General features: G+C 74.2%; 47 protein-coding genes and 2 pseudogenes (1 of these 49 running past the window's edge). 35 read left to right on the forward strand and 14 right to left on the reverse strand.

The window, feature by feature from the left end; translation table 11 throughout:
- Positions 1 to 964, forward strand: a 964-nt coding sequence (locus AB0L40_RS02850; protein ID WP_364348862.1) for a LuxR C-terminal-related transcriptional regulator, incomplete at its 5' end; no start/stop codon positions are given.
- 206 nt (positions 965 to 1,170) lie between these two features.
- Here AB0L40_RS02850 and AB0L40_RS02855 read toward each other — a convergent pair.
- Together AB0L40_RS02855 and AB0L40_RS02860 are read right to left on the reverse strand one after the other, a co-directional pair.
- Positions 1,171 to 2,394, reverse strand: coding sequence for a helix-turn-helix transcriptional regulator (locus tag AB0L40_RS02855; RefSeq protein ID WP_364348865.1), 1,224 nt, complete (start codon positions 2,392 to 2,394; stop codon positions 1,171 to 1,173).
- The gene (locus tag AB0L40_RS02860) at positions 2,391 to 3,560 is read right to left on the reverse strand and encodes a LuxR C-terminal-related transcriptional regulator (protein ID WP_364348868.1); all 1,170 of its coding nucleotides are present in this window, start codon (positions 3,558 to 3,560) and stop codon (positions 2,391 to 2,393) included. Before AB0L40_RS02860 ends, AB0L40_RS02855 begins: the two co-directional genes overlap by 4 nt.
- A gap of 313 nt (positions 3,561 to 3,873) precedes the next feature.
- Here AB0L40_RS02860 and AB0L40_RS02865 point away from each other — a divergent pair, with 313 nt between their 5' ends.
- Positions 3,874 to 5,400 (forward strand): aldehyde dehydrogenase family protein, encoded by a 1,527-nt coding sequence (locus AB0L40_RS02865; protein WP_364348871.1) that lies wholly within the window; start codon positions 3,874 to 3,876, stop codon positions 5,398 to 5,400.
- Between the two features lie 138 nt (positions 5,401 to 5,538).
- Here AB0L40_RS02865 and AB0L40_RS02870 read toward each other — a convergent pair whose 3' ends face one another.
- Entirely contained in the window at positions 5,539 to 6,474 is a 936-nt protein-coding gene (locus AB0L40_RS02870; protein WP_364348874.1) for a hypothetical protein, read from the reverse strand.
- 198 nt (positions 6,475 to 6,672) lie between these two features.
- On the opposite strand from AB0L40_RS02870, the gene AB0L40_RS02875 reads away from it, so the two are divergent.
- The 4 genes from AB0L40_RS02875 to AB0L40_RS02890 all read left to right on the forward strand — a co-directional run bounded on the left by AB0L40_RS02875 (position 6,673) and on the right by AB0L40_RS02890 (position 12,977).
- Positions 6,673 to 7,578: an ATP-binding cassette domain-containing protein gene (locus AB0L40_RS02875; protein WP_364348877.1), complete on the forward strand. Its 906-nt coding sequence runs from the start codon at positions 6,673 to 6,675 to the stop codon at positions 7,576 to 7,578.
- A gap of 72 nt (positions 7,579 to 7,650) precedes the next feature.
- A complete protein-coding gene (locus AB0L40_RS02880) occupies positions 7,651 to 8,355 on the forward strand; it encodes a hypothetical protein (RefSeq protein ID WP_364348880.1) in 705 nt (234 codons plus the stop codon).
- A 304-nt stretch (positions 8,356 to 8,659) separates the two neighbouring features.
- The gene (locus AB0L40_RS02885) at positions 8,660 to 11,155 is read left to right on the forward strand and encodes a lytic murein transglycosylase (RefSeq protein WP_364348883.1); all 2,496 of its coding nucleotides are present in this window, start codon (positions 8,660 to 8,662) and stop codon (positions 11,153 to 11,155) included.
- Between the two features lie 70 nt (positions 11,156 to 11,225).
- A complete protein-coding gene (locus AB0L40_RS02890) occupies positions 11,226 to 12,977 on the forward strand; it encodes an ATP-binding cassette domain-containing protein (RefSeq protein ID WP_364348886.1) in 1,752 nt (583 codons plus the stop codon).
- 90 nt (positions 12,978 to 13,067) lie between these two features.
- Here the strand turns inward: AB0L40_RS02890 and AB0L40_RS02895 are convergent, their stop codons facing one another.
- Positions 13,068 to 14,855 (reverse strand): AMP-binding protein, encoded by a 1,788-nt coding sequence (locus tag AB0L40_RS02895; protein ID WP_364348889.1) that lies wholly within the window; start codon positions 14,853 to 14,855, stop codon positions 13,068 to 13,070.
- A gap of 237 nt (positions 14,856 to 15,092) precedes the next feature.
- Between AB0L40_RS02895 and AB0L40_RS02900 the strand changes: the two genes are divergently transcribed.
- Positions 15,093 to 15,854 (forward strand): LuxR C-terminal-related transcriptional regulator, encoded by a 762-nt coding sequence (locus AB0L40_RS02900; protein ID WP_364348892.1) that lies wholly within the window; start codon positions 15,093 to 15,095, stop codon positions 15,852 to 15,854.
- A 21-nt stretch (positions 15,855 to 15,875) separates the two neighbouring features.
- On the opposite strand, the gene AB0L40_RS02905 is transcribed toward AB0L40_RS02900, so the two are convergent.
- Positions 15,876 to 16,451, reverse strand: a complete 576-nt coding sequence (locus AB0L40_RS02905; RefSeq protein WP_364348895.1) for a TetR/AcrR family transcriptional regulator — start codon at positions 16,449 to 16,451, stop codon at positions 15,876 to 15,878.
- Between the two features lie 101 nt (positions 16,452 to 16,552).
- On the opposite strand from AB0L40_RS02905, the gene AB0L40_RS02910 reads away from it, so the two are divergent.
- The 6 genes from AB0L40_RS02910 (at position 16,553) to AB0L40_RS02935 (ending at position 21,965) form a co-directional block, all read left to right on the forward strand.
- On the forward strand, positions 16,553 to 17,980 hold the full coding sequence (locus AB0L40_RS02910; protein WP_364348898.1) for an MFS transporter: 1,428 nt from the start codon (positions 16,553 to 16,555) through the stop codon (positions 17,978 to 17,980).
- 1 nt (position 17,981) lies between these two features.
- Entirely contained in the window at positions 17,982 to 18,488 is a 507-nt protein-coding gene (locus AB0L40_RS02915; RefSeq protein WP_364348901.1) for a universal stress protein, read from the forward strand.
- Between the two features lie 31 nt (positions 18,489 to 18,519).
- On the forward strand, positions 18,520 to 18,957 hold the full coding sequence (locus tag AB0L40_RS02920) for a universal stress protein (protein ID WP_364348904.1): 438 nt from the start codon (positions 18,520 to 18,522) through the stop codon (positions 18,955 to 18,957).
- Positions 18,958 to 19,100: 143 nt separating this feature from the next.
- Positions 19,101 to 20,225, forward strand: a complete 1,125-nt coding sequence (locus AB0L40_RS02925; protein WP_364348907.1) for a helix-turn-helix transcriptional regulator — start codon at positions 19,101 to 19,103, stop codon at positions 20,223 to 20,225.
- Positions 20,222 to 21,418, forward strand: coding sequence for a LuxR C-terminal-related transcriptional regulator (locus AB0L40_RS02930; protein WP_364348910.1), 1,197 nt, complete (start codon positions 20,222 to 20,224; stop codon positions 21,416 to 21,418). The genes AB0L40_RS02925 and AB0L40_RS02930 overlap by 4 nt, the downstream gene beginning before the upstream one ends.
- A gap of 193 nt (positions 21,419 to 21,611) precedes the next feature.
- Positions 21,612 to 21,965, forward strand: coding sequence for a hypothetical protein (locus AB0L40_RS02935; protein WP_364348913.1), 354 nt, complete (start codon positions 21,612 to 21,614; stop codon positions 21,963 to 21,965).
- A 16-nt stretch (positions 21,966 to 21,981) separates the two neighbouring features.
- On the opposite strand, the gene AB0L40_RS02940 is transcribed toward AB0L40_RS02935, so the two are convergent.
- Both AB0L40_RS02940 and AB0L40_RS02945 read right to left on the reverse strand, forming a co-directional pair.
- Complete coding sequence (locus AB0L40_RS02940) at positions 21,982 to 22,908, reverse strand: glycosyltransferase (RefSeq protein ID WP_364348916.1); 927 nt, start codon at positions 22,906 to 22,908, stop codon at positions 21,982 to 21,984.
- Positions 22,909 to 23,002: 94 nt separating this feature from the next.
- A pseudogene (locus tag AB0L40_RS02945) lies at positions 23,003 to 25,022 on the reverse strand (NADPH-dependent 2,4-dienoyl-CoA reductase).
- A 122-nt stretch (positions 25,023 to 25,144) separates the two neighbouring features.
- Here AB0L40_RS02945 and AB0L40_RS02950 point away from each other — a divergent pair.
- From AB0L40_RS02950 to ileS, 4 genes are all read left to right on the forward strand, one after another.
- The gene (locus AB0L40_RS02950; RefSeq protein WP_364348919.1) at positions 25,145 to 25,546 is read left to right on the forward strand and encodes a hypothetical protein; all 402 of its coding nucleotides are present in this window, start codon (positions 25,145 to 25,147) and stop codon (positions 25,544 to 25,546) included.
- Positions 25,547 to 25,749: 203 nt separating this feature from the next.
- Positions 25,750 to 26,406, forward strand: a complete 657-nt coding sequence (locus AB0L40_RS02955) for a peroxiredoxin (RefSeq protein ID WP_364348922.1) — start codon at positions 25,750 to 25,752, stop codon at positions 26,404 to 26,406.
- Positions 26,407 to 26,501: 95 nt separating this feature from the next.
- On the forward strand, positions 26,502 to 27,467 hold the full coding sequence (gene nudC, locus AB0L40_RS02960; protein WP_364348925.1) for an NAD(+) diphosphatase: 966 nt from the start codon (positions 26,502 to 26,504) through the stop codon (positions 27,465 to 27,467).
- A 128-nt stretch (positions 27,468 to 27,595) separates the two neighbouring features.
- Positions 27,596 to 30,865: an isoleucine--tRNA ligase gene (gene ileS / locus AB0L40_RS02965; protein WP_364348928.1), complete on the forward strand. Its 3,270-nt coding sequence runs from the start codon at positions 27,596 to 27,598 to the stop codon at positions 30,863 to 30,865.
- Between the two features lie 258 nt (positions 30,866 to 31,123).
- Here ileS and AB0L40_RS02970 read toward each other — a convergent pair whose 3' ends face one another.
- Positions 31,124 to 31,807 (reverse strand): NUDIX domain-containing protein, encoded by a 684-nt coding sequence (locus tag AB0L40_RS02970; protein ID WP_364348931.1) that lies wholly within the window; start codon positions 31,805 to 31,807, stop codon positions 31,124 to 31,126.
- 257 nt (positions 31,808 to 32,064) lie between these two features.
- Between AB0L40_RS02970 and AB0L40_RS02975 the strand changes: the two genes are divergently transcribed.
- Entirely contained in the window at positions 32,065 to 33,189 is a 1,125-nt protein-coding gene (locus AB0L40_RS02975; protein ID WP_364348934.1) for an SPFH domain-containing protein, read from the forward strand.
- A 3-nt stretch (positions 33,190 to 33,192) separates the two neighbouring features.
- Positions 33,193 to 34,080 carry a hypothetical protein gene (locus AB0L40_RS02980; RefSeq protein ID WP_364348937.1) on the forward strand — a complete coding sequence of 296 codons (888 nt, stop codon included), beginning with the start codon at positions 33,193 to 33,195 and terminating at the stop codon, positions 34,078 to 34,080.
- A gap of 107 nt (positions 34,081 to 34,187) precedes the next feature.
- Here AB0L40_RS02980 and AB0L40_RS02985 read toward each other — a convergent pair whose 3' ends face one another.
- A complete protein-coding gene (locus tag AB0L40_RS02985; RefSeq protein WP_364348940.1) occupies positions 34,188 to 35,453 on the reverse strand; it encodes an MFS transporter in 1,266 nt (421 codons plus the stop codon).
- Positions 35,454 to 35,459: 6 nt separating this feature from the next.
- Between AB0L40_RS02985 and AB0L40_RS02990 the strand changes: the two are divergent.
- The 3 genes and pseudogenes from AB0L40_RS02990 to AB0L40_RS03000 form a co-directional block, all read left to right on the forward strand.
- Positions 35,460 to 36,140, forward strand: a pseudogene (locus AB0L40_RS02990) (LysR family transcriptional regulator); the annotation flags it as partial.
- Positions 36,141 to 36,210: 70 nt separating this feature from the next.
- Entirely contained in the window at positions 36,211 to 36,432 is a 222-nt protein-coding gene (locus AB0L40_RS02995; protein WP_364349008.1) for a hypothetical protein, read from the forward strand.
- A gap of 162 nt (positions 36,433 to 36,594) precedes the next feature.
- Positions 36,595 to 36,948 (forward strand): hypothetical protein, encoded by a 354-nt coding sequence (locus tag AB0L40_RS03000; RefSeq protein ID WP_364348943.1) that lies wholly within the window; start codon positions 36,595 to 36,597, stop codon positions 36,946 to 36,948.
- 100 nt (positions 36,949 to 37,048) lie between these two features.
- Here the strand turns inward: AB0L40_RS03000 and AB0L40_RS03005 are convergent, their stop codons facing one another.
- The 4 genes from AB0L40_RS03005 to AB0L40_RS03020 form a co-directional block, all read right to left on the reverse strand.
- Complete coding sequence (locus AB0L40_RS03005; RefSeq protein WP_364348946.1) at positions 37,049 to 38,140, reverse strand: hypothetical protein; 1,092 nt, start codon at positions 38,138 to 38,140, stop codon at positions 37,049 to 37,051.
- 102 nt (positions 38,141 to 38,242) lie between these two features.
- Positions 38,243 to 38,587, reverse strand: a complete 345-nt coding sequence (locus tag AB0L40_RS03010; RefSeq protein ID WP_364348948.1) for a L,D-transpeptidase — start codon at positions 38,585 to 38,587, stop codon at positions 38,243 to 38,245.
- A gap of 164 nt (positions 38,588 to 38,751) precedes the next feature.
- A complete protein-coding gene (locus AB0L40_RS03015; protein ID WP_364348951.1) occupies positions 38,752 to 40,344 on the reverse strand; it encodes a transcriptional regulator in 1,593 nt (530 codons plus the stop codon).
- A gap of 247 nt (positions 40,345 to 40,591) precedes the next feature.
- On the reverse strand, positions 40,592 to 41,245 hold the full coding sequence (locus AB0L40_RS03020; protein ID WP_364348954.1) for a hypothetical protein: 654 nt from the start codon (positions 41,243 to 41,245) through the stop codon (positions 40,592 to 40,594).
- A gap of 639 nt (positions 41,246 to 41,884) precedes the next feature.
- Between AB0L40_RS03020 and AB0L40_RS03025 the strand changes: the two genes are divergently transcribed.
- The 11 genes from AB0L40_RS03025 to AB0L40_RS03075 are packed head-to-tail and all read left to right on the forward strand — an operon-like array spanning position 41,885 to position 53,990.
- Positions 41,885 to 42,391 (forward strand): SCP2 sterol-binding domain-containing protein, encoded by a 507-nt coding sequence (locus AB0L40_RS03025; RefSeq protein ID WP_364348957.1) that lies wholly within the window; start codon positions 41,885 to 41,887, stop codon positions 42,389 to 42,391.
- On the forward strand, positions 42,388 to 43,245 hold the full coding sequence (locus AB0L40_RS03030; protein ID WP_364348960.1) for an ABC transporter ATP-binding protein: 858 nt from the start codon (positions 42,388 to 42,390) through the stop codon (positions 43,243 to 43,245). The genes AB0L40_RS03025 and AB0L40_RS03030 overlap by 4 nt, the downstream gene beginning before the upstream one ends.
- Positions 43,246 to 43,296: 51 nt before the next feature.
- Positions 43,297 to 44,160: an ABC transporter permease gene (locus AB0L40_RS03035; RefSeq protein ID WP_364348963.1), complete on the forward strand. Its 864-nt coding sequence runs from the start codon at positions 43,297 to 43,299 to the stop codon at positions 44,158 to 44,160.
- Positions 44,160 to 45,014, forward strand: coding sequence for an ABC transporter permease (locus AB0L40_RS03040; RefSeq protein ID WP_364348966.1), 855 nt, complete (start codon positions 44,160 to 44,162; stop codon positions 45,012 to 45,014). Before AB0L40_RS03035 ends, AB0L40_RS03040 begins: the two co-directional genes overlap by 1 nt.
- A gap of 21 nt (positions 45,015 to 45,035) precedes the next feature.
- Positions 45,036 to 46,340 (forward strand): MlaD family protein, encoded by a 1,305-nt coding sequence (locus tag AB0L40_RS03045; protein WP_364348969.1) that lies wholly within the window; start codon positions 45,036 to 45,038, stop codon positions 46,338 to 46,340.
- Positions 46,337 to 47,746 (forward strand): MlaD family protein, encoded by a 1,410-nt coding sequence (locus AB0L40_RS03050; protein WP_364348972.1) that lies wholly within the window; start codon positions 46,337 to 46,339, stop codon positions 47,744 to 47,746. Before AB0L40_RS03045 ends, AB0L40_RS03050 begins: the two co-directional genes overlap by 4 nt.
- Complete coding sequence (locus tag AB0L40_RS03055) at positions 47,743 to 49,041, forward strand: MlaD family protein (RefSeq protein WP_364348975.1); 1,299 nt, start codon at positions 47,743 to 47,745, stop codon at positions 49,039 to 49,041. The genes AB0L40_RS03050 and AB0L40_RS03055 overlap by 4 nt, the downstream gene beginning before the upstream one ends.
- Entirely contained in the window at positions 49,038 to 50,450 is a 1,413-nt protein-coding gene (locus AB0L40_RS03060) for an MlaD family protein (RefSeq protein WP_364348978.1), read from the forward strand. Before AB0L40_RS03055 ends, AB0L40_RS03060 begins: the two co-directional genes overlap by 4 nt.
- A complete protein-coding gene (locus tag AB0L40_RS03065) occupies positions 50,447 to 51,712 on the forward strand; it encodes an MlaD family protein (protein WP_364348981.1) in 1,266 nt (421 codons plus the stop codon). The genes AB0L40_RS03060 and AB0L40_RS03065 overlap by 4 nt, the downstream gene beginning before the upstream one ends.
- Positions 51,709 to 53,061 carry an MlaD family protein gene (locus tag AB0L40_RS03070; RefSeq protein WP_364348984.1) on the forward strand — a complete coding sequence of 451 codons (1,353 nt, stop codon included), beginning with the start codon at positions 51,709 to 51,711 and terminating at the stop codon, positions 53,059 to 53,061. The genes AB0L40_RS03065 and AB0L40_RS03070 overlap by 4 nt, the downstream gene beginning before the upstream one ends.
- On the forward strand, positions 53,058 to 53,990 hold the full coding sequence (locus tag AB0L40_RS03075) for a hypothetical protein (protein WP_364348987.1): 933 nt from the start codon (positions 53,058 to 53,060) through the stop codon (positions 53,988 to 53,990). The genes AB0L40_RS03070 and AB0L40_RS03075 overlap by 4 nt, the downstream gene beginning before the upstream one ends.
- Positions 53,991 to 54,086: 96 nt before the next feature.
- Here AB0L40_RS03075 and AB0L40_RS03080 read toward each other — a convergent pair whose 3' ends face one another.
- Complete coding sequence (locus AB0L40_RS03080; RefSeq protein ID WP_364348990.1) at positions 54,087 to 55,340, reverse strand: helix-turn-helix domain-containing protein; 1,254 nt, start codon at positions 55,338 to 55,340, stop codon at positions 54,087 to 54,089.
- A gap of 181 nt (positions 55,341 to 55,521) precedes the next feature.
- Between AB0L40_RS03080 and AB0L40_RS03085 the strand changes: the two genes are divergently transcribed.
- Positions 55,522 to 57,480 carry a DUF3556 domain-containing protein gene (locus tag AB0L40_RS03085; RefSeq protein WP_364348993.1) on the forward strand — a complete coding sequence of 653 codons (1,959 nt, stop codon included), beginning with the start codon at positions 55,522 to 55,524 and terminating at the stop codon, positions 57,478 to 57,480.
- A 49-nt stretch (positions 57,481 to 57,529) separates the two neighbouring features.
- A protein-coding gene (locus AB0L40_RS03090) for an NAD(P)/FAD-dependent oxidoreductase (protein WP_364348996.1) crosses the window boundary here: on the forward strand, positions 57,530 to 57,671 show its start. Its footprint extends 1,283 nt past the window's final position; 142 of the gene's 1,425 nt are visible here — the first part of the coding sequence; the start codon lies at positions 57,530 to 57,532; the stop codon falls past the right edge of the window.

Consider the following 57,671-nt stretch of genomic DNA (forward strand, 5'->3'; position numbering starts at 1 on the left):
TACCCCGGCGTTAAAACCCTCTTCCCCCACCCGACGCTCTCCCGTTCGGGCCGGCGCCCGCCCGCGGAGCGGCCGGGGGCGGGGGGACGCCGAGCTCGCGGCGCCCGCCCACCGCCGCGAGGGCGGCGAGCGCGCGCTCGCCCGCCTGCGCCCCGCGACCGGGACCGCCGCGCTGCTGGACCGCGTCTGCGACGAGCTCGCCGCCGGCTGCGGCTTCGGCCGCGTCCTCCTCTCGCGCGTCACGGACGGTCGCTGGCTGCCGTGGATGGTCAACGAGGCGATCGTCGGGGAGGCGTGGTTCGGCGAGTGGTCCGCTCGCGCGATCCGCCTGGACGACATGCTCGTCGAGTCCCGGCTGCTCGGCCCCGACCGGCCGGCGCTCGTGGCCGACACGGCGGCCGACGACGTCCACCCGATCATCCGCGCGGGCGCGTCGACCTCCTACGTCGTCGCGCCGATCACGCTCGCCGGCCACGTCGTCGGCTTCTTCCACGCGGACCGCCCCGACGGCGGCCGTCCCTGCGACGAGGCCGACCGCGACCTGCTCTGGTCGTTCGCCCACGGGTTCGCCCGGCTGTACGACCGCACGGCGCTCGCCGAGCGGCTGCGGTCGCACCGGCTCGAGGTCACGGAGCTGCTCGAGGGCGCCGCCGGCGCGATCGCGGACATCGCGGACGCCGAGGTCGTCCTCGCCGCCGACCCCGACGACGCCGAGCCCGCGACGCGGCCGCCGGTGGCGGCGTCGCGGACGGGCGGGCGGCTCGGGCGGCTCACGCCGCGCGAGCACGAGGTGCTGGACCTCATCGTCGCGGGCGCCCGCAACAGCGACATCGCCCGGCGGCTCGTGATCAGCGAGGGGACGGTCAAGTCGCACGTCAAGCACGTGCTGGCGAAGCTCGGCGCCGTCAACCGCGCGCAGGCGATCGCCTACTGCCTCGGGGTCCGGCACGACGGGACGGACTGACCGCGCGGAGGTCCGGCCGGCCGACCCGCGGCGCCTCCGCCCCGGGGCACCCCGGGATCATCCCTTCGCGTCACGGGATCACCGCTTCGGGTGACGACGTCGGCGCGACGTCGGCGTAGCGTGCTCGCATGACGTCGACCTCCGTCCCAGGGTCCCGCCGGGACCCGACGGCCGGGCCGCGCCGGAGGGCGGGGGCGGGGGCGGGGTCAGTCGTCGGTCTCGACCTGAGCGATGCCCAGGTAGCGGGCGATGGCCTGCGAGCGGTTCACGGCGCCCAGCTTGCGCAGGATGTGCTTGACGTGGGACTTCACCGTGCCCTCGGTGATGACCAGCTGCTCGGCGATCGCGCCGTTCGTCGCGCCGACGACCATCAGCTCGAGCACCTCGCGCTCGCGGGCCGTCAGTTCGTCGAGGACCGCGGAGCCGCCCGACAGCGCGGAGACCGCGCTGCGCGCGACGATCGAGCCCGCGTCGGGGTGCTTGGCGAGGTCGATGCCGGAGTCGCAGAGCTCGTCCATCATCCGCTCGGCGGCCGCGAGGGTCTCGCGGACGTGGTCGCGCTGGGCGCGCAGCCGCTCGAGCAGGACGGTGCGCTCGTAGATCTTGCCGAAGCCCTCCGCGAAGGCCCAGAGGACGTCGCGGTCGACGTCGTCGACCCGGCGCGCGGACGGGTGGTAGTCGGCGTGGAGGAAGCCCACGACGTTGCCCCCCGGGACGATCGGCGCGGCGACGTAGGACTTCGAGTGACCGGCCTCGACGATGATCGGGCGGTGGATCTCGGTGGTCGGCGCCTCGGTGTCGTAGACGATCGCCGGGCGGCGCTCCCGGACGAGCGAGGCCTCGAGCATCAGCTCGTCGAGCGGGATGCCCTGGTCGATCCACGGCGTGAACCAGCCGTCCATCTCTGCGCCGTCGCTGAAGTGGCCCTTCCACGGCTTCCAGAGCCCGTCGTCGACCCGCGAGAGGACGACGCGACCGAAGCCGCAGCGGGTGACGAGCTCCTGGCAGACCTGGTCGACGAGGTCGCCGGAGGTCGGCAGCGAGCGCAGGCGGGCGAGGCCGGCGGAGCAGTCCGCCAGGCGCCGGGTGCGGAGGCTGAGCTCGTGCTCGTAGAGCTCCGAGGACAGCTGCTGGAGGTCCGCGACGAGTCGACAGAGCCGGGCCGTGTCGGCGGCCGTGGCGACGCTCGACAGGCGCAGGCGCTCGATGCAGCACCACGTCAGCGCGGAGACGATGTCGGCGGAGCGGCCCGGACGGTCCCGGTCGACGCCGGGGACGGCGAGCTCCTGGTCCAGGGCCGTGGCGACGTCCGCGTGGGCGGACATCACGCGGGCCAGCAGCTCGCTCTCGCGCCGCCGCCAGCCCGGGCTCCGGGTGGGCGCCGGGAAGGCGCGGGGCGCGGCCTCGACGCGCTCGTAGGTGCTGCTCATGCGGGACGGTGCTGGTTGCGGGTGAGCCGGAGATACCGCGATACGGCCTCGGCGCGGTTGGACGCCCGGAGCTTGCGGAGGATGTGCTTCACGTGCGACTTGACCGTGCTCTCGGAGACCACGAGCTGGTTCGCGATCTGGACGTTGGTGGCGCCGCTGGCCAGGAGCCCGAGGACCTCGCGCTCGCGGGGCGTGAGCACGCTGTTGATGCGGGCCTCCGGCGCGGTCAGCATCGACGCCGGGGTGACGCCCGCGGCGGCGGTGTCCGGGGCCTGGCGGGCGAGCTGGACCTGCGCGGCGCAGAGGTCGCCGATCATGCTCTCGGTGTCGGCGAACGCCTTGCCGATCCGCTCGTGCTGCAGCGCGAGGCGCTCGACGAGGACCGCACGCTCGAAGATCAGGCCGAAGCCCTCCGCGAACGTCTGGATGTTGTCGCGGTCGTGGCTGGTCAACGGCCGGCCGGACGAGAACGTGTCGGCGTGCAGGAACCCGATGACCGGGCCCGTGGTGACGATCGGCGCGACGACGTAGGCGCGCGTCTCGGCGACCTCGATCAGGGGCCGGAACGTCCGGGCGTCCTCCTGGGCGTCGTGGATCAGGGCCGGGGCGCGGCGGCGGACGAGCTCGGCCTCGAGCATCGAGGTCACGAGCGGGATCTCGGCGCCGGCGATGAAGGACTTCAGCGCGACGTTGGTCGGGTGCTCCTCGTCGGTGACGAGGTGCAGCGTGTGCGGGACCCAGGTGGACCCGCGGACCCGGGAGATCATCGCGCGGTCGAACCCGCAGGCCGCGCACAGCTCGGCGGGCGCCGCGTCGATCAGGGCGACGGACGACTCCTCCTGGCGGATCCGGGCCAGGGCGCTGTGGATGCGGTCGAGCGTCTGGAAGCGGAGGCCGAGGGTGTGCTCCCGCAGGTCCGACTGGAGCTCACCGACCTCGACGAGCAGCTCGCAGAGGTCGGCGGCCTGCTCGGCGCCGAGCTCCGGCGCCGCGAACTCGGCGCTGATCTCCGCAGAGACGGCGGTCAGCGTCGCGACGATCTGGCGGGCGGGCTCGGGGTTGGGATCCGGCGGCTCGGCCGAGATCATCGAGCGGGTCGTGAGGGCGAGGCCGCGCACGCGAGCTTCGATGTCGGTCAGCTCTCCCTGCGTTCGTGTCGTGGGCATGCGGGTCCTCTCGTGGCGGCCGGCTGGGGTGTCCGTGCCGATGCTCACCCAAGACCTTAACCGTACGGCGTTCCCGGCGGGGAGCAGTTGCGAACGGCGGTCGCGTTCGTGCGACGGGACCGGACGAGTGACGCCCGGGCGCGAGGGCGCTCGCGCGAGGCTGAAGGGGGTGCCGGACGGTGCGCTCCACCTACGGGGGGTGCCAACCCCTCGCCGGTGGGATGGCGCGGGACGGGCGTTCGGCAAGGATCATCTCGATCCTTCGCGCGCCACTGGGGCGGCGACCGGCACACCGACCTCGGGGAGACGACTCATGGCCACTGTGGGCGTGCAGCACCACAAGATGTTCATCGGCGGGCAGGAGGCGGACGCGGACGACTCGTACGAGATCCGCAACCCCGCCAACGAGGAGCTCGTCGCCACCGTCGCGAAGGGCACCCTGGAGCACGCCGACGCCGCCGTCGCCGCCGCGAAGAAGTCCTTCGAGGCCGGCAGCTGGTCGCAGCTGGGCCCGGACGACCGCCGCCAGGTCATGCTGGCGATCGCCGACGGCATCTCGGAGAACATCGACGAGCTGATCGAGGCCGAGATCTCGGCCAACGGCGCGACGATCCGCCAGGCCGGCGGCTTCCACATCGGCCTCGCCGCCCCGCACTTCACGTACTTCGCGGAGCTCGCCGGCAAGTTCGAGGCCGAGGAGGGCATCCACACGGCGCCCTACCCGACGATCTCGCAGAACATCCTGCGCCGCGAGCCGATCGGCGTCTGCGCCGGCATCCTGCCGTGGAACTTCCCGCTCGTCCTCGCGCTGTGGAAGATCGGCCCGGCCCTCGCCGCCGGCAACTCGATCGTCATCAAGGCCGACGAGAAGACGCCGCTGTCGACGCTCCTCTTCGCGAAGATCGCCAAGGAGGCCGGCCTTCCCGACGGCGTCCTGAACATCATCACCGGCGACGGCCCCGAGGTCGGCGCCCGCCTGTCCGGTCACCCGGACGTCGGCAAGATCGCCTTCACCGGCTCGACGGCCGTCGGCCGCGAGATCATGAAGGTCGCATCGCAGACCGTGAAGAAGGTCTCCCTCGAGCTCGGCGGCAAGGGCGCCGCCGTCGTCCTCGACGACGTCGACATCAACACCGTCGCCGACGCCGCCATCTTCGGCTGCTGCCTCTACAGCGGTCAGATGTGCGAGTCGATCACCCGCCTGATCGTCCCCGAGTCGATCCACGACGAGCTGGTCGCGCGCATCGTCAAGCGCATCGGCACGCTCAAGATGGGCGATCCCTTCGACTTCGACACGGACATCGGCCCGGTCGTCTCCAAGCGCCAGCACGACCGCGTGCTCTCGTACCTGAAGGTCGCCCAGGAGGAGGGCGCCGTCGTCGCCGTCGGCGGCAAGGCTCCCGAGGGCGCCGAGTTCGAGAAGGGCTACTGGATCGAGCCGACGGTCTACACGAACGTCACGAACGACATGCGGATCGCCCGCGAGGAGGTCTTCGGACCGGTCCTCGTGGTCATCAAGTACTCCGGCGACTCCGACGAGGCCGTGGCGATCGCCAACGACTCGATCTACGGCCTGTCCGGCGCGGTCTGGAGCGGCGACTACGAGCGCGCCCTCGACGTCGCGCAGAAGCTCCAGGCCGGCACGATCTGGGTCAACGACGTCCACATGGTGACCCCGGAGCTCCCGTTCGGCGGCTACAAGCAGAGCGGCCTCGGCCGCGAGCTCGGCCCCGACGCGCTCAAGGAGTACACGGAGGTCAAGCACATCCACATCGACCTCTCGCAGAAGCTCGAGGCCCGGGCGTACGACCTGGTCCTCAGCAGCGACGACGAGGACTGAGCCCCCGGGGCCGGCTGCGGCCGGCCCTCAGCGGCACCGGAGGACCGACGGGCCCCGTCCACTGGACGGGGCCCGTCGTCGTGCTCCGGGGGGCCGGGGCGAGACGGTCGTCGCGCGCGCGACGACCGCGGCCGGCCGCTAGCGGTGGAAGGCGTGCCGGCGGGTCTCGAGGACGCGCGTCCCGGCGGCGATCGCTCCGACGAGGCGCTCGACCTCGGTGGCCTCCAGGGGCCGTGCGACGGCGATCTCCGCCAGCTCGCGCGCCGTCTTCACGGCGTCCCGGACGCGGTCGTCCTCGCCGCCGACCTCGGCGTGGACCAGGCGCAGCCCGGCCTCGGCCTGGAGCGCCGCGGCCTGCGTGCGACCGTGGTCGAGGTCGAGGAACACCCGGACGAGCAGGTCCTCGCCCTCGAGCACCGGCAGGCGGCCCGTGAGGGCGTCGGCGACGGCCTCGGCGGGCGCGAGGGTCGACGCGCGCGAGGTACGGCGCCCGGGCGGCGACGGGATGTCCAGCGCCTCGGTCCACGCGCCCTCGGCGACCTGGGCCGAGGTGCCGAAGCCGATCCGGACCTTGCGGGCGTCGCGGCGCGCGACCTCGACGACGTACGGGTCCCCGGAGCCCGCGCGGTGGCCGCGGATCGCCCGGTTGAGCACGGACATGCCCTCGTCGACCCAGCGGTGCTGGAGGTCGTTCATCTGGGCGATCTCCTCGAGCCGCTCGCGGGCCTCGCGGTCGCCCGGGATCGGGGCACTCGCCTCCACGTACGCGGCCAGCTGGATCGGGACGTCGTCGGGGCCGTCCTCGGGCTCGAGCAGCCGGGCCTTGCGGCGCAGCCGGCGGCGGCCCTGGGGCACGCCCTGCACGGCCATCACGAGGACGTCGGCGGCGCCGGCGTCGAGGACGGTGCCCGTGACGCGGTCGCGCTCGCCGATCACGAGTGGCTCCTCGCCCGGGCCACCGGTGCTCGCGAGCGCGCGGCTGAGCCGGCGCTCTGGCACGACGACGTACCGGCCTGCACCCGGTCCCACGGCATGCGTGAACTCGAACTGCACGAAGAGAAAGAACGGAGCCACGCGGCGACTCTATGCGGGAGAGCGGGGCCAACAGGACGAAAATCACAGACACCCCCACCAGCGGGTGATGGATCTCCCACCCACGACATATCCCTTCGCTCATGCGCCCGCCGTACGATCGGCTGGCAGCGCGGTGCCCGGTGGATCCGGATGCCCCGCCGACGAAATCCGGGTGCTGCGACGAAGGAGAAGTGGGCGATGACCACGGGACGGGGTCTGCTCCATCGCGAGATGGGCGACGACGCAGGAGGCATCGGCGCCGACGCCGAGACGAAGGCGCTGCTCGACGCCGCGCACGAGTACAGCCTGCACGAGGGCCAGCCGGGCTTCAAGGAGAAGAACCCGGGCGACTTCTGGTCGATCGAGTGCGTGGACGTCTACAAGTCGTTCGGCCGCAAGCCGATCCTCAACGGCCTGAACGTGGGAATCCCGGAGGGCATGATCACGGTCATCCTCGGGCCGTCCGGTACCGGCAAGTCCGTCGTCATCAAGCACCTCATCGGCCTGCTGTTCCCGGACTACGGGGACATCATCGTGCACGGCGACTCGGTGCCGAACCTGACGACGTCGCAGCTGCTGCAGATGCGCCAGAAGTTCGGGATCCTGTTCCAGGACGGCGCGCTCTTCGGCTCGATGAACATCTTCGACAACGTCGCGTTCCCGCTCCGGCAGAACACCGACATGCCGGAGGACGAGATCGCCGAGGTCGTCAACCAGCGCCTCGCCGAGGTCGGCATGGGCCACGCCGGCGTCCTGATGCCGAACGAGCTCTCCGGCGGCATGCGCAAGCGCGCCGGCTTCGCCCGCGCGCTCGTGACCGAGCCCGAGATCGTCATCTTCGACGAGCCGGACTCCGGTCTGGACCCGGTCCGCACCGCGCTGCTGTGCGAGCTCATCGTGAAGATGCACGCGCAGCACGGCGGCACGTACGTCGTCGTCACCCACGACATCGCCTCGCTGCACCAGATCGGTCAGTACATCTCGGTGCTGTGGAAGGGCCGCATCGTCCAGGCGGGCGCCCGCAAGGACATGTTCGAGTCGGACAACCCGTTCGTCCGCCAGTTCATCAACCGCAGGCTCGAGGGCCCGCTCGGGATGGACTGACCCGGATGCCTCCCGAGCGGTGCGTCCCGCGCCGCTCGGGGTCCCATCCGACCACTGTTGCGACGGCCTGACGTGGGGATCCACCGCGACCCGAACGACGTCCCGCAGCAGTTCGACGACGCAGTCATCCCGCACGGCCCACGGCCGCGGACGGGCTGGGTCGCACCGGACGTCGCCGAGCGGCTGCCGGGCCTGGAGCTGCTCCTGTTGGACAGCCCGATCGAGGTCACCACCCGCAGCCCGCAGTGGGCCAAGGAGCGCCTGCGCTTTTTGTCCACCGCCGTGCGCGGTCTCGACGTCCTGCACATGCACCGGCACGAGGCGCCCGCCGCGTACCGCGAGCTCTACCGCAACGTGGGCCGCGACCCCGACGACGACCTCCCCCCGATGGAGGCCGCGTTCGTCCAGCGGCTGGCCGACGGCGGCTTCCCGCAGGACGGGCTGCCCAGCGACGCCCTGATGATCGTGCTGGCCGAGACGGGCATCCCGATCTGGGCGGTCGACGCCGAGCTGACCGACGGCGGGCTCGGCATCCGCCGCAGCCTGGCGGGCGAGATCCCCGTGCCGGCCGGGTTCGACCCGGAGCTGACCGCGGGCCACCTCGTGGTCGCCGACGACCACGGCGTGATCTCGGAGCTCTGCCGTCCCCCGCGGCCCGTGCGGGCGATCGCCCGGGACACGAGCCACGGGGTCTTCTACTGCGTCAAGCCGGAGGGCGTCTCCGAGCTGCGGGTGCAGGAGGCGTTCTGGATGTGCCTGGGGATGCTGACGCCGTGATCACCGGTTCCTGCCCGGGCGAACGGCGGTGCGGGGTATGGGATGGGAGCACCTCATGTCCGCCCTTTGGGGGATGCCGACACTCCCTCCGGATGGTTGCCTTGTGTGATCCTCATCCCGTACGTTGTGTTTAGCAGCATGGCCCTCGGGCGTCCGCACTGCGTCCGGAGGGACTTCGGCGCAGGCGGCGAACCGGGGGATCGGAGTTTCGTGGGCGTCGCCCCGCACCAGGCACGCCCGTCGCACGGGCCTCCCTCGTGCCCGGTCGCCGCGTCACGCACCTGAGGGTTCTGGAGAGCATCACGTGAGTCGCAAGACCAAGATCGCAGTCGGGCTGTCAACCGCAGGGGTGGTCGCTGCCGGGTTCGGCGCGGCCTCGTCCGCGTCAGCCGAGTCGCGGACCCTGACGGTCACCCTCGCGGGTGGCACCGTGCTGCAGATCAACGTCGACGTCCCACCAGGGACGCCGATCGACCAGATCCCGCTGCCCGACCTCGGCGGCCTCGTCGTCCGCGTGACGGGCCCCGGCCCCGCGACGACGCCGGCCCCGACCACGCAGGCCGCCCCGGCCACCCCGGCGCCGCCGGCCGCGACGACCGAGGCGACGCCCCCGGCGGGCACGACGGAGCAGGCCGCTCCGACGAGCACGGACAAGAAGAAGGCGAAGAAGTCCAAGCGCAAGGGCTGGGACATCGGCGACGTCGCCAAGTCCGCCGGCGCGACGGCGGCCAAGGACGAGAAGGAGCAGACCGTCGACCCCGCCGCGGGCGCCGCGTCCGACACGTCCGGCGACGCGACGGGCCCCGACGGCACGACGACCCGCGACGCGGGCGGCGCCCCGACGCCGGCCGACCCGACCTTCTCGCTGTCGGTCCCGGGTGCCGCGCCGCGCGGCGTCCCGAACTTCTTCATCGACAAGTTCCGGATCCCGCCGTTCCTGCTGCCGATCTACCAGGCCGCGGGCGTGCAGTACGGGGTGCCGTGGGAGGTCCTCGCCGCGATCAACGAGATCGAGACGGACTACGGCCGCAACCTGTCGGTCTCCTCCGCGGGCGCGCAGGGCTGGATGCAGTTCATGCCCGCCACCTGGAAGGGCTACGGCGTCGACGCCAACGGCGACGGCTCCGCGGATCCGTACAACCCGGTCGACGCGATCTTCGCCGCCGCGCGGTACCTCCGCGCGGCCGGGGCGGAGAAGTCGATCAAGAAGGCGATCTTCGCCTACAACCACGCCGACTGGTACGTCGACTCGGTGCTGCTGCGTGCGCGCCTGATCGGTGGCCTGCCGCCGGATCTCGTCGGCTCGCTGACCGGCCTGACGCAGGGCGTCTTCCCGATCTCCGCCAAGGCGCGGTACGCGGGCGACGACAGCAACCAGAAGGCCCGCGCCCGCACCAAGGGCAAGAACGCGGCCAAGACGGTCGAGTCGTCGAAGCTGAAGTCGACGAACATCTTCTCCCGTTCCGGGGCCGGTGCGGTCGCGGTGCAGGACGGCCGGATCGTCAAGGTCGGCCGCAACCCACGTCTGGGCAGGTTCGTGCAGCTGCGCGACGTGTACGGCAACACGTACACGTACGGCAACCTGAAGACGGTCGCGGAGTTCTACCCCGTGCCGAAGGCCGGCGCGATGAAGAAGGCCGAGAAGGCCGAGGCCCGCCGCCAGGAGCGCCTGGCGAAGGCCAAGGACCCGGTGCCGGAGGCCGCGGCCACGGCCGGCGAGCAGGCCGCGCCGGCGAAGGTCGTCTCCGACGCCGTCAAGGGCGTGGCGGACGTCGCCCGCGACGTGACCGAGCAGGTCACCGGCAACACCGAGCCGTTGTTCGCCAACCCGGCGCGCCCGCTGGCGAAGAAGCACGGCGGCGCCGAGCAGCTCGCCAACGCCGGCCTCGAGGACGGCTCCTCGAAGGTCGCGCTGAACGGCTGGGACAAGAAGGACGTCGAGCTCAAGCGCCTGAAGAAGGGCGCCCGCGTGATGGCCGGCACCGTGCTGGGCCGGATCGGCAAGAAGAAGGGCTCGTCGACGACGCCGCACCTGCAGTTCGAGGTGCACCCCGCCGGCAAGGGCTCCCCCCGCGTGGACCCGAAGCCGATCCTCGACGGCTGGAAGCTGCTGGAGTCGACGGCGGTCTACCGCGCCAAGGGCTCCAACCCGCTGTTCGGCGACGGCACGGCCACGGCCGGCCAGGTCCTGCTGATGAGCAAGGAGCAGCTCCAGCAGCGCGTCCTGAGCAACCGCAACCTCGGGATCTACGAGGAGGGTCGCCGCGACATCGCCGCCGGCGCCATCGATCGCCGCGTGCTGGCGACGATGGAGTACCTGACCGCGTCGGGCCTGCGGCTGACGATCTCGTCGCTGCGCTCCGGCCACGGCAAGATGACGACGTCCGGCAACGTGTCGGAGCACTCGACCGGCAACGCGATGGACATCGCGTCGGTCAACGGGATCACGATCTCGCCGAAGACCCAGGGCCCGGGCTCGATCACCGACTCGACGATCCGTCAGTTGTTGCAGCTGCAGGGCACGATGAAGCCGCACCAGATCATCTCGCTGATGACGCCGGCGGATTTCCCCGGGGCGGACAACATCCTGGCGCTGCCGGACCACGACGACCACATCCACGTCGGGTTCAAGCCGCAGGGCGGCACCAGTGGGGAGCTCGGCAAGCAGGTCCAGCAGCTGCTGGAGCCGGGCCAGTGGATCAAGCTGATCGACCGCATCGGCGAGATCACCAACCCCGAGGTCTCCCCGACCGTCTCCAAGTCCGCCATCAAGACCGGAAAGGCCGGCAAGGGCGACTAGTGCTGCCTCGCGTCGGTCGGCATCCCGGACCCGGGACACAGGATCGACGCGTCGTGCGAGGATCGTGACGATGTCCTCGTCGCCCCCCACCGCCGACGCCACCGCCCCGGGAGCCACCGCCACGCGCGGGGGGCTCTCGGCCCGCGGGGTCCGGGTCCAGGCCAACGGCCAGACGCTCGTCCGCAGCGTCGACATCGACGTCCGGCCGGGCGAGCTGTGCGCGATCATCGGCGCGTCCGGCGCCGGCAAGTCGACGCTCCTGCGCGTGCTGGCGGGCGTGAACGCGCCGAGCGCCGGCACGGTCACGGTCGACGGCGAGCACATCGACTACGCGACGGACTCCGTCGGCTACGTGCCGACCGGCGACCTCGTCCACCCGCAGCTGACGGTGCGCGAGGCCCTGAGCTACGCCGCCGCCCTGCGCGCCTACGACGTGCCGGCCCGCGAGCGCGAGGCCCGCGTCGAGGCGGTGCTCGAGGAGCTCCACATGACGCACCGCGGCGACGCGCAGGTGCGGTCGCTGTCCGACGGCGAGCGCCGCCGCGTCGGCTGCGGCACCGAGCTCGTCGGCGACCCCTCCGTGGTCGTGCTGGACGAGCCGACGTCCGGCCTCGACCCGGGCCTCGAGCGCCGGCTGATGGTCTTGCTGCGCGAGCTCGCCGATCGCGGCCGCGCCGTCCTCGTGACGACGCACGCGACCGGCAGCCTGCGGCTCGTCGACCGCATCATCGTGATGGCCTCCGGCGGCCGCGTCGCGTTCGTCGGCTCGCACGACGAGACGCTCCGCCACTTCGGCGCCGAGTCGATCGACGAGGTCTACGCGGCCGTGGAGGCCTCGGACGACACGTCCGACGTCGTCCCGTCGCGCCCCTTCGAGGCCGCCGCCCAGACGTCCAACAACGCGTCGGCCCGCCGCCGCGCCGCGCCGCCGATGTCCTCGCAGATCCGGACGCTGTCGTCGCGCTACGCGCTCTGCATGCGCCGCGACGCCCGCTCGCTGGCGCTGATGATCGGCCAGGCGCCGATCATCGGCATCGCCATCGGGCTGACCGTCCCGGCGAACATCCTCTCCAACTCCCTGCTGGGCGCCTACTACGGCGTGCTGCTGGCCTTCATGGTCGTCATCGGCGCCGTCTGGCTCGGCCTGATCGCCGCCTGTCGCGAGGTCGCCCGCGAGCGCGACGCGCTGCTGCGCGAGGCCGCCGTGGGCGTGCGCCTGGACGCGTACCTGATGTCGAAGTGCGCGGTGATCTTCCCGCTGGTGGCGTTCCAGACGCTGCTCCTGGTGATCCCCGTGGCGGTGCTGCAACCGCCCAACGGGGCGATCACCCAGTACGCGGGGGTGCTGGCGGTGTCGATCGTGGGCGCCTGGGGCGCCGTCGCGATCGGCCTCCTGGTCTCGGTGCTCGTGCAGAACGCCGGCCAGGCCACGACGGTCCTGCCGCTCGTCGTCATCCCGCAGCTGCTGCTCGCCGGCGCGCTCATCCCGCCGTCGAAGATGATCGCCCCGATCAAGGCGCTGTCCGACATCACGCTGGCCCGGTGGACCCTGTCGGGCATCGGCAACTCGCTGGAGCTGGCGGGGAGCGTGTCCTCGACCGAGGGGCTCTCGGACGCCACCGGTCTGCGGGGCGAGTTCTTCAACTCCGGGCTGATCCAGCCGATCCTGATGATCGCGCTCCTGAGCGCCGTCACCCTCGTCTTCACCGCGATCGTCCTGGACCGCCGCGTCGTCAACGCGATCTACGACGAGTACGACCTGCTGGACGAGGGCCCCGGAGGCGGCGCCCCCGCCGTGCGGCCCGCCGCGACCGCGGCCTGATCCCGGGCGGGTCGGCCCGGGCGGCCCCGGTCCCGGCCGGCCCGGCGGCCCCCGACGCCGTTCCCGGCGGCCGGAGGTCCCGGCCGCCCGTCAGCCCCCGTCCCGCAGGAGGTCGCGGAGCTCCGTTCGGCGGATCTTCCCGCTGACGGTCTTCGGGAGCTCGGTCACGAAGTGGATCTCGCGGGGGTACTTGTACGGGGCGGTCAGGGTCTTCGTGTGGTCCTGGAGCTCTTTGGCGAGCGCGTCGGTGGGCTCGTGGCCGGCGGCGAGGATGACGAAGGCGGTGACGATCTCGGTGCGCTCGGGGTCGGGCTTGCCGACGACGGCGGCTTCCATCACGGCGGGGTGCTCGACGAGCGCGGACTCCACCTCGAACGGGCCGATCCGGTACGCGGACGACGTGATGACGTCGTCGTCGCGGCCCTCGAACCAGAGGTAGCCGTCGGGGTCGCGGGCGGCCTTGTCGCCGGTGAAGTACCAGCCGTCGCGGAAGCGCTCCGCCGTGGCCTCGGGGTTGCCGTCGTAGCCGCGGAAGAGCCCGATCGGCCGGCGCTCGCCGTCGGTGCGGACCGCGATGTCGCCGACGACGCCGTCGGGCGCCCGGAGGCCGTCGTCGTCCAGGACCTCGACGTCCCAGCCCGGGACGGGCAGGCCCATCGAGCCGGGCCGGACCTCCACCGCCCGGTAGTTGGCGACGAGCACCGACGTCTCGGTCTGGCCGTACGCGTCGTAGACGGTGAGGCCGCCGGTGCCCCGGGCCCAGACCTTGATGACTTCGGGGTTCAGGGGCTCGCCGGCGCTGGTGCAGTGGCGCAGGGCCGAGAGGTCGTGGGCGCCGAGGTCGGCCTGCACCAGCGTCCGGTAGAGCGTCGGGGGCGCGCAGAACGACGTCACGCCGTGGCGGGTGATGATCCCGAGGATCGTGTCGGCGTCCGGCCGGCCGAGGGCGACCTGGACGATCGTGGCCCGCTCGTGCAGCTGGCCGAAGAGCCCGCCCCAGGCGGCCTTCGCCCAGCCGGTGTCGGTGACCGTCCAGTGGCGGTCGCCGGGGCGCAGGTCGTGCCAGAAGCGCGCCGTCGGCACGTGCGCCAGGCCGTACTCCTGGGCGTGGGTGACCATCTTCGGGTGCGAGACCGTGCCGCTCGTGAAGTACGTGAGGAGCGGGTCCTCGCGGCGCGTCGGCGCGGTGGGGAGGTCGCCGCCGTCGGCCGGCGTGGCCGCGACGAGGTCCTCGAGGTCGAGCCAGCCGGCGGTCGGGCCGACGGGTGTCGCGCCGTCCGCGTCGGGGCCGGCCGTCGCGCCGTCCGCGGAGGCCTCGGCGGTGCCGCGGTCGCGGCGGGCCGGGGCGCCCGGGCCGGATCCCGGCAGCGCCTCGGCCGCGACGACGATCCGCGTTCGCAGGGTCCCGGGCGGATCCTCGATGGCGTCGACCTTCTCGGCGCCCGCCGCGTCGGTGATCGCGGCGACCGCACCGGCCTCGGTCAGGCGGTAGGCGATGTCCTTCGGGGTCAGCAGGTTCGGGCCCGGCATCGGCACCGCGCCGATCCGCATCGCGCCCAGCACGACCGCGTACCAGGCGGGGATCCGCGGCAGCATCACGAAGACGCGGTCGCCCTTGCCGACGCCCTGGTCCAGCAGGGCGCGGCCGACGCGCCGGGCGTCGCGGGCGAGGTCGGCGGCGGTCTGCTCGCCGGTGACCGCGCCGTCGGGGCCGAGGGAGAGCACCGCGAGCTCGTCGGGCGCGTCCGCCGCCCAGGCCTCGACGATGTCGATCACCGGGTTGTAGACGTCGGGGACGTCGATCCGGAAGGTCGCGCGCTCCGCGGCGTGGTCCAGCAGTCGGGGGGCGGCGTCGCGCGCCGGGGTCGTCAGCTCCATCGGGTCCTCTCGTCCTCGTCGGCCAGGTGCCGAGCGACGCGAGGCTACGGGGCCCGGGCCGCCGTGCCTACGGTCCGAAGGTCGCGATCGTCCTCCCGGGTCGCGGGCGCCCCGCGCGGCGGGCCGGGCCACGCCGGCCCCGGGTGCGGGCGGGGCGGCATCCGGGCGGGGCCCGGGCGCCGCGGGGCTATGCTCGGAGCACCCGCGCGTCGCGTCCCCGCGCGCGCCGCTCCGACCATGACCATCGCCCCGGCACCCGACCCGTTCGCCCCGTCCGCGGTCGTCGACGAGGCCGTCCGGACGCTGACGGCGCGCCTGGGGGCGGAGCTCGCGTTCGGCGGGGTCGTCGAGGAGGACGGCGCGGTGCCGCTGGTCTGCACGGCCCGCGTGACGCCGGCGCGGTTCGCGCGGCTCGCGCCGCGCGCCGGCCGCGGCCTGGGCGGCCGCGTGCTGGCGGAGCGAGCGCCGGTGACCGTCGAGGACTACGGCCACGCGCGCACGATCACCGACGACTTCGCGGGACCGATCGGCGAGGAGGGGCTGCGCGGCCTGGGCTGCGTCCCGATCGTCGACCCGACCGGGGTCGTCGGCCTGCTCTACGCGGGGTCCCGGCGGGCCGGAGCGCCGCCCGGCCGCCTGATCGACGCCCTCGCGCGGCTGGCCGACGACGCCGGCGCGCGGATCAACGCGGCCCGGGTCGCCGCGCTGGAGGACGAGCTGCGCCTGCGTCGCGCGTTCGTGCCGGGGACCGGCGCCGCCGCCGGTGCGGGGCGACCCGACGGCTCGGCCGGCGTCGCGGGCGCCGCCGTCGGCCTGACCGGCCGCGAGCGCGACGTGCTGCGCCTGCTGGCCGAGGGCTGCTCCAACCGCGAGATCGCCGACCGCCTCGTGATCGCCGAGCCAACGGTCAAGGGCCACGTCGGCCATCTGATGCGCAAGCTCGACGCCCCGTCGCGGCTGCGCGTCGTCGCCCGGGCGGGGCGGCTCGGGCTGCTGTAGGCGGGCGCCCGGCCGGGGGACCTACGGCGCCGCGACGCCGTCGGCGGCCATGCCACGCAGGACCAGCTCGGCCAGGCGCCGCGCGCCGCCGGGGCCGAGGTCCTCGACGTCCTGGACCGCGCGGAACGCGAGCCGCAGGTCGTCCGCGCCGGCGTCGTCGCGCAGCGCGCCCTGCTCCCGTGCCCGCTCGACCAGGGCGTCGAGCGCCGCCGCAGCGCGCGGGCGGGCATCGAGGACCAGCGGGTGCTCGGAGCTCACGCTCCAGGCCTCGTGGACCACGCGGTCGGAGAGGGACTCGGTGACGATCTCGAACGTGACGCGGCACAGCGCGGGCCACGCGTCCGCGGCGCCGTCGGCCGCCGACATGAGGTCCACGACCCGGTTGATCCGCTGGACCACGAGCGCCGCGACGATGTCCTCCTTGCGCCCGATCTGCCGGTAGATGCTGCCGACGCCCACGCCGATCGCGTCCGCCAGGACGGGCATCGCGACGTCGAGGCCGTCGCGCGCGAAGAGCTCCCCCGCGACGCGCAGGGCACGGTCGCGCTTCGCGTCGGCGTCGAGGTCCGCCCACGGACGGTCGTCCGGGGTGGTCATCGCGCTCGGGCTTGGGCCGGAACGAGCATTCCGCTAGTGTAGTGGCACGAGGGCGGAATGTCTGTTCCGCCCCGAGTTGGCCCCGACCGCAGGACCCTCCGATGAACCCTCAAGCCACCGACCGCCGCGCGCCGTCCCTGACCCTCGCCGTGCTGGCCCTCGGGGGTGTCGCGTACGCGTTGCTCCAGTCCCTGGTCGCCCCCGCGCTCCCCGACATCCAGAAGGAGCTGAACACGACGCCCTCGGCCGTGGCGTGGGTCCTCACCGGCTATCTGCTGAGCGCCTCGGTCGCCACGCCGATCGTCGGCCGGCTCGGCGACATGTTCGGCAAGGCGCGAGTCCTGATGATCGTGCTCGTGATCCTCTGCTTCGGCACCGCGCTGGCCGCGGTCGCCTCGTCGATCGGCGTCCTGATCATCGCCCGCGTCATCCAGGGCGTCGGCGGCGGCATCTTCCCGCTGGCCTTCGGGATCATCCGCGACGAGTTCCCGCGCGAGAAGGTCGCCGGGGCGATCGGCCTGATGTCCGCGCTGCTGGGCATCGGCGGCGGCCTCGGCATCGTGCTGGCCGGCGTGATCGTCGACAACCTCAGCTACCACTGGCTCTTCTGGCTGCCGCTTGTCGCGATCGTGATCTCGGCCGTCGCCACGCACTTCTACGTGCCCGAGTCGCCGATCAAGACGCCCGGGAAGATCAACTGGGTGGCCGCGGGCCTGATGTCGCTCGGCTTGGCGGGCGTGCTGCTCGCCGTGTCGGAGGGGCAGTCCTGGGGCTGGCTGTCGGGCAAGACCATCGGGCTGTTCGTCGTCGGCCTGCTCCTGCTGGCCGCCTGGGTCCGCACCGAGTTCCGCTCGGACGAGCCGCTGGTCGACATGAACATGATGCGGATCAAGGGCGTGTGGACCACGAACCTCGTCGCGCTGCTGCTCGGCGTCGGCATGTACTCGTCCTTCATCCTCGTGCCGCAGCTCGTGCAGGCGGACCCGGACGCCGCCGGCTACGGGTTCGGCTCGACCGTCACGCAGGCGGGCCTGTTCATGCTGCCGTCCGCGTTCTTCATGCTCTTCGCCGGCGCGTTCGCCGGGAAGCTCGAGGCGCGCTTCGGATCCAAGCCGCCCCTGATGGTCGGCACGGCGTTCACGGCGGCCGCGTTCCTGCTGCTGATCGTGGCCCACGACCAGAAGCTCGGCATCTACCTCTCCTCCGCCCTGCAGGGCATCGGCATCGGCCTCGCGTTCGCGTCGCTCGCCAACCTCATCGTCCAGAACGTCCGCCAGGACCAGACCGGGGTCGCGACCGGTATGAACACGGTGATGCGTTCTCTCGGCGGTGCCATCGGCGGCCAGATCGCCGCGGCGATCCTCGCGAGCGAGATCGTCAACCAGGTGCCGTCCGAGGACGCCTTCACCATCGCATTCGTGTTCTGCTTCGTCGCGCTGCTCGTCGGCCTGGCGACCAGTCTCATCATCCCCGGCCGCCCGCGTCCCGATCGGGCACGCGGCGCGGTCGCCACCGGAACGGAGGCCTGACATGGCCACCCCTGACCCCCGCCCGTCGAGCCCGCTCGACGGCATCGTCCTCATCGCCTACGACGGATCCGCCAACGCGGACCACGCCATCGACGCCGCCGCGCAGCTGCTCGGCGGCGGCAAGGCCGAGGTCGTCCACGCCTGGGAGCCCGTCTCCAGCGCCGCGGCCCGCTCGGCGATCTACGCGATCGCGTACGACGACAGCGGCGTGATGCTCGAGCGCGAGCGGCAGCAGGCCGCGGCGGTCGCGGACGCCGGCGTCGCCCGCGCCCGCGCCGCCGGGTTCGAGGCGACCGGCGGCGCGCTCAGCGGCAGCGGGCCGCTGTGGCAGACGATCGTGGAGCGGGCCGAGGCGCTCCACCCGCGCCTGATCGTCATGGGCACGCGCGGCCTGACGGGCGTGCGCTCCGCCCTGGCGGGGAGCGTGTCGCACCACGTGGCGTCGCACTCCGACGTGCCGGTGCTGACCGTGCCGCTCGGCGACGACCGGTCCCGGAGCGCCGGCTAGCGTCGACGACCGCCCCCGGCCCCGGCCCACCGTGATCCGCCAGCCCGTCCTCGTCCTGACCTCCGGCGACGCGGGCCGGCGGGCGCTGGAGCTGGCGATCTCGGTCACGCAGGCCCACCGGGCGTGCCTGACGATCATGCACGTCCTGGACACCTCGCCGCCGTGGTGGGCCGGCACGGGCGGCGGCGCCGACTTCGCCCAGGCGCAGCGCGAGGCGCACCGGGACGGCGAGCGGCTGCTGGCCGCGGTCCGCGACGAGCTGCCCGGCGACGTCCTCGTCCGGACGTGCGTCCTGCACGGCGCGGAGCGCGCCGGCGTCCAGGTCCTCCGCGCGCTGAAGCGCGGCGACCACGACCTGCTGGTGGTCGAGGCGCCCAGCGCCTGGACCGGCCCGGCCGGGCACGGCAGTGGCTGGCTCGTGCGCCACAGCCCGGTGCCCGTGCTGACGGTCCGCGCGCCCTGCGGATGAGCGCCCGGGGCCGGCAGGCACCAGCCGATGCCTCCGCGGCCGCCGGCGGCCGATCGGCACCATCACGATCGCCCCCGGAGCAGGGAAAACGCCGGGTGGGCCACGCGTCCGGACTAGACTCCAGGTGTGCCCGAGGGGACGCCATGACCGACCGGGGCGCCCTCGTCGACCGGGCGCAGCAGGTCGTCGACCGGGCGCGCCAGGTCCGGGACGACGGCGTCGCCGGCGAGGTCGTCGCGTCCGAGGAGCTGACCGACGTCCTGGCCGACGCCACGAACGACCTCCAGGACGCCCTCCGGCGCCCAGGGGCGACCGATCCCGTGGCCACCGCGCGGCTCTGCCGGCTGCTCGTGTCGCTCACCCGGTTGCAGGGCGACCTGCGCGAGCAGGTCGTCGCCGAGCGGTTCGGGACCGTCGCGCGGATCCACGACAGCCACTCCCGCCTGCGTGACGCCGCGACGGTGGCCGAGCTCCTGCCCGCCGCCGCCGAGGAGCTCGGGCGCTCGTGCGGGTTCGACCGCGCGGCGATCTCGCGCCGGCGCGGGTCGACGTGGCACGTCGAGGCCGTCTGGATCGCCCCGGACACCGACCCGCGCGTGGCCCGCACGACCCGCGACTACCTGACCGAGAAGTGGATCCCGCTGCGGCCCGGGACGGTCGAGTCGCACCTCGTGCAGCGCCGCAGCGCGGCCCTGGTCTCCGCCGACGACCCGGGCGTGGACCGGGCCCTGATCGACGCGACCGGCGCCGGCCGCTACGTGGCGTCCCCGGTGATGTCCGGGGACCGCGTCATCGGCTTCCTGCACGGCGACCGCTTCGGTGCCGACCGCGTCGTCACCGAGGTGGACCGCGACAACCTCTGGACCTTCGGGGAGGGCTTCGGCCTCGTCTTCGAGCGGCTCGCGCTGCTGGAGCGCCTCGACGCCCGCCGGCAGCGCGTGAAGGACGCGTTCGCCGCGGCCCAGGACGGCCTGGCGGCGCTCAGCGACGAGGGGCTCCTGCTGTCCCGCCCCGACCACACGGCGGAGCCGCCGTCGCCCTCGCCCCCGGCGACCGACCGGGCGGGGAAGCTCCTGACGGCCCGGGAGCGCGAGGTCGTCGAGCTCATGGCGACCGGGGCTCGCAACCGCGAGATCGCCGAGCGGCTCGTGATCGGCGAGGCGACCGTCAAGTCGCACGTGCGGGCGGTGGCGCGCAAGCTCGAGGCCACGAGCCGCGCCGACGCCGTCGCGCGGTACCTGCGGCTGGGCGAGGAGCCGTCCTCGTGAGCGTCTCGCCGAGCTTCCCCTCGACGGTCGGGCAGGCCGGCTGGCGCCGGCGCTCCACCACGCTGCACGAGCGGGTGGACGCGCTCGCCGAGCGGGTCGGCCGGACGCTCGTGGCGCTCGACGACGGCCGGCTCGGGTCGGACGTCGGCCGGATCGTGGTGGACGCGGCGCGCACCGGCGATCCCGTCGCGCAGCTCGAGGTGCTGTCCGAGGCGTGCATCGACCGGCTCGGCCACGCCGTGGGCCGGGCCGCGATCGACGACCTCGCCGTGCTGGTCTGCGACGCCCAGGCGCTGCGCCTGGAGCTGCACGACCACGAGCTCGTCAGCCGCACGCTGCGCCTGGCGGACTGCGAGCGCGGCCTCGGGCGCCTGCGCACGTGCACGACGGTCGCGTCGCTGCTGGGCAGCGTGTGCGAGGAGGCCAGCCGCGTCTGCGGGTTCGAGCGCGTCCTGCTCTCCCGCGTCGAGGACGGCCGCTGGTACCCCTGGCTGGTCAACAGCGCGATCGCGGAGGAGCCGTGGGTCGTGCCGTGGAGCCGCCGCTCGATCCCGCTCGACGAGCTGACGCTCGAGGCGCGACTGCTGGTCGACCACCGCCCCGAGCTCGTGCTCGACACGGGCGGGGAGGGGATCCCGGCGATCGTGCGGGACGGCGGCTCGCGCTCCTACGTCGCCACCCCGGTCGGTCCGGTCGGCTCCGCCGTCGGCTTCTTCCACGCCGACCACGGCGCCGAGGGCCCGCGCTGCACCGAGACCGACCGCCAGGTGCTGTGGCGGTTCGCCGAGGGCTTCGGCCGGCTCTACGAGCGGACCGCCCTGCTCGAGCAGATGCGGGCCCAGCGGACGCGGATCCGCGGGCTGCTGTCCGTCGTCGACGACGCGATGGCTGAGCTGACGGAGTCGGAGCTCGAGCTCGCGGTGCACCCCGAGGCCGGCCCGCGCGAGAGCGACAGCGCGCTCTCCATGGCCCGGTCGATGCGGGCTCGGCTGGACGGCCTGACACCCCGCGAGCGGGACGTCCTCGAGCTGATCGTCGAGGGCGCGCGCAACGCCGAGATCGCCGAGCGCCTCGACATCGGTGCCGGCACGGTCAAGTCCCACGTCAAGCACATCCTCGCCAAGCTCGGGGCGGTCAACCGGTCGCAGGTGGTGGCGCAGTACCTCGGCTTCCGGGACGGCTGGGGCGACTGAGGCCCGCTGCGGACCACTGCGAGGCGGGGACGTCGCGCCGCACCGCCGTCGCTGTGGGCGTGGATCCCTCGTCGTGACCGCGGCGAGCCGCCGGTCCGACCGGCCCCCGTCCGCGCTCGGCGAGCACGTCCGCGCGCCCGGTCGTCAGATCGATCCCTCGGACGGCGGCGCTCCCGAGCGGTAGCGTCGTCCCATGGACGACGGCCAGCCATCCGAACCGCGGTCCGCGCGGGTCCGCGGGATGCTCGCCGAGATCGCGCTCCAGCGGGAGCTGCGCGACGAGGCCTACGACGCCGCCGAGCACCCCGCGGCGGCGTGGCTGGAGAGCGGCGAGCTCGGACGCCGTGCCCGCGGTGCCCAGGACGGCCTCGAGGCCCTCGTGATGACGGCCCTCGGCGACGAGGACCCGCCGAGCGACGACGAGCTGGCGGAGACCGGCGGGCTGACGCTCGACGAGGTCGGCGAGCTCCGGGCGCGGCTGGAGGGCGGACCGGGACCGGCCCCCGAGCCGCGCGGGCGCTTCCGACTGCGGGGCCGCGGGCGCTGAGCGCCCGGGCGCCCGGTCAGCCCGCGGGCAGCAGCGCGCGCCACGCGTCCCACAGGCGCGCGGCGTAGACGTCGGTCCCGTGCCGCTCGGCGACGGGCCGGCCCGGCACCCGGGGGTCGTCGGCGTGCAGGTGCGGCTCCAGCGCGGCCCGCCACGCGGTGAGGTCCCACGGTGCGCACAGGCACCCGGCGACGGCCCCGACGGTCTCGGCGTGCGCGCCGGTCGGGGTCGCGAGGACCGGGACGTCGCACGCCAGCGCCTCGACGGCCGCGAGCCCGAAGCCCTCGTGCTCGCTGGGGATCACGACGGCGGTGGCGGCGTTCAGCCACGCCCGCATCCGCTCGGGCGGCTCGCCACCCAGCGTCCGCAGCGGCAGGCCCGCGGCGGCCGCGAGCTCGCGGGCCCGGTCGACGCGCTTGACCCGGCGATCGGCGCCGTAGGGGAAGAGGAGGAAGCGCTCGTCCGGGTCCAGGCCCAGCGCTCGGCGCGCCTCGGCGCGGGGCGTCCGGCCGAAGCGCTCGAGCGCGAGCCCGACCGGCAGCGACCGCATCCTCCCCCGGAACGGCCGGGGCAGCATCGTCTCGAGGTCGGGCGACGCGAGCCCGATCAGCCGCTGGGTCGGCAGCACCGCGAGCGTCACGGGGCGGGTGGTCCGGTGGCGCAGGTCGCGGCCGTGCAGCGTGACGCCGCGCCGGCGGGCCCGGACCGCGAGCGCGGGGACGGCGGTCAGCCCGAAGTGGGCGTGGACGACGTCGTAGCGGACGCCGCGGTGCCGGGACCGCAGGCCGCGGGCGGCCGCGCGGTAGTCGCCGGGCGGGAACTCGTCGAGCTGCACGTCGAGCCCGTCGATCCGCCGCAGGGCCGCGACCTGGTCGCGGACGAAGCCGCCGCGCTCGGGGTGCGCGGCGTCCGGGGCCATGTTCGAGACGACGAGGACGCGCACGGGGGCATCGTGCCAGAGCCTCCCCGGGTGGACCGAGCCCCGCCGGACCCGGACGCGTCCCGGACCCGCGACGCTCGGGTCGCGGCCCGGTCCCTTACAGCCGGGCGGCGAGCTCGGTGCCCTGGCGGATCGCGCGCTTCGCGTCGAGCTCGGCCGCGACGTCCGCCCCGCCGATCACGTGGGGGGTGATCCCGGCGGCCTCCAGGGGCGCGAGGAGCTCACGGCGGGACTCCTGGCCGGTGCAGAGGACGACGTGGTCGACGTCGAGGACGAGGGTCGAGCGGCCGTCGGCGCCGGCGGGGTCGGGGACGGTGAGGTGCAGGCCGTCGTCGTCGACGCGCTCGTACGAGACGCCGCCGTGCAGCCGCACGCCGTGGTGCTCCAGCGCCGCGCGGTGGACCCAGCCGGACGTCTTGCCGAGGCCGGCGCCGTGCTTCGACGTCTTGCGCTGCAGCAGGTGGACCTCGCGCCCGGCGGCGACCGGGGCGACGGTCGCCACGCCGCCGCGCTCGCGCGCCGGGTCGCCGACGCCCCACTCCGCCGCCCACGCGGACCGGTCCTGCGTCGGGGAGCCGTCGTGGACGAGGAACTCCGCCACGTCGTAGCCGATGCCGCCGGCGCCCAGGACCGCGACGCGGTCCCCGACCGGCGCGCCGCGCAGGACCTCGTCGTAGCGCAGGACCTTCGGGTGCTCGACGCCGACGATCGGCGGGACGCGCGGGCGCACGCCGGTGGCGACGACGACCTCGTCGAAGCCGCCGAGCCGCGCGGCGTCGGCGACGGTGCCGAGGTGGAGCGTCACGCCGGTCCTCGCGATCCGGCGGTCGAAGTAGCGCAGCGTCTGGAGGAACTCCTCCTTGCCGGGGACGCGGGCGGCGAGGACGAACTGCCCGCCGATCTCCCCGGCGGCCTCGAACAGCTCGACCGCGTGGCCGCGCTCCGCGAGTGTCGTGGCGCACGCCAGCCCGGCCGGGCCGGCGCCGACGACGGCGATCCGGCGCGCGGTGGCGGCGGGGGCGACGACGAGCCGGGTCTCGTGCGCGGCGCGCGGGTTGACCAGGCAGGTCGCGGTCTTCTTGCGGAACGTGTGGTCCAGGCACGCCTGGTTGCAGGCGATGCAGGTGTTGATCTCGTCGGCGCGGCCGGCGCGGGCCTTCGCGACCCACGCCGGGTCGGCGAGGAACGGGCGGGCCATCGAGATCATGTCGGCCTCGCCGGCGGCGAGGATCGCCTCGGCCTGGTCCGGGTCGTTGATCCGGTTGGACGCCACGACGGGGATGGCGACCTCCGGGCGCAGCCGGGCGGTCGCCATACCCGTCGCGCGGGACGGAGGTGACGATCGTCGGGACCCGCGACTCGTGCCACCCGATGCCGGTGTTCAAGACGGTGGCCCCGGCGGCCTCGACCTCGCGGGCCAGCGCGACGGTCTCCTCCCACGTCTGGCCGTCGTCGACGAGGTCGAGCAGCGAGATGCGGTAGACGACGACGAAGTCGGGGCCGACGGCCTCGCGCACGGCCCGGACGATCTCGACGGCGAAGCGGCGGCGGCGCTCCGGGGTGCCGCCCCACGCGTCGGTCCGGCGGTTGGTCCGCGGGGCCAGGAACTGGTTGATCAGGTAGCCCTCGGAGCCCATGATCTCGACGCCGTCGTAGCCGCCCTCGCGGGCCAGCACCGCGCTCGCCGCGAAGTCGGCGACGGTCCGGCGGACGGTCGCCGCGCGCATCGCCCGGGGCCGGAAGGGGTTGATCGGCGCCTTGATCGCCGAGGCGGACTGCGACAGCGGGTGGTAGGCGTAGCGGCCGGCGTGCAGGAGCTGGAGCGCGATCCGCCCGCCCTCGGCGTGCACGGCGGAGGTCACGGTCCGGTGGCGGCCGAGCGTGCGGCGCGAGCGCAGGTCCGACGCGGTGGGGAAGAGCCAGCCCGTGCGGTTCGGCGCGTAGCCGCCGGTGACCATGAGGCCCACGCCGCCGCGGGCGCGCTCCGCGAAGTAGGCCGCCAGGCGACCGGCGTCGCGCCCGCGGTCCTCGAGCCCCGTGTGCATCGAGCCCATCAGGACGCGGTTGCGCAGCGTCGTGAAGCCCAGGTCCAACGGCTCGAGCAGGCGGTCGTACATTGCTACCGACAGTAGCAAGCGCGGCCGATTCCTACACGGGTGTAGGAATCGGCATGATGCCCGCAGGGGTTGGCGCTCCGGAGTCCTTGCCACGGGTTACTACTCGCGGTAGATTCACGTCCATGACGTCCGTACGCAGGGTCTCCGGGGGTGCCGTCCTCCTGCTGATGCTCGCCGCCGGGCTCTTCATGTGGGCGGGCAACCCCTACTTGTGGATCCGGGTGACCGCGGCGCACGCCGACTCGCAGAACCTGACGATGGGCCAGGCCGCGTTCGTCCTGGTGGCGATCGCGATCACGGGCTTCGTGATGGTGAAGGTCCTCGCGGTCCTCAACGGCCTCTACGCCAAGGCGATGGGCGGGTCCGACGACGTGACGGTGCGGATGCCGTGGAACCAGTCGATGCGCGACGGTCGCACGACGGGCAGGACGACCTCCGCGCTGGACGTCGTGATGGTCGTCTCGGTCTCGGTCGCCCTGCTCGCCGCCGCGATCTGGTTCTTCTTCTTCGCGACCTACGTGTAGGGAGGGCATGCGGGCCCCGCCCCGAGCGTCTCGGGTCGGAGGCGCCCCGGAGGGCGACGGGGCTCGGGGCACCCGCAGGGATATTCGGGGTCGCAGGGCCCGGATCCCCCGTCCCCGCGCACGAATGCGGCGGGACCGGCTAGTCTGAAAGTCGATCCGCAATAGCTCTTTGCGGCGCACGACGACACGAAAGGGGACCCAGCATGGCGCTCACCATCGGCGACACCGCTCCGGACTTCGAGGCCGAGACCTCCGCGGGAACGATCAACTTCCACGACTGGATCGGGGACAGCTGGGCGATCCTGTACTCGCACCCGCGCGACTTCACGCCGGTCTGCACCACCGAGCTGGGCTACCTGGCCCTGATCAACGGCGAGTTCGAGAAGCGCGGCGTCAAGACGATCGCCATCTCGGTCGACCCGCTCGACAACCACGAGAAGTGGTTCGACGACATCGAGGAGACGCAGGGCACCCGCCCGCAGTTCCCGCTGATCTCGGACACCGACTTCGCGGTCTCCAAGCTCTACGGCCTGCTCCCGGCCGACGCCTCCGGCGACCCGACGGACCGCACGCCGGCCCAGAACGCGACGCTGCGCAACGTCATCGTCATCGGCCCGGACAAGAAGGTGAAGCTCGTCCTGATCTACCCGATGACCACGGGCCGCAACTTCGACGAGGTCCTGCGCGTGGTCGACTCGCTGCAGCTCACCGCCAAGCACGCCGTCGCCACCCCGGCGCAGTGGAAGCAGGGCGAGGACGTCATCATCGCCGGCTCCGTGTCCAACGAGGCCGCCAAGGAGAAGTACCCGGACGGCTGGAAGGAGCCGAAGCCCTACATCCGGATCGTCCCCGCTCCGTAGGGTCTTCCCCGGTCGCCCGCCGTCGTCCGGCGGCGCGGCCGGGATGCCGCCCGGTCCCGCCGGGCCGGGGCCGGCCGCGCACTAGGGTCGGGGGCATGCTGGAGCCCAACGCCCTGACCGGCGCCGACATCGACCGCGCCGCCGACCGCCGGCGCCGGGACGCCGACTGGGTCCGCGCTCAGCGCCTGGACCCCCGCGCCCGGGCCGTCGTGCTCGGGGACGCCGGCGTGCGCGCGAGCGGCAGCGCGCTCGACCTGGCGCCGCTCGCGGAGGTCCTGTCCGCCGACCGGCCGGACGAGGAGCTCGTGCTGCTCGGGGCCGACGCCTACGGGCCGCTCTTCGTGGTCGACGAGGACCCGCCGGTCCCGGGACGCCGGGCGCCGCTCGTCGGCGCGGGCGGCATGCGCGGCGAGCCGGCGCCCGAGGCCGCCGACCGGCTCGGGCTGCGCAACGCCGCCCAGACGCTGTCGCAGGCCGAGGGCGGGCTCGTCGCCTACGCGGGCGCGCTCCTGAACTGGCACCGGGCCACGGGGTTCTGCGGCGTCTGCGGCGGCGCGACCACCGCCGGCGAGGCCGGGATGACCCGGATCTGCGGCGTTTGCGGGACGCACCACCACCCGCGGACCGACCCCGTCGTGATCATGCTCGTCGTCGACGACCCGGGCGACCGCGTCCTGCTCGGCCGTCAGGCGGCGTGGCCGGCCCGCCGCTACTCGACGCTCGCGGGGTTCGTGTCCCCCGGCGAGAGCCTCGAGGAGGCCGTCGTCCGCGAGGTGCTCGAGGAGGCCGGGGTGGTCGTCGGGCCGCCGGTCTACCGCAGCTCGCAGCCGTGGCCGTTCCCGTGCTCCCTGATGCTCGGCTTCCACGTGCCGTTCCTCGAGGGCACGATCGGGGGCACCGACGACGAGCTCGAGGACGCCCGCTGGTTCTCCCGCGACGAGGTCCGCGAGGCCGCCGTCGGCGACGACTCCTGGGACGAGCCGCCGGCGGGCGAGGGCCTGCTGCTGCCGCCGCGCTCCGCGATCGCCCGGCGCCTGATCGACGAGTGGGTCGCGGGCTGAACGGCGGGCCGGCCCGCGGGGCGTCGAGGGCACGGCCGGCGCGCTCGCCCCGACGGGCGAACGGCGGGCCCGGAGGACCGCCCGCCCGCGGGCGATCGGCCCCGGGGGACGTCTCCTACACTTGATCCGTGTCCGCTTCACCCAGCCGCGCGTCCATCGATCCGCGGCAGTCGTTCCCCGAGCTGGAGAAGGTCGTCGCCGAGCGGTGGGCCGAGCGGGGCGTGTTCCAGCGGTCGATGGAGCAGCGCGAGGGCGCGCAGCCGTGGGTCTTCTGGGAGGGCCCGCCGACCGCCAACGGGCGCCCGGGCGTGCACCACATCCTGGGGCGCGTCTTCAAGGACGTCTTCCCGCGCTTCCAGACGATGCGCGGCTTCCACGTCGAGCGCCGCGGCGGCTGGGACTGCCACGGCCTGCCGGTCGAGATCGCCGTCGAGAAGCAGCTCGGCCTCACGAGCAAGCACGACATCGAGAACATCGTCCCCGGCGACGTCCGGGCGTCGATCGAGCGCTTCAACGCCGCCTGCCGCGCGTCGGTCTTCTCGCACGTCGAGGAGTGGGATCTCCTGACGCGCCGCGTGGGGATGTGGGTCGACCTCGACGACGCCTACCGGACGCTCGACCCGTCCTACGTCTCGTCGGTCTGGTCCGCGCTGAAGACGATGGACGAGAAGGGCCTGCTCTACCAGGGCAACAAGGTCGTCCCGTTCTGCACCCGCTGCGGCACCGCGCTGTCCAGCCACGAGGTCGCCCAGGGCTACGAGGACATCAAGGACACCTCGGCCTACGTGCGGTTCCCGGTCGTCCACGAGGCGCTCCCGCTCACGAGCCCGCTGCAGGAGGGCGACAGCCTCGTCGTCTGGACCACCACCCCGTGGACGCTGTGGGCGAACGTCGCCGCCGCCGTCGGGCCGGACGTCGAGTACGTCCGCGTGTCGACGCCCGACCGCGACGGCGCGCGGCAGGTCGTCGTCGCCGCGCGCGAGCTCGTGACCCACGCCTTCGGCGAGGACGCCGAGGTGCTCGGCGACCCGTTCCCCGGCAGCGCGCTCGAGGGCACGGTCTACGAGGCCCCGTTCGTCGTCGCCGGCCGCACCGACGCCGGCTACGGCGCCGTGATCGCCGCCGACTTCGTGTCGACGGACTCCGGCACCGGCGTGGTCCACCTCGCGCCCGCGTTCGGCCAGGACGACTTCACCGCCGTCGCCGACGCGGCGGCGAAGCGGCGGTTCCCGGCGGGCACCGCGGCCGCGAGGTTCGACGCCCGCGACCCCTCGACGCTGCTGAACCCCGTCCAGGAGGACGGCACCTACGACGCGAGCGTCACCGACGTCGCCCCGCAGTACGCCGGGCGCTTCGTCAAGGAGCTCGACCTCGACATCGTCACCGAGCTCGCCGACCGCGGGCTGCTCCAGCGCAAGCAGCGCTACGAGCACTCCTACCCGCACTGCTGGCGCTGCGGCACGCCGCTGATCTACTACGCGCGCCCCTCCTGGTACGTCGCCACGGCGACCGTCCGCGACGGCCTCCTGGCCGCCAACGAGCAGGTCACCTGGCACCCGCCGCACATCAAGGAGGGCCGCTTCGGCGAGTGGCTGCGCGGCAACGTCGACTGGGCGATCAGCCGCTCGCGCTACTGGGGCACGCCGCTGCCGATCTGGCAGTCGACGACCGTCCCCGAGGGCGAGGAGCTGCCGCGACGGATCGTCGTCGGCTCGCTGGCCGAGCTCGCGGAGCGCTCGGGCGTGACGCTCGAGGATCCGCACCGGCCGTACGTCGACGACGTGACGTTCGAGGAGGACGGGCTGACGTTTCAGCGCGTCCCCGAGGTCCTCGACGTGTGGTTCGACTCCGGCGCGATGCCCTTCGCGCAGGACGCCGCGCCGCAGGACCCGGCCGGCCTCGCGCACTACGAGGCGCACCGGATCGCGGACTTCGTCTGCGAGGGCCTCGACCAGACCCGCGGCTGGTTCTACTCGCTGCTCGCCGAGAGCGTGCTCCTGCGCGACGAGGCGCCGTACAAGAACGTCGTCTGCCTGGGCCTCATCCTCGACGCCGACGGCAAGAAGATGAGCAAGTCCGTCGGCAACGTCGTCGACCCGTTCGAGGCGCTGGACCGCTTCGGGGCCGACGCGCTGCGCTGGTACTTCTTCACGAGCAAGCAGCCGTGGGAGGGCTACCGCTACTCCGACGACGCCGTGCGCGACGGGGTGCGACTGTTCCTGCTGCCGCTCTGGAACACCGCCAGCTTCTACGCGCAGTACGCCGCGATCGCCGAGGACTCCTCCGACGACGCGGATGCCGTTCCCGCCACCACCCTCGGCACCGAGACCGAGCTGGACCGCTGGATCGCCAGCCGGCTGGAGGCGACCACCCAGGTCGCCACCGAGGCGCTCGACGCCTACGACGTGACGACCGCCGGCCGCGCGATCGGCGCGTTCGTCGACGAGCTCTCCAACTGGTACGTCCGGCGCTCGCGCCGCCGCTTCTGGGCGGGCGACCCGATCGCCCTGGGGACCCTGCGCACCGCGCTCGTCCGCGTGGCGACGATGCTCGCCCCGCTGGCCCCGTTCGTCGCCGACGAGCTCTACGTCCAGCTCGGCGGGGAGCACGACTCCGTGCACCTGGCGGACTGGCCGGCCGTCGACGCGTCCCGTCGCGACGCGGCGCTCGAGGCCGACATGGCCGTCGCGCGCGAGGCCGTCCGCCTGGGCCTCGCCGCCCGCGCGGCGTCGGGGCTGAACGTCCGCCAGCCGCTGCGCAAGGCCGTCGTCGTGGCGACCGGCGACGAGCGCGCCGCGATCGAGCGGCTCTCCGCCGTCATCACCGACGAGCTGAACGTCAAGGCGCTGGAGTTCGTGGCCGAGGCCGACGAGCTCGGTCGCGTCGCGCTGAAGCCGAACCTCCGGTCCCTCGGCCCGCGCTTCGGCAAGGCGATGGGCACCGTCCGCGCCGCGATCGAGGGCCTCGACGGCACGCGCGTCGCCGCCGCGCTGCGCGAGGGCGAGCCCGTCGTCGTCCAGATCGACGGGGCCGAGCACGAGCTGACCGCGGACGACCTCCTGATGTCGCTGGAGACGCCCGACGGCTATCAGCTCGAGCGCGAGGGCCAGCACGCCGTCGCGCTGGACCTCGAGGTCGACGACGCCCTGCGCGCCGAGGGCCTCGCCCGCGCCGTGCTGCGTCAGGTCCAGGTCGCCCGCCAGGACGCCGGCTTCGACGTCACCGACCGGATCGAGCTCGTCCTCGGCGGCGACGCCGCGGCGCTCGACGCCGTCCGGGCCCACGAGGAGCACCTCCTCGCCGAGGTGCTGGCGACGACGGTCGCCTACGAGGGCGCGGCCGGCACGCCGGTCCAGGTCGACGGCCGCGACGTCGTGGTGCAGGTCACGCGGGTCTGACGGCGCGAGGCCGGCCTCGCGCCCGGGCCGGGGTGGGGGTCGGTCGATCGTCGGCCAGGGGGTGTCGGGGATCGTCCGGGGGTCGCGGGCGGCTCGGGGTGCGGGGTGGGGGTCGGTCGATCGTCGGCCAGGGGGTGTCGGGGATCGTCCGGGGGTCGCGGGCGGCTCGGGGCGCGGCGTGGGGGTCGGTCGATCGTCAGCCAGGGGGTGTCCGGGATCGTCCGGGGAGGCGATGGTCGCGCCGGGTCGCCGGGTGCGTCAGCCCTTGACCCGCTTGCGCCGGCCCGCGCCCCACGCGGGGTCGCGCGACGCGTAGCGGTACAGCGCCGCCGGGCGGCCCGCGCCGGCGCGTCGTTCCTCGCCCGTCGGCTCGATCAGGCCCGTGGCGCGCAGGTCGCGCGCGAACGTGCCCGGGTCGTAGGCCACCTGGGCGATCGCGGCGTAGACGCGGCGCGCGTCCGGCAGCGTGAACGTGCCGGGCAGGATCCCGACCGCGACGTTGGACCACCACAGCTTGCCCTCGACGCGGTCGAGGGCGGCCGCCAGGATCTCCGCGTGGTCGAACGCCCACGGGTGGTCGCCGCGGGCGTCGATCCAGTCCGCCGCCGGGTCCTCGGCCTCGGTGTCCGGGGGGACGAGGGCGAGGTGCGCGACGGTGGGGACCCAGCCGCGCGGGTCGCGGCCGGGTGCGGCGAACGCGCCGAGCTGCTCGAGGTAGAGGTCGGTCAGGCCGGTCTTCTCGGCGAGCTTGCGCCGCGCCGTCGCGAGGGGATCCTCGTCCGGGCCGACGAACCCGCCGGGCAGGCGCGGGCCAGGCAGGTCGCCGTCCGCCGCCAGCGCGAGGACGACCACGCGGTCGTCCCGGACGGTCAGGACGACCACGTCCGCGGTCAGGCCGGCCGGGCTCGCGAAGCCCGCGCTGTTCTCGGCGGTCCAGGTCATTCCGACGCGCCGGCCATGGTCGCCTGCCCGCGCTCGCCGCCGCCGGCCACGGTCTCCCGCCCGCGTTCCCCGCCGCGGGCGACGCGCCGTGGACGGGGCGGGGAGGAAGGTTCCGGGGTGGCCATCGCGACGCAGCGTACCGGTCCGGGAGCCGCGGTGGACGATTTGAAGGCGAAATGACAAGAAGTCCTTGACGGCGCAGGATCCGGTCCCTATCGTCCTAAAAAAGGCAATACGACAAGAACTGAGCTGACGACATGGCCGAGATCAAGAGCTACCCCCTGATGCGCCACCTGCGGGCCGAGCCCACGGTGTTCGTGCAGCGCTTCCGCGGCGGCAGGCCGGTCCGCGCGGGCAACGGCCTGGCGTTCTGGTTCCGCACGAACAACACGACGGTCACCGAGGTCCCGGTCGACGACCGCGAGCTGCCGTTCCTCTTCCGGGCGCGCAGCCGCGACTTCCAGGAGCTGACGGTCCAGGGCGCGATCACGTACCGCGTGGTCGATCCCGAGCGGCTCGCGGCGCGCATCGACTTCACGCTCGACCTCGGCACCGGCCGGCTGAACGAGACGCCGATGGAGCAGGTCGCGGCGCTGCTCGGGCAGCTCGCCCAGCAGTTCGTCACCGACGAGCTCGTTGGGATGGACCTGCGGCGGATCCTCCAGGACGGCGTCGCCCCGATCCGCGACCGGATCGGCCGGGGCCTGGCCGGCGAGCCCGCCGTGACGGACCTCGGGCTCGAGGTCGTCGCCGTCCGGGTCGCGGACGTCGCGCCGACGGCCGAGGTCGAGCAGGCGCTCCAGCGCCCGGCGCGCGAGGTGATCCAGCAGGAGGCCGACGGCGCGACGTTCCAGCGCCGCGCGCTCGCCGTGCAGAACGAGCGCGCGATCGCGGAGAACGAGCTGCAGAACCGCGTCGAGCTGGCTCGTCGCCAGGAGGAGCTCGTGCGGCAGGAGGGCCAGAACCGCCGGCAGGCCGCGGAGGAGGAGGCGACCGCTGCCCTCGTCGAGGCGCAGGCCGAGGACGAGCGTGGCCGGCTCGAGCTCGACCGCCGCGCCGCGACGATCGACGCGGTCGAGGCCGCGAAGCTCCGCGCCGAGACCGAGCGCACGCGGATCCAGGCGGAGGCCGGCCCGCAGGTCCTGCTGGCGCTGGCGCTCCAGCAGCTGGCCGGCGAGATCGGCAAGGTCGAGCACCTGACGATCACCCCCGACCTGCTGCAGCCCCTGCTCGGCGGGCTGGCCGCGGCGGGCGACCGCCGGCTCGCCGGCGTCGGTGCGGCGACCGACGCGGCAGGGGGCGGGGTGGCCATCGCGGCGGCCGGCGAGACCGGTGCCGAGGGGCCGGCTGGGGTCGACGCCGCCGACCGGACGGAGCGCTGAGCGGTGCTGCGCCGCGCCGTCCTCGTCGAGCGGCCCACCGAGCTGCAGGAGCTGCTCGCCCGGCACGGCACGCGCGAGCAGGCGCGGTTCTTCCTCCGCACCCGTGGCCTCGACCTGGCCGAGACGGAGGAGCGGCACCTGCGCCACGAGGAGGCCCGCACCGCCGTCTTGCGCGCGGTCCCCGCGGAGTGGCGGACCGCGACCGTCCGCCGCGACGAGCTCGACCGCTTCCTCTTCGAGGCGGACGACGTGGTCCTCGTCCTGGGCCCGGACGGCCTGGTCGCCAACGTCGCGAAGTACCTCGACGGGCAGCCGGTCGCGGGCCTGGACCCCGACCCCGGCTTCAACCCCGGCGTCCTCGTCACCCACGCGCCGACGGCGACCGCGGACCTCTGTGCGGACGTCGTCGCCGGCCGGGCGATCGTCCGCGAGCGCACGATGGTCGCCGCGACGCTCGACGACGGGCGGACGCTGACGGCGCTCAACGAGCTCTTCCTCGGCCACCGCAGCCACCAGTCCGCGCGCTACGAGCTGGCCGCGGACGGCCGGCGCGAGCACCAGAGCTCGTCGGGCCTGATCGTCGCGACCGGGACCGGCGCGACGGGCTGGGCGGCGAGCATCAACCGCGGGCTGGCCGCGCCGCTGACGCTCCCCGGACCCGCGGATCCGGCGCTGGCGTGGTTCGTGCGCGAGGCGTGGCCCGGTCCGCGGACGGCGACCACCCTGACCGCGGGCGGGCTGGCCGGCGGAGAGACGCTGGAGGTCGTGAGCGAGAACGGCGAGGGCGGGGTCCTCTTCGGCGACGGCATCGAGGCCGACCACGTCCCGCTGGACCGCGGGCAGCGGGTGACGATCGGCGTGGCCGACCGGCGGCTCCGGCTGCTGGGGTAGCGGCCGTGCCGACGCCGCCGGTCGGCTGCCGGGGGCGACGGTGGAGACCTCCGCACCCGAGGGCCGGCGGGTCCCGAGTCCGCCGCGCCTCGACCCGCCCCCGATCCTCAGGCCGTCGTGACGGCAGGCTCGCCGGCCGCGCCCGGCACCGGCGGCCGCCGCACGAGCCGCGGCGCCGCGAGCGCGATCGCCGCGCCGACGAGGATCGCGAAGCCCGTCAGCGTCGTCCGCGGGCTGACGTACTGCAGCGCGATGCCGGCGCCGACCGCGGGGACCGACAGGCCGAGGTAGCCGGCGAGGAAGAGGCCGGCCAGGGCCTCGGCGCGGGTCTCCGGCGGGGCGATCGACGCGACCGTGCCGACGGTGCCCTTGAAGACCGCGCCCGCGCCCGCGCCGCTGGCGGTGCCACCGAGCAGGAAGAGCAGCAGGCTCGGGCTGTCCAGCCAGACCGCGGCGACCACGAGGGCGAGCCCGACGAGCATCGTGGCCATCCCGGCGGCCAGGACGCGGGGGAGCGTCCAGGCGTTCGTCACGGTCTGGGCGAGGACGCCGCCGCCGAACATCAGGAAGAGCGTCAGCCCGGCCAGGGCGTGCGAGGTGTGGTGCAGCGTGCCGACGAGGAAGACGCTGGCGAGGCCGGTGAACAGGCCGAGGACGCCGAAGGCGAGGAACGCGCCGAGCGCCGCGGCGGCGAACGCCGAGCGGGCCTCCGCCGGGACCGACACGCGCTGGGGCCGGTAGGCGGGGAACGGGTCCGGCCGACCGCGCGTCTCGGGCGTGAGGGCGACGACGGCGATCGCGATCACGAGCACGGCGAGGAAGACGACGTACGGCAGGCTCAGCGGCCGGCCGGTCCACTGGGCGAGGGCGCCGGAGACCAGCGGCCCGATGCCGAGGCCGCCGACGTTGACGGCCGTCGCGACGAGCTGCGACCGCCGCGGGCCGGCGTCGGGGCGGCTGGCGGCGTGCAGCTCGGCCAGGTAGGCCGTCGCGGTGGCGGCGACCACGCCGACGGACACCCCGTTGAGGATGCGCGCCAGAAACAGCCCCGGCAGGTCGCGCCAGAGGAGGAAGACGAGGGCGCTGAGGACGGACGCGGCGATCGCGGGCAGCAGGACGCGCCGGCGACCGTGCCAGTCGGAGAGGTGCCCGGCGAGGATCAGGCTGCCCACGACGCCGATCGCGTAGGCGGCGTAGATGAGCGTGATGACGAACGACGAGAAGCCGTCACGCGCCTGGTAGATGCCGTAGAGCGGGCTCGGCACGGTCGAGAAGGCCATCACCGCGAGGAACGCGAACGCCACCGCCCAGAAGCCGAGGCCGTGGTGGCGTCGGCTGCGGGCGGGCGGATCCAGGGACGGAGCGGTGGCCATGCCTGCATGCTCCGCGGATCGGTGATCGCTCGCAACGCCGATCGGTGCTGTCGGTCATCACTCGGTGCGATTACCATCGGAGGCGTGGAGCTCCGGCACCTGCAGACGTTCGTGACGGTGGCGGACGAGCGCAGCTTCTCGCGCGCCGCCGACCGGCTCCGGGTCGTGCAGTCCGCCGTCTCCGCGACGATCCGCACCCTCGAGCGGGAGTGGGACGTCCAGCTCTTCCACCGCACGACCCACCGGGTCAAGCTGACCGCCGAGGGCCGGGCGCTGCTGCCGGAGGCCCGCGCGGCGCTGCGGGCCGCCGAGGCCGTGGCCCATGCGGTCGACGAGGTCCACGGGGGCCTCCGCGGCACGCTGCGCCTGGGGATCATGCAGGCCTCCGCGGTCCACGGCGCCCGGAGCGCGGCGGCCGTGCTGGCGGCCTTCCGCGCGGAGCACCCGGAGGTCACGGTCCAGCTGCGCCAGGGCGGCAGCGTCACGCAGGCGGCGGCCGTGCGGGCGGGGGAGATCGACCTCGCGTTCGTCGGCATCCCCGACCGCGACCTCGTGGGCCTGCGCATCACGCCGATGGCCGAGGAGGAGATGGTGCTGGCCTGCCCGGTCGGGCACCCGCTGGCGGGACGGGACGGGGTGGAGCTCGGGGAGCTCGCCGACGAGACGTTCGTGGACGTCCCGGAGACCTGGGGCGTCAGGGGTCGTCAACGACCGGGCGTTCCAGGCGGCGGGCGCGACGCGCCGGATCGTCTACGAGATCAACGACCTCGGGACCGTCGTCGACTTCGTCCGCAACGGGCTGGCCGTCGCGATCACGGCGCGCGGGACGGCGACGGACCCCCGGATCGCGCTCGTCCCGATCCGCGGCGACGCCCCGCGCTTCATGATCCGGCTGGTGTCGCCCGCGTCCGGCCCGGGTGGCGCGGTGGCACGGGCGTTCGTCGCGGTCGCGGAGCGGGTGGCCGGGGAGGCCGCGTGAGGCACCCGCGGCGGCGACCGGCCGGCCGGACCGGCCAGCACCCTCATGCTCGGCCGCCCCGGTGCCGACGTACGAGGATGGAGCCTCCAGTCGGCACGACCACGGTGGGCGACCCAGCGTCGTGCCCGGACGACCGAGGGCCACGTGCCCAGGGCTGAGCGCATGCCTCAGGCGGACCGGCGGTACGGCGCGGCAGCGCACACCGCGGCGGCACGCCGGGCCGCGCGGGCGGCGGGGCTCCTGCGCCAGGTGCAGGAGCGGCGCGAGTTCCGCGACCGCGCCGCCTCCGCGGCCGAGGCCGGGGCCGGAGCCCCGCAGGCCACCGACGAGGAGCGCCGGCGGCTGCGCGCGCTGTCCCACACGGCGCAGCAGGCGCTCGACACCGCGGTGATGATGGCGCTCGCCGACCGCACCCCGCCCCCGGACCACGAGATCGCGGCCGCCGCGGGCGTCGACGCCTACGGGCTCGAGCACGTCCGGCAGCGCCTGTCCGGTCCGGGACGCACCGGCCGGTAGCAGGGGCGGGCCACAGCCCGCCGGATCGGCGCGCCCGCCGCCGGTGGATCCTGGCCGGTGGCCGGTGGCCGGTGGCGGGCGGCCGGGCGACGCGGGTGCGTCAGCTCCGCCGGCTGATGCGCAGACCGTCCGTGGACACGGAGCGCAGGGCGCGCAGGCGCTGCGCGGCGGTCCCACCGGTCACGACCATCCACGTCGTGCCGTCGCGGCGGGCGGCCCGGGGACCGTCCTCGGAGACCGATCGGAAGACCTTCGCGCCGCCGGTCCCGCGGGCGCGCCGGGCCCCGGGGAGCGGTGCCGGGGCGCGGCCCGGGCGCCCGGCGTCGAGGAGGACCGTGGCCTGGAGCTCGACGCGTCCGAGCCGGAGCTCGGCGCGCGCGCACGGCAGGTACGGGCGGCCGGGGCTCGCGGGCACCGCGACCGGAGCGGCGCGCAGGACGCGGGTCTCGCGCACGACGAGGTCGCGCCGCGCGGTGATGCGACACGGCGTCCCGGCCGGCGCGGTGCCCGGGACGTCGCGGGACGCCTGCGGCACGACCCACGGTCCGTCGGTGGTCGGCACGCCGATCCGCCGGCCGCGCGCGTCCAGCAGGGTCGTGCCCGGGTCGTTCAACCCGTTCCGGTCCCCGGGCTGCAGCACGAGCCAGCGCCAGCCGCGCGGCAGGTTCCGGCTGGTCCGGAGGGCGAAGCGGCGTCCCCCGGCGAGTCGCAGCGTCCGGACCGTCTCGTCGACGATCGCGACCTCGTTGGCGCCGCGCTTCCCGAAGCTGCCGCTGATCGCCGCATAGGGCGACGAGGTGCGGGCGGGCCCGCAGCCGGAGATCGCGACGTGGAGGATGCCGCGGCGGCTGGCCCCGATGTTCGTGCACCAGCCGATCCGTCCGACGTGGAGGTCCGGGCCCGACAGCACGTAGGCGGTGCCGCGGTGCCGCGCCGCGTCGGGCGGCGGGGGGAAGGAGCGGGCCAGTGGGGCTGCCGGGTCGCGCGGGCGGACGGCGGCCGTGGTCGCCGCCGGGACGTGCCGGGACGCCGGACCGTCCGAAGACGTGCCCCCCAGGGCCACGGTCGCCACGGCCGCGGCGGCGACGAGGACGACCCCGCCCAGCAGCACGGGGCCCCGCCGGAGCACCCGGCGGTCGTGGGGCGATGGCCGCGCGGTGGGCGCGTCGTCCTCGGGGGAAGGGGCAGGCACGAGGGGGAGCGGCCGTGCGGAGCGGGTGCCGCGCGGTCGACTCTGGACGGTATCGACGCCGCGGCGGGGAGGGGCCGACGGCGCCCGCTCCGCCCCGGGTCGTCAGCCGACGAGGATCGGCGTCCCGACGTCGATCCGCTCGTCGACGTCCTCGACGTCGTCGGGGTCCATCCGCACGCAGCCGTGGGAGGCGGCGGTGCCGAGCGACGCGGCCTCGGCGATGTCGAGCCGGGCGTCGACGGGCTCCTCGCGCGCGCGGCGGGCCACGGACCGGGTGAACGTCCGGACGGCCGCCCGGTCGACCGACGCGGGCACGTCGACGCCGGCGACGGCGGTACCGTCGACGATGCGGTCCGAGGCGCGGTGGTCGGCGATCCAGAGGACGGCGAGGACGACCACCACGAGCCCGGGGACGGCTCCGGTGGCGATGGTGCGGTTTCGGGACACGGGGGTCCTGTGCCTCGCTCGGGGGCCCGCGATCCCGCGGCGGCCGGCGCGGCGCGGCGCTCGAGCGCGTCGAGTCGCGCGCGGAGCTCGTCGGTGTCCTGGTCCAGGCGGGGAGAGGTGGAACCCCCGTACCGGGATCGCGACGGGAACCGGGTCCGCGGGCGTCAGCCCTTCGGCCCGCGGGTCTCGGCGGTCGCGGGCGACCAGCCGATCCCGAGGCGGCGGCGCAGCGACGCGATCCGGCCGGCGGCGGCGCCGCGGCGGGGGTCGCCGTGGGGGAGCGCCTTGACGAGCGCCTCCGCGGCGAGCAGGTCGTCGGAGCCGTGCGGCGTGGCGCACCACGCGGCCAGGGCCTCGGCGTCGCCGGCCTCCAGGAGCGCGCCGCGCAGCTCCGCGTGCAGGTCGTCCGCGATCTCGCGCACGCCCGGGGCGGCGCTGTCGGGCAGCAGCGGGCCGCGGTACAGCTCGACGGCCGACGAGAGGTCGCCGCCGCGCAGGTGCTGCTGGGTCTCGCGCAGGTCGCTGCCGATGCCGGGCGCGAGGCGGTACGGGCGGGTCAGGACGACGCCCGGCAGGCGGGTGCGCAGTCGCGAGCAGGCGGCGCGGGCGGTGCCGGGGTTCGCGCGGTCGCCGTGCAGCAGGACGGCGAGGCGCTCGGCGGTCAGGCCGCCCGGCGCGTGCACGAGCAGCGCCAGGATCTCGGCGTGCCCGCGCGACAGCGGCTGGGCGCCCTCGCGCTTGCGGGCGAGCGGGCTGTGGGTCCCGAGCAGCTCGAGCGACACGACCGGCCGCGGTCGAGAGGTCGCGTGGTCGGCGTAGACGAGGAAGCCGTCGCCGCCGGCGGGCTCGGCGTGGCCCATCCGGCCGTCGGGGAGCCGGATCGGCCCGCCCTCGGGCGGGGGCTGCGGCAGGCGCCAGCGGCGGGTCGGGTCGCCGGCGTCGCCCGACGATCCGAGTCCGGATCGCGCCCCGGGGTGCTCGACAGGGACGATCCGGCCGAGCGGGCTGAGGGCGAGCTCGGGCCGCGGCGCGCCGGCCGGGCGCTGGCGCACGAGGGCCCGGAGCCGCAGGTCGCGGCGCTCCGCCTGGCCGCGCAGCACGCGCTCCGCGGCGCGGGTGGCGCCCACGAGGTAGGGCAGCGTCCGCGGGTCGACGGTCCGCAGGTCGGCGGTCGCGTCGAGAACGCCGAGGATCTCGCCGGTCTCGGGGCAGCGGATCGGGGACGCGGAGCACGTCCAGCCGTGGACGGCGGGGCGGAAGTGCTCGGCCGAGAAGATCTGGACGGCGTGCTCCTCGACGAGCGCCGTGCCGACCGCGTTGGTGCCGGCGGCGCGCTCGGACCAGTCGGAGCCGGCCTCGAAGGCCATCTCGCCCCCGGCGCGCTCGACGGCCTCGTCCGAGCCGTCGACCCACAGCAGCATGCCGCGGGCGTCGCTGAGCGCGAAGACGTGCGGGGCGCTCGAGGTCAGGTCGGTGAGGACGCGGGCGAGCGTCGGGCGGACGACGGCGAGCGGGTGCGTCCGGCGCCGCCGCTCGAGGACGTCGGCCTGCAGCGGCGCGCGCGGCCGGGCGAGATCGGGGTCGACCCCGGCCGCGGCGGAGCGCTGCCACGAGCGGTCGACGACGGAGCGGACCTCGGCGCCCATCCGCCGGCCGCCGCGGGCGGACTCGTTGAGCCGGGCGAGGCGCAGCGCGTGACGTACGGGATCGCTGGCGGCGTCGATCGCCGCCCAGGGGTCGCTCGTCTGCGTGGTCATCCGGCCTCCTTCCTGCTCCGTCGGACCGGTGACCGGTCCGACGCTCCAGGAGCAACCTACGCGCGCCACGTGTGCGCGCGGTGAAGATCGCACCGGCGCAGTGGGGGATCGGGCCACTCCGGCCGACGTTGGCGCGTAGACGCTCGTCCGGTGCAACCTGCCGCGTGCGGACGGGTCGCGCGCGGCCCGCGCGCGGCCGCGGGCGGGCGGGAATACGGGCCCCGGGGGAGCCGGGCCCCGGGGGAGCTCAGCCGTTGCGGCGCTGCTGCTCCTCGCGGCGGCGACGGACGAGGTCCTCCTCGCTCTCGCCGAAGAGCATGCTCGCGGGCATCGGGGCGGAGTGCACGCGATTGACGCTCTCGGGGCCGGAGAGCAGCGAGACCCGGAGCTTGTCGCGCGCGGCGCGCAGGACCTCGGCCTTGCGGCGCTTCACGTCGCTGCTGGTCCAGAGCCCGTGGATGATGCCCATGACCGGGATCAGCACGATCAGGATCCCGTACATGCCCACGGGCGTCATCGCGTAGCCGAGCGGGCCGATGTTGCCGGCGGTCAGCTGCGTCCAGGCGTAGGTGCCGACGATGAAGACGATCACGCAGATCGCCGTCAGGGTCAGCGCCACGGCCCGGGTCATCAGGTCGCCGAAGCTGAAGTGGTCGTCCGGCATCTCCGGCGTGTCGGTGCCGGCCTCGATCGAGAGCTTCCGGATCGCGGCCTCCTCCTCGGCCACGCTCCGCAGCGGCGCGTCGCCGCCCGGGATCGCGCCGAGGCCCGGGATCCGGCGGACGCGGTCCAGGAAGGAGACGGGGGCCTCGTCCCGGGCGCGCTGGAGCTCGCGCTCGCGGCGCTGCTCGTCCTTCTGTGCGCGCGAGAGGTTCGCGTCGCCCGAGCCCTCGGCGCTCACGAGCGCACCCCCGTCGCGACGGGACGGGGGCCCCGGGCACCGCGCAGGCCGACCCCGCCCGCGAGGTCGCCGGTCGCGCACGCGCACGCCCCGAAGGTCCGGTCCACTCCACAACTCATACAGGGGTGTATAGATGCTCGCCGCCCGAGGGTCCACTCCCATAGGGAGGAACTGCCTACCTCCATGGCGCGTCGCGCCGGCCAGGGGCCCGCGCGCAGCGCTCGGCCGGGAGGCGGCCGGGGTCGGTGCGCGTCCACCGTACACGGCGGGTGGGGTGCCGTGGTCGCCGTCGGGACCGTGATCCCGCCGGACGGGGGTGACGCCGGGAGCGTGTCGGCGCGGGGGCGACCGGGGCCGCCGGGCCGGGGCCGCCCGGCGGGGGCGTAGGCCGGCGGGGGCGTAGGCCGGCGGGGGTGCGGGCCAGCGGGGGTGCGGGCCCGGCGCTCGCCTCCGGGGACTGCTGCCGTCCCCGGCGGACGGATCCCGACACGCCGTACGGGTCGCTACCACCGGTAGGGGAGCGCCCGCGGTGTGCTCCCGACCCAAGCCGCTCGCGAACAGCTGGCTCGCAACGACACGCCTAGGGAACTGGACGGACGTACGGTGACATCCGTCCGGACCCCGATCACAGAGGAGCGCATGAGCGCCATCGACGACGTCACGCCTCCGGGGCACCGAGCAGGCATCTCGGAGCCGACCAGCACCGACCATCCAGCCGCTCAGGGCCCCTCCGGCGCCCGGTCCGGCCGTGCCTGGGACGACGTCGTCGACGTCTTCGAGCGCGCCGCCGACGAGCCGCGCGTGGCCGAGGGCGTCGGGCGCATCGGGCACAGCGTCCTCCTGAGCGCGATCGACGTCCCCGACTCGGGGATCGTCCTCGTCTGCCGCGACGGCCGGATCGAGGTCCTCGACGCGGACGGCCCGGGAGCGGACCACACGATCGAGCTGGCCTTCGCCACGAAGGACCTCGAGCGCCTGGCCGAGGGCAAGCTGCGCGCCGCGATGGCGATCGCCGCCGGCCGCGCGACCTACGCCGGCCCGGTCCGCCAGTTCCTGCGGGTCCTGCCGCTCGTGCAGGCGATGGTCAATCCGCCCGACGAGATGGGCACCGACTCGATCCACGACGGCACCGAGGAGCACGCATGAGCGGCGCTGATCCGAACACCGCCGCGCTGTTGGACCGCGCGTCGGGGTACGACCTGCACCAGGGGCCGATGACGGTCCCGCAGCGCAATCCGGGGGACTTCTGGTCGATCGAGTGCATCGATCTGTACAAGTCGTTCGGTCCGAACCGCGTGATGAACGGTTTGAACGTCGGCATCCCCGAGGGCATGATCACGGTCGTCCTGGGGCCGTCGGGCACCGGGAAGTCGGTGTTGTTGTCGCACCTGATCGGGTTGATGTTCCCGGACAAGGGCGACATTCTCGTGCACGGCGAGTCGGTGCCGCGGATGACGGTGCCGCAGCTCCTGGAGATGCGCCGGAAGTTCGGGATCCTGTTCCAGGACGGGGCGCTGTTCGGGTCGATGAACGTGTACGACAACGTCGCGTTCCCGCTGCGGCAGCACACCAACCAGTCCGAGGCGGAGATCCGCGAGACGGTGATGCGCCGGCTGGACGAGGTCGGCCTGGCCAATGGTGCGGAGACGCGGATGCCGTCGGAGCTGTCGGGTGGCATGAAGAAGCGGGCGGGGTTCGCCCGCGCGCTGGTGCTCGATCCGCAGATCGTGATGTTCGACGAGCCCGATTCGGGTCTGGATCCGGTCCGTACGGCGCTGTTGTGTCAGTTGATCGAGAAGGTGCACGCCGAGAACGGCGGCACCTATGTGGTGATCACGCACGACATCGCGTCGGCGCGGCGGATCGGTGAGTACATCGCGGTGCTGTGGAAGGGCCGCATCGTGCAGTCCGGCGATCGGGACGACATGTTCGACTCGCCCAACCCCTTCGTCCGCCAGTTCCTGGCCGGAAACCCAGGTGGTCCCCTTGGCATGGAGTGAGCGGACCGCTCGCCCGGCCGGGCGACCCCGCACCGAGAGGAGGGCCGTCTGATGGACACCGCGACCCTGAGTCCCCCGGCACTGCCGCAGACGCCCGTCGAGCCGTCCTCGCCGCCGCCGGACAAGAAGGCCAGCAAGGGCCTGGCGGCCGTCCTCGAGGAGATCGCCGCGATGATCCTGCTCGTCGGGCAGGCCGCGCGCGCGTCCGTCACGCGCCCGTTCGTCTGGCGCGACGAGTTCATCGAGCAGACGTTCCTGATCATCCGGCGGTGCTTCATCCCGGTCGTGATCTCGACGACGTTCTTCGGCCTCGGTGCGCCCGGCATCCAGGGCGGCAACATCACCTACATCCTGGGCACGGTGGACCGCCTCGGCGCGTTCTTCGTGATGGCGTCCGTGCGCGAGTTCGCGCCGTGGATCAACGGCATGGTCATCGCCGGCGTCGGCGGCACCGCGATCTGCGCGGACCTCGGCGCCCGCAAGGTCCGCCAGGAGCTCGACGCCCTCGCCGTCCTCGGCATGGACCCGGTCCGCACGATCGTCGTCCCGCGCTTCCTCGCGCTCGGCCTCGTGACCGCGCTGATGAACCTGGTCGCCATCGTCTTCGGCCTCGTCGGCGGCTGGATCGCCGCGGTCGCGGTCTTCGGCGACACGTCCGCCGGCTACCTCGGCACCTTCAGCTCCAACTTCACGCTCCCGGACCTGCTGGGCAGCGTCATCAAGACCAGCCTCTTCGGCTTCATCGTCGCGGTCGTCTGCTGCTACAAGGGCATGACGGTCAAGGGCGGCGCCGAGGGCGTCGGCAGAGCGGTCAACCAGGCCGTGGTCCTGTCGTTCGTCGGCATCTGGGCGTTCAACTTCGTCTTCACGACGACGATGCTCGCGGCCTTCCCCGAGACCGGGAACCTCCACTGATGTCGGCCCCCTCGCTCGCCGGCGACCCCGTCGTCCGGCGGCCCACCGCACCGAGCCGCTTCCGCGAGGGCCTGACCGGCCCCGTCCGCGGCGTCCTCAAGGAGGCCGGCGAGCTCGCCCAGTTCTCCGGGCGCGCGATCCTCGAGCTGCGCGGCGTCTTCCGCTACTCGGCCGAGATCCTCCGGCAGACCGGAATCCTGATCACCGGCTCGCTGGCGGTCGTGGCGGTCATGCAGTTCGTCATCGGCATGCAGTGCGCCACCGAGGCCAACTACGTGCTGCGCGGCTACGGCGCGTCCGCGTACTCCGGCGTGTTCACGGCCTGGTGCGGCGTCCGCGAGATGGGCCCGTACATGTGGGGCTACATCATCTCCGCGAAGGTCGGCTGCGGCCTCGTCGCCGAGCTCGGATCCATGCGGATCAACAACGAGTTCGACGCCATGGAGTCGCTCGGCATCAACCCGATGCGCTACGTCGTCGCCACGCGCCTGATGGCCTGCATCATCGCGTTCCCGATGATGTACCTCGTCGGCCTGGCGTTCCACAACCTCGCCGACCAGGTGATCATCACCGACCAGATCAAGGAGGTCTCGCTGGGCGGCTGGGAAGGGGTCCACTGGGCCTTCCTCAGACCGATCGACGTCCTCTACTCCGAGATCAAGATCATGGCGATGGGCCTGGTGATCGTCCTCGTGGCGATGTACTACGGCTACACCGCCAAGGGGGGCCCGGTCGGCGTCGGCACGGCGACGGCCCGCTCGATGATCCTCAACCTGGTCCTGATCCACGTCATCGGGTCGGTGCTGACCATGGTGTTCTGGGGTCTGAACCCGGCGTCTCCGGTCGGGGGCTGAGTCGTGCACGCCATTCGCAGGTTGGTCCTCGACCGCCCCTGGGCGCTCATCGTCGTCGCACTGCTCGTCGCCTTCGCGGTGTGGGCGCTGCAGACGCGCTCACAGGCGCACACGGTCCGGGCCGCGTTCTCCTCGGCCGTCAGCGTCGTCCCCGGCCTCGACGTCCAGATCGACGGCGTCGACGTCGGCAAGGTCCAGAAGGTGAAGTACGAGGACGGCCAGGCCCTGGTCGACCTCGGCATCAACGACGAGAGCGCGTGGCCGCTGCGCCGCGGCACGACCGCCGAGATCCGCTTCGGCACGACGATCGGCAACGGCACGCGCAACGTCGCGCTGACGCCGGGCCCGGAGAACGCGCCGCCGATCCCCGAGGACGGCATCATCACCCGCGCGGACACCACCACCCCGGTGGAGTTCGACGACGTCTTCAACACCCTGAGCGCGAAGACCCGGCGCCGGCTCCGCGCCGCGCTGGACGGCTCCGCCGAGGCGACGAAGGACCGCGACGTCCAGATCAGCCAGGCGCTGCGGCACGCGCCGGGCGCGCTCGACGCGACGTCCGACGTCCTCGCCGACCTGCTGGCCGACGGCTCCGCGCTGAAGGCGCTGGTGCGCAACGGCGACGTCGTCACGCAGACGCTGGCGCAGCGCCAGGAGGTCGTCTCCGACCTCGTCACCGCCGCGAGCGGCACGTTCGACGCGTTCGGCCGCCGGACGGTCCGGATCACGCAGTCGCTGGACCGCTTCGCGCCGATGCTGAAGGACACCGGCCAGACGCTGGCGCGCGCCGACGGCAGCCTCGACCGGATCGACACGCTGATGCAGACGGTCCGCCCCGGCGCGCAGAAGCTGCCGGCGCTCGCGAAGACCGCCGGCCCCGCGCTGGTCCGGCTCCAGGACGTCGCGCCCGTCGCGGTGCGCACCCTGAAGACCGTCCGCACGGTGTCGCCGCGGGTCTCCTCGCTGCTCGACGTCGCGACGCCGTTCATGGCGCCCGCGACGAAGGCGCTGGACGGCCTCGCACCGGTCGTCCACTGCGTCCGCAACTACACCCCGGAGATCGCCGGCTGGGCGCAGACGTGGGGTGGCTGGTCGAAGAACTACGACAACACCTCGCACTACGCCCGGATCAAGATCAAGGAGGGCATCACGTCCGCGAACGGCCTCCTCCCGAGCTCCGAGTTCATCAACGAGATCCCCGGCACCGACAACCGCTACGCGATGCCGCGGCCCCCCGGACTGAACGCCGGGAAGCCCTGGTTCGACGCCTCCTGCGGCGTCACGAAGGACGCGCTGGACGCGTCGAAGGATCCGGAGAAGCCATGAATCGGACCGCTCGCCACGCGACGCCGCGGCTGCTCGCCGTCGCGGCGCTGGTGCTCGTCGCCGCCGTCGTCCTGTTCCTCGCCGTCACCGGCGGCGAGGACGACGGCTACGTCGTCCGCGCAGAGTTCCAGGACACGTCCGGCCTGCGCAAGAACTCCGACGTGAAGATCGGCGGCGTCCCCGGCGGCCGGATCACGAAGATCGACCTGACCTCCCGGGACACCGCGATGGTGACCATGAAGCTCCGGGACGGCGCGGTGCCGATCGGGGCCGGCGCCACCGCCGACGCCCGCCCGGTCAACCTGCTCGGCGAGAAGTACGTGGACCTGCGCCCGGGCGACCTGCGCAAGCCGGTCACCACCGGGGTCACGATCCCGCTCGCCCGCACCGACGCGCCCGTCGAGCTCGACCAGGTGATCGACACCCTCGACCCGACGACCCGCGGGCGGCTGCGCGTCCTGATCAACGAGGCCGGCGTCGGCCTGCGCGGCCGCGGCTCGGACTTCAACGCGCTCCTGGACCGCATGCCCTCGTCGCTGCGGGAGGGGCAGCAGCTGCTGGCCGACTTCGCGGACGACACGACCCGGCTCAAGCGCCTCGCGTCCACCGGCGACCGCGTCCTGCAGTCGTTCGCGAACGGCGGCGACCAGCTCGCCGACCTCGTGAACTCCGGCCAGCAGGCGCTCGCGGTGACGGCGAAGAACCGGCAGAAGCTCGGCGAGAGCATCGACCAGGCACCGACGACACTGCGGCAGCTGCAGGCGACGCTGACCACGCTCGACGGCGCGAGCCGGCGGCTGAAGCCCGCCGCGGCCGAGATCCGCCGCACGGCGCCGTCGCTGACCGACGCGCTGGACCGCCTGCCCACGCTGGAGAAGAACGCGAAGCCCACGCTGGCGACGGTGAAGGCCGCGTCCCCCGACCTCTCGCGCCTGGGGCGTCAGGGCACCCCGATCGTCACCCGGCTGCGGCTGCCCGCCCGCGAGCTCCAGCGGTTCTCGACGGTCTTCGACCCGCTGAGCCGCACCCTCGACTCCCAGACCAACCCGCTGCTGCGGATGATGGAGGGCTGGACGCGCACGATCCAGACCCGCGACAACGCCGGGCACCTGTTCCGCACCGAGGCGGTCGTGACGCCCGAGCTGCTGAAGCTGCTGACGTCCAAGATCGCCCAGGGCGGCGAGCAGATCGACCGGCCGCAGGACACCGGCCCGTCGCCGGGCGCGGACGGTATGGAGCTGAAGACCAAGCCGTCGTCCCCCGGGACCACGACCGGCACCGCCCCCACGACCACGGCGGCCCCGCCGGCGGCGACCACGCCGTCGCCCGCCGCCGCGGAGCCCGAGAAGCCCCGCGGCCTGATCCCGACGGTCCTCGACCGCCTCAACCGGCTGGTGAACCCATGAGACGCCCCCGCCACACCGGCCGCGCGGCCAGCAGGAGCTTCTCGCGTCCCACCCTCTGGGCCATCGGCCTGGCGGGGATCGGGGCCGTGGTGCTCATGTTCCTCATCGGCTACAACGCGCCGAACAGCATCCCGGGTCGCAAGTACCTGACGGTGAAGGCCGCGTTCGAGAACGCGGACAACCTGACCGCCCACTACCAGGTGCGGATCGCCGGTCGCGACGTCGGCCAGGTCCTGCGGCCGCGGGTCGAGCACGGCAAGGCCGTCGTCGACCTGCAGCTCAAGCCGGACGTCGCGCCGCTGCGCTCGGACACGACGCTGCGCGTGCGCCCGCGGTCCCCGATCGGCGTGCGCTTCGTCGAGCTGTCCCCGGGCACGAAGGGCCGGCCGCTGAAGGACGGCGACCTGATCCCGTCCAGCCAGACCTCGGCGTCGACCGAGCTCGACACGACGTTCAACACCTTCGACAGCAAGCGGCGGGCGAAGGCCCAGGAGCTCGCCAACGGTCTGGGCACCGGCGTGCTCGGCCGCGGCGAGGACATCCAGAAGCTGCTCGACGACGGGCCCCAGGGCCTGCGGGCGCTGAAGGAGATCGCCGCGCCGATCAACGCCCGTCGCGACGCGGTGCGCGGGTTCGTCCGCGGCGCCGACGGCGCGGCCACCGCGGCCGACCCGGTGCGCGAGACCATCCGCCGCGGGTTCGGCGACGGGGCGAAGGCGCTCCAGGCGTTCGCCGACGCCGGCGACGACCTCGGCTCGTCCCTGAACGAGGCGCCGTCCTCGCTGGCCGCGGCCCGCGCGGGCCTGGCCGACGCCGAGCCGTTCCTGCGCGAGATCCGCGCCCTGTCGCGCACGGCGGTCCCCGCGCTGGAGCCCGCCCCGGCCGGCCTGCGCGCCACGAGCCGGCTGATCCGCGAGTCGCCGGCGGGCCTGCAGAGCGCCCGCACCACCCTGGCCAAGGCCCAGGCGGCGGTCGATCCGGTCCTCGGGCTGCTCGGCGAGACCGACCCCGTCCTGCCGTCGTTCCGCAGCGGGCTGGCCTCGAGCCTGCCGCTCGTGGACCGCGTCGGCGCCCACGGCTGCGACGTCGCGCTGTTCGCCAAGAACTGGAGCAGCATGCTCGGCCAGGGCGTCCCCGGCGGCGACAAGGACATCGGCACCATCAACGCCCTCCGGCTCGTGGTGCTCGCCAGCGAGGAGAGCATCACCGGGCCCACCATCCGGTCGCCGCTCGTGGTCGACAACCCCTACCCCGCCCCGTGCACCGTGGAGCAGGACGCGAGGAACCACCGATGAGCCGCTTCCGCGACCGCTTCGCCTACGTGCCGGGGATGCACCGGCAGCGCCCGCTGCGCAACGGCGTCATCCTGCTCGCCCTCGTGGTCCTCGTGCTGTGGGCCGGGTACTCCCGCTCGATCCCGTTCCTGCCCAAGGGCGGCACCGAGGTACAGGCCCGCTTCGCGAACGCCACGCAGGTCCAGGGCGGCACCGTCGTCCGCGTCGCCGGCGTCGACGTCGGCTCCGTCGAGAAGGTGCAGCGCGAGCGCGGCCGCCGCGGGGCGCTCGTGACGATGCGGATCAAGGACGACCAGGACATCGACCTGCGGGCCGACGCCCGCGCGTCGATCCTCTGGCGCACCGTCCTCGGACGCAACATGTACATCGACCTCGATCCCGGCACGCCCGGGAAGCCGAAGCTCGGCGGCGACGGCATCCCGCTCGCGCGGACCGGCGTCCAGACGGAGGCCGACCAGGCGATGCAGCCGCTCGGGCGCACCCAGCGCCGCTCGGTGCAGGAGGCCATCGCCGCGTTCGACGCCGGCACCAAGGACCCGAAGGAGATCCAGGCCGCGATCGACGCCGCGGGGCCGGCGCTGAAGAACATCCGCACGGGGGTCGGGGCGCTCCGCGGCTCGGACCCCGGCAACCTCACGACCCTCGTCCGCCAGACGAGCCGGACGATGGGCGCCCTGTCGGCGTCGGACGACGACCTCGCCGGTCTCGTCGACGACGGGCGCGTCGCGCTCGGCGTGACGGCCGCTCGGCGCGACGACGTCGGCTCGCTGCTGGACCAGGCGCCGTCCACGATGGACGACACCCGGCTGACGCTCGCTCGCGTCCGCGGCACGCTCGACGAGCTCGACCCGACCGCGAAGGACCTGCTGCCCGGCGCCCGGGCGCTGCCCTCCGCGGCGGACGCCGCCCGACCGGCGCTCGCCAGCCTCGACGCGGTCCTGGACGACGCGGAGCCCACGCTGCGCTCGCTGCGGCCGGCGGTCTCGCGGCTGTCGACCATCGTCGACCCCGGCATCACCACGATCAAGGCGCTGCAGCCGACGGTCGACCGCACGAACTCCACCCTGCTGCCTTGGCTGAACCAGAAGGACCCGGGCACGAACCTCAAGCTGTCGGAGGCCATCGGCCCGTTCTTCAGCGCCCTGGACTCGGCCGCGTCGTCGTTCGACGCCAACGGCTTCATGATGAACTTCCAGACCGCGCCGGACGAGCGGACGTTCCAGACGCTGCCGTGCACGCTGCGGCTCACGGACCCGGCCGCCAGCCCGGAGAACAAGATCAACTGCGACGCGCTCGGGGACCTCGTCAGGGCCCTGAGCGGCGCGCCGCTGCCGCCGTCGGGCGACTACCCCGACGACCCGCCGCGGCCGGACAGCCGGAGCATCGTCCGGAAGGGGAGCGACCGATGAGCTTCAACGGCGAACGCCTCGCGCTCGAGCTCAAGCGCGCGCGGCGACCCTTCCTGATCCTGCTGGTCCTCGTCGGCCTCGCGGCGTACGCGGCCTGGTACATGTTCCACAAGCAGGAGGCGCAGTGGCCCTGGCAGGCCACCCGCAAGTACCAGGTGGCCTTCCAGGACGTCAAGGGCGTCCGCCCGGGCCAGCAGCAGGTCCGCATCGCCGGCGTGAAGGTCGGCCTGATCAGCAAGGCGAAGGTCCGCGGCAAGAACGCCGTCCTGACCCTGTCGCTGGACGACAAGTACGGCAAGCTCTACAAGAACGCACGACTGAGCCTGCGCCCGGTCACCCCGCTGCAGGACATGTACGTGTCGATCGTCTCCCGCGGGACGAAGACGGCCGGGGAGCTCGGCAAGGACGACGTGCTGGGCATGCAGCGCAGCGAGGTCCCCGTGGACATCTCGCAGGTCCTCAACACCTTCGACACCGACACGCGGGCCCGCCTGGCGGCGCTGACCGACGACTTCGGCGAGGGCGTCGGCGGCCACGGCGAGGAGCTCCGTGCGGCGTTCGCCGCCCTGGCGCCGTTCCTGCGGACCGCCGACCGGCTGACGGGCGCGATGACCGACCGGCGGCGCGAGATCGCGCGGGTCGTCGACAACCTCGGGCGCCTGACGGCCGCGGTCAACACCCGCGACCAGCAGCTCACGCGCCTGGTCCGGGACGGCCACACGACCGTCGCGGAGCTCGCGGCCCACGACCAGACGCTCGCGTCGACGCTCGCGGAGCTGCCGGACACGCTGGCCAGGATGCGCAGCTCGTTCGCCACGCTGCGCGACGCCGAGACCCAGGTCGATCCCGCCCTGGCCTCGCTGCGGCCGGTCGCCGACAAGCTGCAGACCGGCCTCGACGCGCTCAAGGGCCTGAGCGGCGACGCGACCCCGTCGCTGAACGCGCTGCGGCCCGCCGCGAAGGACCTGCGACCGCTCGCGACGTCGCTGCCGGCGACCACCGACGCGCTGAAGGACGCGTTCGACCAGCTCGCGCCGACGGCGCCGCGGCTGGACCGGGCGACGGCCGACCTCGTGCCGTGCCGCCTGACCACCACGAAGTTCTTCCAGTGGACCCTGTCGGTCCTGAAGTTCTACGACGCCAACGGTGCGTGGCCCCGCGGTGAGCTCGTGCTCGGCGCCCCCGCCTTCTCGCTCGGGCTCGTCAAGGACCCGAACCTGCGGCGCGACAAGACCTGCACCCAAGGGGGGAGCACCCGATGAGGATCGAGCACCGGGTCGGCAAGCTGCTGACCATCGCGATCTTCACGATCGCCTGCCTGGGCGTCTTCGGCTGGCTCTTCGTCAAGGCGGGCGGCGACCTGCCCGGCACGGACGAGGGGGAGCGCGCCCAGGCGCTCGTCCCCACGGCCTTCCAGCTCGTCAAGAACGCCGACGTCCGCCGGGCCGGCGTCACCGTCGGCAAGGTCCGCGACGTGCAGAACCGCGGGTCGGTCGGGCTCGTGCAGTTCACCGTCAACAAGGACCAGGGGCCGCTCTACAAGGACGCCACGGTCAAGATCCGGACCAAGACGCTCGTCGGCGAGAACTACGTCGATCTCGACCCGGGCACCCCGAAGGCCGGGCCGCTCGGCGACAACGGGACGATCCCGCTGACCCAGGCCGGCGAGGCCGTGCAGCTGGACCAGATCCTCTCGGGCCTCGACAAGCCGACCCGCGCGGCGATCCAGAAGAACCTCGACGCGCTCGGCGGCGGCGTCGGCGAGCGGGGCGCGCAGCTCAGCCGCCTGTTCGCCGTCACGCCGGTCACGCTGAAGGGCGTGCGGCAGCTCAGCGACCTGCTGGACGACCAGCGCCCGGAGCTGGCGAAGATGATCGACCAGTCCGGCAAGGTGTTGCAGGCGTTCGCCAGCCGCACCGCGGACGTCCGCAACCTCGCGGTCCAGGCGCAGCAGACGGCGGCCGCGGCGGCGTCGCGCGACGCGCAGATCGGCGCGACCCTGCGCCAGCTGCCCGACACCCTGCGGCAGCTGCGCGAGACCTCGACCCGCCTGGGCCGCGTGTCGCGCCGCAGCACGCCGGTCGCGGCGGACCTGCGCGTCGCGATGGCCGCGCTGCCGGCGGTCACCAAGCGCCTGGAGTCGTCGACGAACGCGGGCCGCGAGCTGTTCGACGTGCTGCCCTCGGTCTCGAAGCAGGCCGAGCCGATGCTCGCGAAGCTCAAGGACTTCAGCGGCGAGACGAAGACCGCGATCCCGGCGCTGGACGGCCTGCTGCGCGAGACGAACCCCGCGCTGCGCTACCTGAAGCCGCACGCGACGGAGCTCGGGACGGTCTGGGCCAACCTCGGCTCGGCGATCGGCACGCGCGACGTCTCCAGCCAGCTCGGCCGCGTCCACGCGATCGTCGACGACCGCACCGTCAACGGGCTCCCGAAGGAGGTCTACGACGCGGTCCAGCAGGTGCTGACGCTCGGCGGCCTCACGAAGACCCGCGGGATCGGCTTCAACGCCTACCCGGACCCCGGGTCGCGGAAGGACCCCAAGGCGCTGCAGGGCACACCGCCGCAACTGCGGGCGGACCCGAGCGCGCTGACCGGGGCGAAGCCGTGAGCGACCGCGGCGGGACGACGCAGCTGGCCTACGTGCGGCTGGGACTCGACCGCCCGCTGCCGCTCGCCGCCGGACGGCACGTGATCGCCGCCGGCCCGTCCGGCGCGGACCCGGACCGGGTCACCGGCGTCGAGCGCATCCAGGGCGGCGCTGACGTCCTCGAGCTCGCGGACGTCGACCCGGTCGACCCCTCGCGCGGCGCGCCGAAGCGGAAGCGCCGGTCGCCGGACCCCGCGGGGACGCGGACCGTCGTGACCCTCGTGCGCGCGAGCGAGCCGCTGGAGCCCGCCCGGGCCGCCGCGATCCTCGAGGGATGGCGCCGCGACGGCGCCGAGCCCCGGCAGTGGGTCGGCGCGGCGCTGACCGCGATCAACCGCGCGCTGCAGGCCCACCGCCTGGTCCACCGCGATCCCTACACCGTCGAGGTGACCGTCGACGACCTGCTCTGGGCGGTCGTCGGCCACGGCTCCGCGGACGCGCTGGCCACCGGCGCTGCGGGCGAGCAGATCGACGCGCTCGGCACCCGCCGCGCCCGCGCCAACGCGTCGCAGCGCGCGCGACCGGGCGAGGTCACCGGCCTGGCGCTCACCGGGGGCCTGCCGCTCCTGGAGGGCGAGGAGCTCGTCGGCTTCGCCGTCCGCGAGGCCAACCACGGGCGCCGGCACTCCGCGCTCGCGGCGCTGGAGGCCGGACGCCGGCTGCTGGAGCAGGAGCTCGACCCGCGGGCGCGCGCGGCGCTGTCCCGGGTGCCGGATCCGCCGGGCGCCGACGCCGCCGCGCTGCTGGCGGCCGCCGGGGCGCTGCAGGACGTCGTCGACGTGTGGCGCTCGGGCACGGCCGGCGAGGCGCCGGAGGCCGCGCGCGCCGCGGAGGCCGAGCTGACGGCCGACGCGCGGGGCACGCGGCACCAGCCGCACGCCGGGGGCTGAGCGCCGCGGAAGCGGCGACGGTCGCCGCCGCCACGTCGCCCGCCCGCGCGGTCGGCGACGCCGCGGTCCGGGGCGCCCGGGGCGGGCATCCCGGCCTCAGCGCAGGTCGGTCCCCCGCGACCCGGCCGGCGCGAGCCAGCGCTCGAGCTCGAGCGCCAGGTGGACCTCCAGCCCGCGGCCGGCCAGCGGCTGCGGCAGCAGGCGGTCGGCGCGGGCCAGGCGCTTGAGCACCGTGTTGCGGTGGGTGTGCAGCAGCGTCGCGGCGCGCGGGGCGCTGGAGTCCTCGCGCAGGTAGACCCGCACCGTCTCGCGCAGCTCCGCGTCGGCGCCGGCCCGGGCGCCGCGCGCCGCGGCGACGAACGCGCGGGCGCGGTCCTCGTCCTGCAGCGCCAGCGACGCGACGCGGACCTCGGCGTAGGTGATCGCGCGCGGCCCGTCGGTGCCGCGCATCAGCAGGCGTTGCGTCGCGACGGCCTCGCGGTGGCTGTCGCGGAAGCCCGTCAGGCCCGGCAGCGACGAGCCGACCGCCACGGCGATGCCGTCGGGCACGTCGCCGGCCATCGCGCGGACGCGCTCGGGGTCGGGCGTGGCGTTCGACGTCCACGCCCACAGCGCCGAGCCGGTGGCGACGGTGAACGGCCGCCCGCCGCCGATGCCGTGCGAGACGACGCCGGCCGCGTGCTCCAACTCGCCCGCCGCGACCGCGCCGTCGGACGCCCAGAGCACGAGCGCGGTGTGGTGGCCGGCCAGCTCGTAGCCGATCCGCGCGGCGGCCCGGGCCTGGGTGATCGGCGCGCCGTCGAGGATCAGCAGGACGGCCTCGCGCCGCCGGGCCACGACGCCGCCGATCAGCGCGTCGCGCTCGGCGTCCATCTGCGCCGCGAGGCCGCTGAGGATCCCGTCGACGAAGCCGAACAGCGACCGCGAGCCGTAGTCCAGGGCGGCGACCAGGCCGTCCCCGTCGAGGCCCTCCTCCTGGGCGCACCGCATCCACGTCCGCCAGGCGACGTTCTGGCCCTGCCGGTACGCGGTCAGCAGGCTGTCCCGATCGGTCCCGCGGCGGGTCATCTCGCGCGCGAGGTCGAGCGCCTCCGGCGGCACGTCGACGCCGGCGGGGGCGTCCGGGCGGTCGATCGTCGACGCGATCCAGCGCCGCAGGTTCGCCCCGGTGCTGGCCCGCGTCTGGGCCGCCAGCACCGGGTCGTCGGCCAGGACGGGGGAGGAGTCGAGGATCGCCTCGTTGGCCGCGGAGAGCAGCGCGTCGAAGTCGGCGAGCATGCGCCGGGCCACGCCGCGGATCTGCCGCGCGGCGGCCGGTGAGGGCGGTTCCCAGCGTTGCGCGGCGATCACCTCCCGATACTAGCCGCGGGGTGGGCGACCGCTCCCTTGCGGCGTACACCGGTGGGCAGATGCACCCGTTTCGCCCCTGGTCGCGGTGCGACGGTGCGACCAGCGAGAGAGCCGACCGAGACCCGCGCCGCAGCGCGGCGCCGGCGGCCCCGAACCGACCCCCACCGAGGAGCGCCCCACCATGCCCTTGACCACCGGCAACTTCCCACCCGTCGACCCGCCGACGTTCCTGCACATGCCGTACCGCGAACGGCTCAAGGTGCTGTCGCAGCACTGGGCCGAGTACGGCTTCGGCGCGCCCAAGATCGTCACGTTCATCTACCTGTTCCGGATGGTCCTGTTCACGGTCGGCTGCGGCATCCTCGCGGCCACCCTGACGTCGGACCTCAACCCGTTCAAGCCGTCGGAGTGGTTCGACCAGGCGATCGTCTGGCAGAAGCTCATCGTCTGGATGCTGCTCATCGAGTCGCTCGGCATGGGCGGCTCCTGGGGCCCGCTCTCCGGCCACTTCAAGCCGTTCACCGCCGGCTTCCGCCACTACTTCCGGGTCGGGACGATCCGCCTCCCGCCGTGGGGGGACAAGGTGCCGTTCACGAAGGGCGACGAGCGCACGCCGTTCGACGTCGCGCTCTACACGCTGCTGATCGCCAGCTACATCGCGGCGATCGCGATCCCCGGGCAGTTCGACCGCGAGCTGACGAGCGCCGTCGGGCTCGACAACGAGGGGCTCATGGCCTCCGCCTCGGTGATGCCGATCATCGTGCTGCTGGTCCTGATGGGCCTGCGCGACAAGGTCGTCTTCCTGGCGGCGAGGTCCGAGCAGTACCTGCCGGCCCTGATCTTCTTCGCGTTCTTCCCGTTCGTCGACATGGTCATCGCGGCGAAGATCCTCATCGTCGCGGTCTGGGTCGGCGCCGGCTTCTCGAAGCTCACGAAGCACTTCCCGTACGTCATCCCGCCGATGGTCTCCAACACGCCGTGGCTGACGTCGACGACGATCAAGCGCGCGCACTACCGCAACTTCCCGGACGACCTCCGGCCGTCGAAGGGCGCGAAGTTCCTCGCCGAGATCCCGGGCACCGCGTTCGAGATCGTCGTGCCGCTGATCCTGCTGTTCTCGACGAACCACACGATCACGGTGATCGCGGCGATCATCATGCTCGGCTACTGCGTCTTCATCATCAGCTGCTTCCCGCTCGCGACGCCGATCGAGTGGAACGTCATGTTCATGTTCCTGATCGGGTTCCTCTTCCTCTCCCACGGCTCCAACGAGGGCTACGGACTGGCCGACATGGACACCGGCCTCCTGATCCTCACGGTCGTCGGGATGGTCCTCTTCCCGATCTGGGGCAACATCCGGCCCGACCAGATCTCGTTCCTCCCGGCGCTGCGCCAGTACGCGGGCAACTGGGCGTCGGGCATGTGGGCGCTGGCCCCGGGCGCGGAGCAGAAGCTCAACGACCACGTCAAGAAGGCGTCCCTGATGCAGCAGGACCAGCTCGAGGCCGAGTACGGCAAGGACGAGGGCACCGTCGTCCTCCAGCAGCTGCTCGGCTGGCGCTCCCTGCACAGCCAGGGCCGCGGCCTGAACTCGGTGATGATCAAGACCCTCGGCGACGACGTCGACCGCTACGACCTGCGGGAGGCGGAGTTCGCCTGCAACGCCGTCGTCGGCTGGAACTTCGGCGAGGGCCACCTGCACGACGAGCGCCTGATCGCGGCGCTGCAGCGCCGGTGCGACTTCTCGCCGGGCGAGTTCATCGTCGTCTGGGTCGAGTCCGAGCCGTACGCCAACGGGAAGCAGGAATACCGCGTCATCGACGCCGCCGTGGGCATCGTCGAGCGCGGCACCTGGAAGGTCCAGGACTGCGTCGACGCGCAGCCGTGGCTGCCGGACGGCCCGATCCCGACGAACGTCACCTGGCGGCTCGACGGGTACCAGCGCGTCAGCCACCCCGGCGGCCGCGGCGGATCCGGCGAGGCCGTGGAGCGTCGGCGCGCCGAGGCGGGGCAGTCGCGGACCGGGCAGGTCGGAGCCGGGGCCAGCACCCCGCAGGCCGTGCCGGCGCCGCAGGCCGCGCCGTCCGGCGAGCCCGCGACCGGCGAGCCCGCGACCGGCGGGGAGCCCGTCACCGCATGACCGACCGCGTCCACGGACCGACCGCCGACCCGTCCGTGGGTGCGGTCGCATGACGACGGCGACGGTGGTCGGCAGCGGGCCCAACGGGCTCGCCGCCGCCCTCACCCTCGCCGCCGCGGGCGTCGAGGTCACGGTCCTGGAGGCCGCCGACCGGCTGGGCGGGGGCACCCGGACCAGCGAGCTCACGCTCC

Origin of the sequence: Patulibacter sp. NPDC049589, from assembly GCF_040675535.1 — a bacterium.
GTDB lineage: Bacteria > Actinomycetota > Thermoleophilia > Solirubrobacterales > Solirubrobacteraceae > Patulibacter.

Coding starts and splice junctions, on each gene's coding strand:
- AB0L40_RS02855 (WP_364348865.1), bottom strand. CDS start 2,394: ATGAGCAGCACCTACGAGCGCGTCGAGGCCGCGCCCCGCGCCTTCCCG.
- AB0L40_RS02860 (WP_364348868.1), bottom strand. CDS start 3,560: ATGCCCACGACACGAACGCAGGGAGAGCTGACCGACATCGAAGCTCGC.
- AB0L40_RS02865 (WP_364348871.1), top strand. CDS start 3,874: ATGGCCACTGTGGGCGTGCAGCACCACAAGATGTTCATCGGCGGGCAG.
- AB0L40_RS02875 (WP_364348877.1), top strand. CDS start 6,673: ATGACCACGGGACGGGGTCTGCTCCATCGCGAGATGGGCGACGACGCA.
- AB0L40_RS02890 (WP_364348886.1), top strand. CDS start 11,226: ATGTCCTCGTCGCCCCCCACCGCCGACGCCACCGCCCCGGGAGCCACC.
- AB0L40_RS02895 (WP_364348889.1), bottom strand. CDS start 14,855: ATGGAGCTGACGACCCCGGCGCGCGACGCCGCCCCCCGACTGCTGGAC.
- AB0L40_RS02900 (WP_364348892.1), top strand. CDS start 15,093: ATGACCATCGCCCCGGCACCCGACCCGTTCGCCCCGTCCGCGGTCGTC.
- AB0L40_RS02905 (WP_364348895.1), bottom strand. CDS start 16,451: ATGACCACCCCGGACGACCGTCCGTGGGCGGACCTCGACGCCGACGCG.
- AB0L40_RS02910 (WP_364348898.1), top strand. CDS start 16,553: ATGAACCCTCAAGCCACCGACCGCCGCGCGCCGTCCCTGACCCTCGCC.
- AB0L40_RS02915 (WP_364348901.1), top strand. CDS start 17,982: ATGGCCACCCCTGACCCCCGCCCGTCGAGCCCGCTCGACGGCATCGTC.
- AB0L40_RS02925 (WP_364348907.1), top strand. CDS start 19,101: ATGACCGACCGGGGCGCCCTCGTCGACCGGGCGCAGCAGGTCGTCGAC.
- AB0L40_RS02935 (WP_364348913.1), top strand. CDS start 21,612: ATGGACGACGGCCAGCCATCCGAACCGCGGTCCGCGCGGGTCCGCGGG.
- AB0L40_RS02950 (WP_364348919.1), top strand. CDS start 25,145: ATGACGTCCGTACGCAGGGTCTCCGGGGGTGCCGTCCTCCTGCTGATG.
- AB0L40_RS02955 (WP_364348922.1), top strand. CDS start 25,750: ATGGCGCTCACCATCGGCGACACCGCTCCGGACTTCGAGGCCGAGACC.
- nudC (WP_364348925.1), top strand. CDS start 26,502: ATGCTGGAGCCCAACGCCCTGACCGGCGCCGACATCGACCGCGCCGCC.
- AB0L40_RS02970 (WP_364348931.1), bottom strand. CDS start 31,807: ATGACCTGGACCGCCGAGAACAGCGCGGGCTTCGCGAGCCCGGCCGGC.
- AB0L40_RS02975 (WP_364348934.1), top strand. CDS start 32,065: ATGGCCGAGATCAAGAGCTACCCCCTGATGCGCCACCTGCGGGCCGAG.
- AB0L40_RS02985 (WP_364348940.1), bottom strand. CDS start 35,453: ATGGCCACCGCTCCGTCCCTGGATCCGCCCGCCCGCAGCCGACGCCAC.
- AB0L40_RS03000 (WP_364348943.1), top strand. CDS start 36,595: ATGCCTCAGGCGGACCGGCGGTACGGCGCGGCAGCGCACACCGCGGCG.
- AB0L40_RS03015 (WP_364348951.1), bottom strand. CDS start 40,344: ATGACCACGCAGACGAGCGACCCCTGGGCGGCGATCGACGCCGCCAGC.
- AB0L40_RS03025 (WP_364348957.1), top strand. CDS start 41,885: ATGAGCGCCATCGACGACGTCACGCCTCCGGGGCACCGAGCAGGCATC.
- AB0L40_RS03030 (WP_364348960.1), top strand. CDS start 42,388: ATGAGCGGCGCTGATCCGAACACCGCCGCGCTGTTGGACCGCGCGTCG.
- AB0L40_RS03035 (WP_364348963.1), top strand. CDS start 43,297: ATGGACACCGCGACCCTGAGTCCCCCGGCACTGCCGCAGACGCCCGTC.
- AB0L40_RS03040 (WP_364348966.1), top strand. CDS start 44,160: ATGTCGGCCCCCTCGCTCGCCGGCGACCCCGTCGTCCGGCGGCCCACC.
- AB0L40_RS03050 (WP_364348972.1), top strand. CDS start 46,337: ATGAATCGGACCGCTCGCCACGCGACGCCGCGGCTGCTCGCCGTCGCG.
- AB0L40_RS03055 (WP_364348975.1), top strand. CDS start 47,743: ATGAGACGCCCCCGCCACACCGGCCGCGCGGCCAGCAGGAGCTTCTCG.
- AB0L40_RS03060 (WP_364348978.1), top strand. CDS start 49,038: ATGAGCCGCTTCCGCGACCGCTTCGCCTACGTGCCGGGGATGCACCGG.
- AB0L40_RS03065 (WP_364348981.1), top strand. CDS start 50,447: ATGAGCTTCAACGGCGAACGCCTCGCGCTCGAGCTCAAGCGCGCGCGG.
- AB0L40_RS03070 (WP_364348984.1), top strand. CDS start 51,709: ATGAGGATCGAGCACCGGGTCGGCAAGCTGCTGACCATCGCGATCTTC.
- AB0L40_RS03085 (WP_364348993.1), top strand. CDS start 55,522: ATGCCCTTGACCACCGGCAACTTCCCACCCGTCGACCCGCCGACGTTC.